52 protein-coding genes and 1 pseudogene (2 of these 53 only partly in view) are annotated in these 57,671 nt (G+C 53.0%); 20 read left to right on the plus strand and 33 right to left on the minus strand.

What is annotated here, in order from left to right; genetic code table 11:
• Window positions 1-894: the 5' portion of a hypothetical protein gene (locus D5085_16990; protein ID QEP44680.1), read on the minus strand. It extends 231 nt beyond the left edge of the window; only the first 894 of its 1,125 coding nucleotides appear in the window; its start codon is at window positions 892-894; the stop codon falls past the left edge of the window.
• A gap of 34 nt (window positions 895-928) precedes the next feature.
• Here D5085_16990 and D5085_16995 point away from each other — a divergent pair.
• Window positions 929-1,060 (plus strand): annotated as a pseudogene (locus D5085_16995) (relaxase).
• A 263-nt stretch (window positions 1,061-1,323) separates the two neighbouring features.
• Here the strand turns inward: D5085_16995 and D5085_17000 are convergent.
• Together D5085_17000 and D5085_17005 are read right to left on the minus strand one after the other, a co-directional pair.
• Window positions 1,324-3,111, minus strand: coding sequence for an ABC transporter ATP-binding protein/permease (locus D5085_17000; protein QEP44681.1), 1,788 nt, complete (start codon window positions 3,109-3,111; stop codon window positions 1,324-1,326).
• Window positions 3,112-3,136: 25 nt separating this feature from the next.
• Entirely contained in the window at window positions 3,137-4,651 is a 1,515-nt protein-coding gene (locus D5085_17005) for a PAS domain-containing sensor histidine kinase (protein ID QEP44682.1), read from the minus strand.
• 163 nt (window positions 4,652-4,814) lie between these two features.
• Here D5085_17005 and D5085_17010 point away from each other — a divergent pair, with 163 nt between their 5' ends.
• The 6 genes from D5085_17010 to D5085_17035 all read left to right on the plus strand — a co-directional run bounded on the left by D5085_17010 (window position 4,815) and on the right by D5085_17035 (window position 10,377).
• The gene (locus tag D5085_17010) at window positions 4,815-5,474 is read left to right on the plus strand and encodes an HAD family hydrolase (protein QEP44683.1); all 660 of its coding nucleotides are present in this window, start codon (window positions 4,815-4,817) and stop codon (window positions 5,472-5,474) included.
• 8 nt (window positions 5,475-5,482) lie between these two features.
• Entirely contained in the window at window positions 5,483-6,361 is an 879-nt protein-coding gene (hpnC, locus tag D5085_17015; GenBank protein ID QEP44684.1) for a squalene synthase HpnC, read from the plus strand.
• On the plus strand, window positions 6,306-7,256 hold the full coding sequence (hpnD, locus tag D5085_17020) for a squalene synthase HpnD (protein QEP44685.1): 951 nt from the start codon (window positions 6,306-6,308) through the stop codon (window positions 7,254-7,256). Before hpnC ends, hpnD begins: the two co-directional genes overlap by 56 nt.
• Window positions 7,223-8,545, plus strand: coding sequence for an FAD-dependent oxidoreductase (locus D5085_17025; protein ID QEP44686.1), 1,323 nt, complete (start codon window positions 7,223-7,225; stop codon window positions 8,543-8,545). Before hpnD ends, D5085_17025 begins: the two co-directional genes overlap by 34 nt.
• Window positions 8,546-8,605: 60 nt before the next feature.
• A complete protein-coding gene (locus D5085_17030; protein QEP44687.1) occupies window positions 8,606-9,346 on the plus strand; it encodes a YciK family oxidoreductase in 741 nt (246 codons plus the stop codon).
• A gap of 95 nt (window positions 9,347-9,441) precedes the next feature.
• Window positions 9,442-10,377 carry a GGDEF domain-containing protein gene (locus D5085_17035; protein QEP44688.1) on the plus strand — a complete coding sequence of 312 codons (936 nt, stop codon included), beginning with the start codon at window positions 9,442-9,444 and terminating at the stop codon, window positions 10,375-10,377.
• A gap of 85 nt (window positions 10,378-10,462) precedes the next feature.
• Here D5085_17035 and D5085_17040 read toward each other — a convergent pair whose 3' ends face one another.
• The 17 genes from D5085_17040 to D5085_17120 all read right to left on the minus strand — a co-directional run bounded on the left by D5085_17040 (window position 10,463) and on the right by D5085_17120 (window position 29,351).
• Window positions 10,463-11,617: a hypothetical protein gene (locus D5085_17040; protein QEP44689.1), complete on the minus strand. Its 1,155-nt coding sequence runs from the start codon at window positions 11,615-11,617 to the stop codon at window positions 10,463-10,465.
• An 82-nt stretch (window positions 11,618-11,699) separates the two neighbouring features.
• Entirely contained in the window at window positions 11,700-13,367 is a 1,668-nt protein-coding gene (locus D5085_17045) for a 30S ribosomal protein S1 (protein ID QEP44690.1), read from the minus strand.
• Between the two features lie 111 nt (window positions 13,368-13,478).
• On the minus strand, window positions 13,479-14,144 hold the full coding sequence (locus tag D5085_17050) for a (d)CMP kinase (protein ID QEP44691.1): 666 nt from the start codon (window positions 14,142-14,144) through the stop codon (window positions 13,479-13,481).
• On the minus strand, window positions 14,141-15,454 hold the full coding sequence (gene aroA, locus D5085_17055; GenBank protein QEP44692.1) for a 3-phosphoshikimate 1-carboxyvinyltransferase: 1,314 nt from the start codon (window positions 15,452-15,454) through the stop codon (window positions 14,141-14,143). The genes D5085_17050 and aroA overlap by 4 nt, the downstream gene beginning before the upstream one ends.
• 80 nt (window positions 15,455-15,534) lie before the next feature.
• The gene (locus D5085_17060) at window positions 15,535-16,410 is read right to left on the minus strand and encodes a prephenate dehydrogenase/arogenate dehydrogenase family protein (GenBank protein QEP44693.1); all 876 of its coding nucleotides are present in this window, start codon (window positions 16,408-16,410) and stop codon (window positions 15,535-15,537) included.
• A 17-nt stretch (window positions 16,411-16,427) separates the two neighbouring features.
• Entirely contained in the window at window positions 16,428-17,444 is a 1,017-nt protein-coding gene (gene aroF / locus D5085_17065; GenBank protein ID QEP44694.1) for a 3-deoxy-7-phosphoheptulonate synthase, read from the minus strand.
• Between the two features lie 37 nt (window positions 17,445-17,481).
• Entirely contained in the window at window positions 17,482-18,594 is a 1,113-nt protein-coding gene (locus tag D5085_17070) for a histidinol-phosphate transaminase (GenBank protein QEP44695.1), read from the minus strand.
• A gap of 8 nt (window positions 18,595-18,602) precedes the next feature.
• Complete coding sequence (gene pheA, locus D5085_17075; protein QEP44696.1) at window positions 18,603-19,706, minus strand: prephenate dehydratase; 1,104 nt, start codon at window positions 19,704-19,706, stop codon at window positions 18,603-18,605.
• Window positions 19,707-19,713: 7 nt separating this feature from the next.
• Complete coding sequence (locus D5085_17080; GenBank protein QEP44697.1) at window positions 19,714-20,883, minus strand: 3-phosphoglycerate dehydrogenase; 1,170 nt, start codon at window positions 20,881-20,883, stop codon at window positions 19,714-19,716.
• A gap of 13 nt (window positions 20,884-20,896) precedes the next feature.
• On the minus strand, window positions 20,897-21,940 hold the full coding sequence (gene serC, locus D5085_17085; GenBank protein ID QEP45209.1) for a 3-phosphoserine/phosphohydroxythreonine transaminase: 1,044 nt from the start codon (window positions 21,938-21,940) through the stop codon (window positions 20,897-20,899).
• 19 nt (window positions 21,941-21,959) lie between these two features.
• On the minus strand, window positions 21,960-24,590 hold the full coding sequence (gyrA, locus tag D5085_17090) for a DNA gyrase subunit A (GenBank protein ID QEP44698.1): 2,631 nt from the start codon (window positions 24,588-24,590) through the stop codon (window positions 21,960-21,962).
• A gap of 68 nt (window positions 24,591-24,658) precedes the next feature.
• Window positions 24,659-25,081 (minus strand): ClpXP protease specificity-enhancing factor, encoded by a 423-nt coding sequence (locus tag D5085_17095; protein ID QEP44699.1) that lies wholly within the window; start codon window positions 25,079-25,081, stop codon window positions 24,659-24,661.
• A gap of 12 nt (window positions 25,082-25,093) precedes the next feature.
• A complete protein-coding gene (gene sspA, locus D5085_17100; GenBank protein ID QEP44700.1) occupies window positions 25,094-25,723 on the minus strand; it encodes a stringent starvation protein A in 630 nt (209 codons plus the stop codon).
• A 111-nt stretch (window positions 25,724-25,834) separates the two neighbouring features.
• Window positions 25,835-26,560 carry a cytochrome c1 gene (locus D5085_17105; protein QEP44701.1) on the minus strand — a complete coding sequence of 242 codons (726 nt, stop codon included), beginning with the start codon at window positions 26,558-26,560 and terminating at the stop codon, window positions 25,835-25,837.
• Window positions 26,560-27,789: a cytochrome b gene (locus D5085_17110; GenBank protein QEP44702.1), complete on the minus strand. Its 1,230-nt coding sequence runs from the start codon at window positions 27,787-27,789 to the stop codon at window positions 26,560-26,562. The genes D5085_17105 and D5085_17110 overlap by 1 nt, the downstream gene beginning before the upstream one ends.
• A 2-nt stretch (window positions 27,790-27,791) precedes the next feature.
• Complete coding sequence (gene petA, locus D5085_17115; GenBank protein QEP44703.1) at window positions 27,792-28,385, minus strand: ubiquinol-cytochrome c reductase iron-sulfur subunit; 594 nt, start codon at window positions 28,383-28,385, stop codon at window positions 27,792-27,794.
• A 219-nt stretch (window positions 28,386-28,604) separates the two neighbouring features.
• Entirely contained in the window at window positions 28,605-29,351 is a 747-nt protein-coding gene (locus D5085_17120; protein QEP44704.1) for a Nif3-like dinuclear metal center hexameric protein, read from the minus strand.
• Window positions 29,352-29,439: 88 nt separating this feature from the next.
• On the opposite strand from D5085_17120, the gene D5085_17125 reads away from it, so the two are divergent.
• Genes D5085_17125 through D5085_17135 form a run of 3 tightly spaced genes read left to right on the plus strand, consistent with a single transcriptional unit; the run spans window position 29,440 to window position 31,844 of the window.
• Window positions 29,440-29,805 carry a response regulator gene (locus D5085_17125; GenBank protein ID QEP44705.1) on the plus strand — a complete coding sequence of 122 codons (366 nt, stop codon included), beginning with the start codon at window positions 29,440-29,442 and terminating at the stop codon, window positions 29,803-29,805.
• Window positions 29,798-30,409, plus strand: coding sequence for a chemotaxis protein CheC (locus D5085_17130; GenBank protein ID QEP44706.1), 612 nt, complete (start codon window positions 29,798-29,800; stop codon window positions 30,407-30,409). Before D5085_17125 ends, D5085_17130 begins: the two co-directional genes overlap by 8 nt.
• A 10-nt stretch (window positions 30,410-30,419) precedes the next feature.
• The gene (locus D5085_17135) at window positions 30,420-31,844 is read left to right on the plus strand and encodes a diguanylate cyclase (GenBank protein ID QEP44707.1); all 1,425 of its coding nucleotides are present in this window, start codon (window positions 30,420-30,422) and stop codon (window positions 31,842-31,844) included.
• Window positions 31,845-31,861: 17 nt separating this feature from the next.
• On the opposite strand, the gene D5085_17140 is transcribed toward D5085_17135, so the two are convergent.
• A complete protein-coding gene (locus tag D5085_17140) occupies window positions 31,862-34,621 on the minus strand; it encodes a pyruvate, phosphate dikinase (GenBank protein QEP44708.1) in 2,760 nt (919 codons plus the stop codon).
• Window positions 34,622-34,989: 368 nt separating this feature from the next.
• Here D5085_17140 and D5085_17145 point away from each other — a divergent pair, with 368 nt between their 5' ends.
• From D5085_17145 to D5085_17175, 7 genes are all read left to right on the plus strand, one after another.
• Complete coding sequence (locus D5085_17145) at window positions 34,990-35,370, plus strand: type II secretion system protein (protein ID QEP45210.1); 381 nt, start codon at window positions 34,990-34,992, stop codon at window positions 35,368-35,370.
• A 404-nt stretch (window positions 35,371-35,774) separates the two neighbouring features.
• On the plus strand, window positions 35,775-37,769 hold the full coding sequence (locus D5085_17150) for a hypothetical protein (protein ID QEP44709.1): 1,995 nt from the start codon (window positions 35,775-35,777) through the stop codon (window positions 37,767-37,769).
• The gene (locus tag D5085_17155; GenBank protein QEP44710.1) at window positions 37,756-38,361 is read left to right on the plus strand and encodes a hypothetical protein; all 606 of its coding nucleotides are present in this window, start codon (window positions 37,756-37,758) and stop codon (window positions 38,359-38,361) included. The genes D5085_17150 and D5085_17155 overlap by 14 nt, the downstream gene beginning before the upstream one ends.
• A gap of 596 nt (window positions 38,362-38,957) precedes the next feature.
• Window positions 38,958-39,638 carry a glycosyltransferase gene (locus tag D5085_17160; GenBank protein QEP44711.1) on the plus strand — a complete coding sequence of 227 codons (681 nt, stop codon included), beginning with the start codon at window positions 38,958-38,960 and terminating at the stop codon, window positions 39,636-39,638.
• Window positions 39,639-39,685: 47 nt separating this feature from the next.
• On the plus strand, window positions 39,686-40,168 hold the full coding sequence (locus D5085_17165; protein QEP44712.1) for a DUF2919 family protein: 483 nt from the start codon (window positions 39,686-39,688) through the stop codon (window positions 40,166-40,168).
• A gap of 154 nt (window positions 40,169-40,322) precedes the next feature.
• Window positions 40,323-41,093: an envelope biogenesis factor ElyC gene (locus D5085_17170; GenBank protein ID QEP44713.1), complete on the plus strand. Its 771-nt coding sequence runs from the start codon at window positions 40,323-40,325 to the stop codon at window positions 41,091-41,093.
• A 211-nt stretch (window positions 41,094-41,304) separates the two neighbouring features.
• Entirely contained in the window at window positions 41,305-42,264 is a 960-nt protein-coding gene (locus D5085_17175) for a hypothetical protein (GenBank protein QEP44714.1), read from the plus strand.
• Here the strand turns inward: D5085_17175 and D5085_17180 are convergent.
• The gene (locus tag D5085_17180) at window positions 42,253-42,486 is read right to left on the minus strand and encodes a hypothetical protein (protein ID QEP45211.1); all 234 of its coding nucleotides are present in this window, start codon (window positions 42,484-42,486) and stop codon (window positions 42,253-42,255) included. The two genes, D5085_17175 and D5085_17180, sit on opposite strands and share 12 nt — an antisense overlap.
• A 119-nt stretch (window positions 42,487-42,605) precedes the next feature.
• Here D5085_17180 and D5085_17185 point away from each other — a divergent pair, with 119 nt between their 5' ends.
• From D5085_17185 to D5085_17195, 3 genes are read left to right on the plus strand one after another with little or no spacing between them, the layout of a single operon-like run.
• A complete protein-coding gene (locus tag D5085_17185; GenBank protein ID QEP44715.1) occupies window positions 42,606-43,664 on the plus strand; it encodes an adenylate/guanylate cyclase domain-containing protein in 1,059 nt (352 codons plus the stop codon).
• A complete protein-coding gene (locus tag D5085_17190) occupies window positions 43,661-44,209 on the plus strand; it encodes a hypothetical protein (GenBank protein ID QEP44716.1) in 549 nt (182 codons plus the stop codon). The genes D5085_17185 and D5085_17190 overlap by 4 nt, the downstream gene beginning before the upstream one ends.
• A gap of 10 nt (window positions 44,210-44,219) precedes the next feature.
• Window positions 44,220-44,741 (plus strand): hypothetical protein, encoded by a 522-nt coding sequence (locus tag D5085_17195; GenBank protein ID QEP44717.1) that lies wholly within the window; start codon window positions 44,220-44,222, stop codon window positions 44,739-44,741.
• Between the two features lie 256 nt (window positions 44,742-44,997).
• Here D5085_17195 and D5085_17200 read toward each other — a convergent pair whose 3' ends face one another.
• The 11 genes from D5085_17200 to D5085_17250 form a co-directional block, all read right to left on the minus strand.
• Window positions 44,998-45,540, minus strand: coding sequence for a transposase (locus tag D5085_17200; GenBank protein ID QEP44718.1), 543 nt, complete (start codon window positions 45,538-45,540; stop codon window positions 44,998-45,000).
• A 2,351-nt stretch (window positions 45,541-47,891) separates the two neighbouring features.
• Window positions 47,892-48,788, minus strand: coding sequence for an acetylglutamate kinase (gene argB, locus D5085_17205; protein ID QEP44719.1), 897 nt, complete (start codon window positions 48,786-48,788; stop codon window positions 47,892-47,894).
• On the minus strand, window positions 48,785-49,888 hold the full coding sequence (locus D5085_17210; protein QEP44720.1) for a hypothetical protein: 1,104 nt from the start codon (window positions 49,886-49,888) through the stop codon (window positions 48,785-48,787). The genes argB and D5085_17210 overlap by 4 nt, the downstream gene beginning before the upstream one ends.
• 47 nt (window positions 49,889-49,935) lie before the next feature.
• Window positions 49,936-50,391, minus strand: a complete 456-nt coding sequence (locus D5085_17215; protein QEP44721.1) for a dUTP diphosphatase — start codon at window positions 50,389-50,391, stop codon at window positions 49,936-49,938.
• Entirely contained in the window at window positions 50,378-51,601 is a 1,224-nt protein-coding gene (gene coaBC / locus D5085_17220) for a bifunctional phosphopantothenoylcysteine decarboxylase/phosphopantothenate--cysteine ligase CoaBC (GenBank protein QEP44722.1), read from the minus strand. Before coaBC ends, D5085_17215 begins: the two co-directional genes overlap by 14 nt.
• A gap of 46 nt (window positions 51,602-51,647) precedes the next feature.
• Window positions 51,648-52,667 (minus strand): porin, encoded by a 1,020-nt coding sequence (locus D5085_17225; GenBank protein ID QEP44723.1) that lies wholly within the window; start codon window positions 52,665-52,667, stop codon window positions 51,648-51,650.
• A complete protein-coding gene (locus tag D5085_17230; protein QEP44724.1) occupies window positions 52,651-54,180 on the minus strand; it encodes a sensor histidine kinase in 1,530 nt (509 codons plus the stop codon). Before D5085_17230 ends, D5085_17225 begins: the two co-directional genes overlap by 17 nt.
• A 10-nt stretch (window positions 54,181-54,190) precedes the next feature.
• The gene (locus D5085_17235; protein ID QEP44725.1) at window positions 54,191-55,138 is read right to left on the minus strand and encodes a sensor domain-containing diguanylate cyclase; all 948 of its coding nucleotides are present in this window, start codon (window positions 55,136-55,138) and stop codon (window positions 54,191-54,193) included.
• A complete protein-coding gene (locus D5085_17240; GenBank protein QEP44726.1) occupies window positions 55,135-56,133 on the minus strand; it encodes a response regulator in 999 nt (332 codons plus the stop codon). Before D5085_17240 ends, D5085_17235 begins: the two co-directional genes overlap by 4 nt.
• 29 nt (window positions 56,134-56,162) lie before the next feature.
• Window positions 56,163-57,020, minus strand: coding sequence for a response regulator (locus D5085_17245; GenBank protein QEP44727.1), 858 nt, complete (start codon window positions 57,018-57,020; stop codon window positions 56,163-56,165).
• 18 nt (window positions 57,021-57,038) lie between these two features.
• Window positions 57,039-57,671 carry the final stretch of a GNAT family N-acetyltransferase gene (locus D5085_17250; GenBank protein ID QEP44728.1) on the minus strand. It continues 1,557 nt past the right edge of the window, so only the last 633 of its 2,190 coding nucleotides appear in the window; its start codon lies off the right edge, out of view — the gene reads right to left on this strand; it ends in the stop codon at window positions 57,039-57,041.

Genomic DNA, 57,671 nt, shown 5'->3' on the forward strand with positions numbered 1-57,671 from the left:
TGTCGTCCCTCCAGTTGTACCAGTATTAGTTGCTGTAGCTGTAGCTGTAGCTGTATCGGTAGTTGTGGCTGTATCGGTAGTTGTGGCTGTATCGGTAGTTGTGGCCGTACCCGTATCAGTAGCCGTTCCAGTATCTGTTGCCGGAGGCGCAACAACGACTACCTTCTCTTGAATCGCAGCCGCCTCATTCACTAAGTTATCCAACTCTGCTTTACCTGTAGTCTCAATGTTATCAGTGGTAATTTCGCCTGTTACAATCTTGGCCGAAACCTGCTCTTTAACAATTTTGGTAATAGCAACCGCTTGTGAAATCGCTGTAGCGTCATTGTCATCAAGCGCAACGATGGCAGCCACTGCCTGCTTGGTCGCAGCCTTAACTACCTCTCTTTTGTCCTCTGTTACGCCGGAAGATTCCATCACCTCGCTCAGCACAGTATCATCACTTAGCTGACTATCCAGTGTCACCGGTGCCTCAGCCGTTGAAGCGGCGAGCTTCTCGGCAACATTTGTCAACGCAGCAGCCGCATTACCACCGTTATCACCGACTAGCTGTACTAACGAGACAATTTTAGCCGCTGCCTTTTGAAGCTTAACATTTTCAACCGGCTGCTTATCAAGATCATCAACCCCAACCCCTAAAGCAGATGCGGCAATTGTTCTCGCCTCCTCTGGGGTTTTTCCGGTCGCAGTAATCATCTCGACCATCGAGGTAATAGGTGTGACAACTTCCGCCCCTTCGGAGTCATTAAAATCACCATCTGACATTAAGTCACCGACATCAGCGCCTGAGACGGTATCGACACAGGTGGTTGCTTTAAGCTGACCTGTAGCCGCAGCAATAACTCGGTACTGCCCATCAGCAACAAAAGTTGCCGTATCTGTCCCTACCACCACGGTGGCACAATTGACGGCCGGATCAGAGATGATAATCCCCTTTAAGCTGACACTAGTGCCTGTATCCGTAGCTGTCGAAGTACCTGTATCCGTAGCTGTCGAAGTACCCGTACCCGTAGCTGTCGAAGTACCCGTACCCGTAGCTGTCGAAGTACCTGTATCCGTTGGAGCGGGATCATCGTCACTACTACATCCTACCGCCATAGCGACCGCACCTGCAATCAGCGTCATTTTCGCTAGCTGCTTAAAACTCATCTTTTGCATCTATCTACCCTCATTTGGAAGTTCGGTTAAAGTTAATTTTCAAGAAAAAAAATCTAAATAAAGTTGTTCAAATCACGAACCAACCCACGATTTACGCGATTAGGACCGAATCCTACTGCAATCTCTCCGTTTAGTCTAGCCCTTTGTCGAATAAATGTGAGCCCGTTAACTCTTCTCCGCCTGCTGTCGCTGCAACTGCCACAACCCAGCGTAGTGGCCATGATACCCTAACAGCTCGGCATGGCTACCCCGCTCGATAATCTCCCCCTGAGACATCACCAAAATCTCATCGGCATCAACAATAGTGGAGAGGCGGTGGGCAATGACTAGAGTCGCATGGTGACTTGCAAGCTGGCGCAGTGAGTGGAGGATGCTCTGCTCGGAGCGGGAGTCGAGTGAGGAGGTCGCCTCGTCAAAAATCAGGATTTGTGGCCGCTTTAAGATGGCTCTGGCGATAGCGATGCGCTGCTTCTCGCCGCCAGAGAGCTTCAGCCCCCGCTCACCTACCATGGTCTCATAGCCATCGGGCAAGGAGGTGATAAAGTTATCGATATCGGCCGCTTTAGCCGCTGCGATAATCGCCTCCCTCTCGGCCTCGGGGTTAGCGTAGCCGATATTGTAGGCGATGGTGTCGTTAAACAGCACCGTATCTTGCGGGACGATGCCGATGACCCGCCGCAGACTCTCCTGAGTCACTCGACGGATATCGGTGCCATTGATAGTAATCTCCCCCTGCTGAATGTCGTAGAAGCGGTAGAGCAGCCGCGCTAAAGTCGATTTACCCGAACCACTATGACCAACGACTGCGACCTTTTTACCGGGCTCTACCCGCAGACTAATCTGCTTTAAAATCGGCCGCTCTGGCTGATAGTGAAAGGAGACACGATTGAAGATAATTTCACCTCTCCCCACCTCTAGCTCGGTCGCATCGGGCGCATCGACAATGTCTGGTATTTTTTGCATTAGCTCAAACATCTGCGCCATATCGGAGAGGGCGTGTTTTACCTGACTATAGACCACACCTAAGAAATTGAGCGGGATAAAGACCTGCAGCATTAGTGCGTTAACCAGCACCAGATCGCCCATACTCATGTCGCCGTTAATCACCCCCTCGGCAGCGAGCACCATAATCATGCTTACCCCGAGTGCGATGAGCGCTCCTTGGGCGATGTTGAGCCCCGACATTGTCGTTTGGCTCATCACCGCTGCATCTTCCCACTGCGTTAATGTCTGACGATAGCGCCGATTTTCGTAGATTTCATTATTAAAATATTTAACGGTCTCGTAGTTAATGAGGCTATCAATCGCAATTGAGTTTGCCTCTGAATCGAGCGCATTCATCTTATGACGAAACTGCATCCGCCATGCGGTGATTTTAAAGGTAGTCAAGATATAGACCACCACGATCGCTAAGGTAATGATCGCAAACCATGGGGTGTACTGCTGCAACATAATTAGCGCCACTAGCAGTAGCTCCACCAGCGTTGGAATAATGTTGAATAGCATAAAGTTGAGCAGAGAGGCGGCGCTGCGGGCACCTCGCTCCATATCCCGTGCCAAGGCTCCGGTTTTGCGCTCCAGATGGTAGCGCAGCGAGAGCCGGTGGAGCTGATCTAGCGCTCGCAGCGAGAGCTGTTTCATGGTGCCGTGCCGAACTCGGGCAAAGACGACATCTCGTAGCTCATTAAAGAGCGATCCGGCTAGCCGCAATACCCCATAGGCAACCAGTAGCGAGATCGGCAGTGCCAGCTCGGCCACTGTATCGCTATCGAGATAGTCAACGATCTCCTTCATCATTAACGGTACACCGACGATAGCCGTTTTCGAGAGCACCAAAAACAGTAGCGCCAGCCCAGCTCGGCCACGATAGTCCCACAGATAGGGTAGCAGCGATTTTAGGGTGTCGAGATCGCGGCAATCCTCACGCGGCGGTTCGGTATGAAAGGTACGCATAGAGTCCGATCTATATTTTAAGTCGCTACAGCGTCTGGTGGAAGGGTAACTGCACCCGCAGCACCACCTCACCCTCACGACAGTTTTCGGCCCATATTTTACCCCGATGGCGCTGCACAATGGCGCGACAGATCGGCAGATCCAGATCGATGTTGTCCGTTTGGGTGCCAAAACGGTTCAAGTCGAATAGATGGCTTAGCTGCTCATCGCTCAACGGTTCGGAAGGGTAGGCGAGGCTCATTAATAGCACTCCATCGCCCCGCTCAACAGTTAGCCTAACGGTAGCGAGGTGCTGTCGCACTACCCTCGTGAGCAACAACTGCAATAGCTGCTGTAACCGCCCCTCATCCCCCTGCATTAACGGTAAATTGTCGGCCATCACTAGCGAGACGCCCCCCCCCTGTTGTGCCATCTGCGGTAGCAACCGATTCCACTCCTGCTCTATTAATCTATCCACTTGAAGTGGCGTTAAATTAATCTGTGCTTGTGCCCCTTCCAGCTCAGCTAACTCATGGATATCGTTAATAAACTGCAATAGTCTAACGCTGCTTTGGTTAATATTGTCGAAGTAGCGGCGCAACTTCTGTGGCGGCGCACTCTCTGCCCGCCGCTGTCCAAGGCTGGAGAAGCTAATGATTGCATGCATGGTATTGCGCAGCTCGTGGGAGGTATTTAGCATAAAAAGCGCCTTAATTTCGCTGTTACCTAGGGCTAAATCTTTTTCGTACCGCATACGGTTAAGCTCTAAACGGTCGCTAATCTCGCGCGATACGCCATAAAAACCGCCAAAAGCGCCGTTACTATCGAAAATCGGTACGGCATTGGTCTGCACTACGACCAGATTGTCTCTTTTCGATTGCAGATGGTTAGTCAGTCCTGTGATAGTGGCCAACTCGGCGGAATATGTCTGCAACACAACCTTCAGTGCCTGCTGCTCAGCGACGGTCGCTAGCTCATAGAACGGCCGCCCCATCACCTCGTTAACACTGTAGCCGGTCAGGGAGTGAATACGGGGGGTGATATAGCTGATATGTAGCTGCTCATCGCACTCCCAGATAATATCGGGCGAGCTATCGACTAGAGTACGAAAGCGTTTTTGGTGCCGTTTTAGTGCCTCCTCTGCCATCCGCTGTGAGGTCACATCCTGCAACACTCCCTCGTAGCAGATCGCCTCCCCTATCGCATTACGGTAAAAAGTGCCAAACATTGATATCCAGCGCTCCCCTCGCGGGTGGTGAATGCGATACTGAAAATCGAACTGCTCCTCCTGTAGCTCAAGCTGGCGCTCGAAGGCGTGGATCACCTCCTCTCGGTCGAGCTCAACAATTAACTCTCGCCAAAGCGAATAGTTAAGCGACTGTTTAGCTTCGACGCCTAACAGGCGACGACAATTATCGTCACAGTGGTAGTCGCCAGAGACGATATCGAGCGAAAAGAGCCCGGCACCGGCCACACCTAGCGCCTGAAACAGCCGGTATGGTTCGGTTAACAGCCTCTCAATACGGTTTGTTGCCGTGGTGGTAATGGGGCTATCCTCCACTGAAAAAATCCTCTAAAAATACTCTAAAGCGGCGTTAGTGTAACACGACAGCCCTTCCCATAGGGGTAACCGTTGCCTGCTCTTACCGCTTTTAACAGTTGCCACCACCGCCACGCTTCACTACCATTAGCGCTGTTATCCCCTATAGCGATGGAGATCACCTTTGACTGAGAAGAGAATTACCACTGTGCTATTCGATCTTGACGGCACTGTTGTCGATACCGCGCCCGATCTGACCGCCGCACTGAATCGGGTGTTAGCACAGCACCAAAAGCCCCCTCTGCCACTAGAGGAGGTTCGTCCGCACGCCTCGGATGGCACGGTAGCCCTAGTTAAGCTCGGTTTTGGCTACCACCGCGACGATCCTCGCTTCGAACCACTTCGAGAGGAGATATTGGCCAGTTATCGCGACCATATCGCCGATCACTCCACCCTATTTCTCGGCATGGGCGAGCTGCTGCTGCAACTACAGCAACAGCAGCTTAGGCTCGGCATCGTTACCAATAAACCGACCGCACTCACCCTGCCACTACTACAGCAGCTACAACTAACCTCGCTATGGGGTACCATCGTCTGTGGTGATACTCTACCACAGAGCAAACCCGATCCGGCCCCCCTGCTCTACGCCTGCCACCAACTTCGGACCGAAGCTGAGGCCACCCTCTATGTAGGCGATGCCCCTCGCGATATCGACGCTGGCAACCGCGCCGGCATGACGACCATCGCCGCAGCGTGGGGCTATCTCACCTCGCCGGAGCAGTGCCGCCACTGGGGGGCCTCTGCCACGATTCACCACCCGGGAGAGTTATTGGCGCTTATTTAACTCCCACTATGCCCTCTAACTCGCCACAACTACAACAGAGCCGCCGCCAAGCGCTGCGCTGCGCTCAAAACCACTACGAAAACTTTCCAGTCGCCCCGCGACTACTCTTCGACTCTAACCGCCGCTACGCGGTAGCCGCCATCTACCGCTTCGCCCGTGAGGCGGACGATATTGCCGACGAGCTCACTCTACCCGCCGCCCAACGCCTGCAACAGCTAACGCTGTTCGAACAGCAATTTTTAGCACAACTACAACAAAACACCCCCCCTACTCCGCGCTTTGCGGCCCTCATTGCCGCCATTGAGGCGTTTAACCTCAATCCACAGTGGCTGCTCGATCTACTGCACGCCTTTAAGCAGGACTGCACCCAGCAGCGTTATGCCGATATGGCCGCCGTGATGGCCTATTGTCGCTACTCGGCCAACCCTGTCGGCCGACTGCTGCTAGAGCTACACCAGATCACCCATCCGGCTGCCATCACTGCCTCCGATAGCCTCTGTAGTGCGCTACAGCTACTCAACTTTTTACAGGATTTAGCCCAAGATTGGCACGAAAACCGACGGCTCTATCTCCCCCTGCAACAGCTACAGCAGTTTGGGGTAACCGATACCCACTTCGAACAGCAGCTCAATGATCCCCCCATGCGCCAACTACTCCAGTGGCAACTAGCCCAAATCGCCCCCCTCCTAGCGCAAGGAGAGCAGCTACCGAACTATCTTCAGGGCCGTTTTCGGTGGCTAATACGACTGATTCTGGCCACGGCGACGACGCTCTACCACAAGCTCCACCACCAACCCCACCCCTTTAGCCGCCCGCGACTCTCGTTTGGCGATGCCCCCCGTATCGGCTACTATCTACTCCTCGGTTCCCCCTTTTCAACCCCCTAGGTATGCCCGTTTCACCATGACTCCCCCTCCTACTCAAAGAGCGGTATCGCTATCGCAGGCTGATCGCTACTGCTGGCAGCTTTTAGCACAGAGCGGCAGCACCTTTCGTATCAGCTTCTACTGGCTCAAACGAGAGAAGCGGCGCGGTATGAGCGCCCTCTACGCCTTCTGTCGCCTCATCGACGACTGCGTCGATAGTCACCTCCCCCCCGCTGACGCGGCAGCCGAACTAGCGAGATGGCGCGAGGAGCTACAGCATCTCTACCACGGCTCGCCACGACATCCGGTCATGGTAGCGCTCGCGCCCCATGTGGCGAGGTTACAGCTCCCCCAAAGCCATTTTGAGGCGCTGATTGAGGGGATGGAGATGGATCTTATACCGCAAAACTATGCCACCTTCGATGAGCTCTACCGCTACTGCTACCGCGTTGCCGGTGTAGTCGGCCGGCTCAGCGCCACCCTCCTCTCCCCCCAGCGGCACGACTTAGGCGAGTATGCCGAAGCGCTCGGTATCGCGCTGCAGTTGACCAACATACTGCGTGATTTAGAAGAGGATCGGCAGCGACAGCGACTCTATCTACCGCAACAGGAGCTACAGCACTATCGACTCACTCCCGCCGATTTGAGGCTGCGCCACCACCCTAGCGTCATCGAACTGCTACAATGTCAGGCCGAACGGGCTCAATCGTACTACCGCAAGGCGATTAGCGCTCTCCCCCTTGAGTGCCGTCATGAGCAGCTAAGCGCCCTAATGATGGCCGCCCTCTACCACCGCCTCCTACAGAAGATGGTGCGACAGCGCTTTGCCCACCCCGCCCCCTCGTTGAACAAAAGGGAGAGGCTCGCCGCTATTATTAGCGTGTGGCGTCAACAAAAGTCACAGAGTCTGTTTTGATCTACGATACTGCCATCATTGGTGCCGGCTGGGCCGGCCTTGCCGCTGCGCTCATATTGGCCCCCGAACAGAAGATTGTCCTCATTGAGGCCGGCAGAGATGCCGGTGGCCGAGCCAAGAGCGCCCAGCTACTCGACGACCACCTCGATGCCGGCCAACATCTGCTCATCGGTGCCTACCAACAGACACTACAACTGTTACAGAGCCTCGGCTCACACTCAGACTACCAGCGCCTGCCGCTCCAGCTCCACCTTGAATCGACTACCGCCCCCCCGCTACGACTTACCCCCCCCAAAATCGCCGCACCACTCCACCTACTGCTAGCGATCATGAACGCTCAAGGGGTGAGCCGTCGGGAGCGCTGGCGTTTAATTCAGGGAAGCCTGCATCTAGTCAACCATCGCCATAGCGCCAAGCTAACCGTCGCTGAGCTATTAGAGTCACTCAACCAACCACAGTCGCTGCGCCAACGCTTCTGGTCGCCGCTCTGCCTTGCCACTCTAAACACCCCCATTGAGTCGGCCTCCGCCACCCTGTTTAGCACTGTCTTAAAGCAGAGTTTCAGCCACAGCCATCGCCACAGCGATCTTATTCTCCCGCAGCAAAATTTGACCCAGCTCTTTGTCACCCCCGCCCTCTATCGTCTGCGGCAGTTACGACAGCACATTATGCTCTCGCAGCGAATCGAGTCGATTCAACCGCACCACGGCACCTTTCTACTACAGAGCCACCACCGCACGATTCATGCCCGCGAACTCATTATCGCCACCGCCCCCTGGCACCTGCCGCCACTACTTCGATACCTCCCCCCGCTACAGCCACTCGGCCAGCAGCTAGCCAAGTGGCCGGTACACGCCATTGCGACCCTCTATCTGCGCTACCCTCCCCAAATCGAACTGAGCTACCCGTTTATCGGCCTGCTAGAGGGGCCGGCAGAGTGGCTGTTTGATCGCCGTTTCAATGGCCAACGAGGCGTCATGGCGGCGGTAATCAGCCACCCCACAGCCACTACCGAGCGGCAACGCCTACTACAGCAGACGCTACAGCAGTTACAACACCACTTCCCCCACTGGCCGACACCACTAAAAACAACTCTAGTGGTAGAGAAACGGGCCACATGGGCCGCCACCCCCGAGGTGGAAGCAGAACGCCCGAACAATCGCAGCGCCGTAGAGCGACTCTGGCTCGCAGGCGACTACACCCAAGGCCCCTACCCCGCCACGCTGGAGGGCGCGGTGCGCAGCGGAGTGGAAACCGCACAGCAGATCCTCCACAATAGCGGCCACTAACCCCCCATACGCTTAACCTAACCCGATGGAAACTATACGATGTCTATACCACACCCCCTCATGAGCTACCAGCCACCACCACAGCTACTTGAGCAAAAGGTGATCCTAATTACCGGTGCCGGAGAGGGTATCGGTGCCGCCACCGCTCGGGCTACAGCTCGCCATGGCGCGACCACCATCCTGCTTGGCCGCACCATCGCCAAACTGGAAGCGGTCTATGATCAGATCGTTGAGAGCGGTGCCCCACAACCGGCCATCTACCCGCTCGATCTCGAAGGAGCGACAGTTAAAGATTATCACGACCTTGCCGCTACCCTGAGCAAGGAGTTTGGTCGTTTAGATGGCTTGGTACATAACGCTGCTCAACTCGGAGCGCTCTCCCCCATTGAACACGCCAACCCCGAACGCTGGTTAAAGGTAATGCAGGTCAATTTAAATGCCCCGTTTTTGCTAACTCAAGCGGTGCTAGGCCTGCTAAAGGCAGCTGAGGAGGCCTCTATTATCTTCACCGCCTCTAGTGTGGGACGCCAAGGTCGCGCCTATTGGGCCGGCTACGGGGTCTCGAAGGGGGGAGTTGAGATCTTGATGCAGACCTTAGCCGCAGAGCTAGAGAGTCATACCCGCATTCGGGTCAATTCACTCGATCCCGGTGCGGTGCGTACCAGTATGAGGGCTCGCGCCTACCCTGGCGAGGATCCCCAGCAGCTACCCGCTCCCGACGCCCTCAGCGGTAGCTATCTCTATCTGCTCGGCAGCGATAGCCGCCACCTAACTGGACAGCAGCTAACCGCCCAGTCATAGCCTCGACCGGTGCGTCAAATTGTTGACGACACCGGCGTTCCCCCTCGAAAAAACTTAATAAAAACATTTATAATTAATTACTTAAAGTAATTGGCATGCTCTTCGCTAATTCGAGTACAGGCAACGAAGAGGATGGAATAATGGCTTTACAACTAGCAACCCTAAATGAAGGACTCCCCCTAACCGCTCCTAAGCGGCATTCGCGTCTGCGCGAGGATAGCCTCGCAATCACACTCGCGTTACAGACCACACTAGAGTTAGAATCGATGCTCAAAATTCTGTTAAATGAGCTGCGACACGCGGTGCCGATCGACGGCATGGGGTACCGTCACAACGACTACGGCCTCGCCTATCAGCTCGATGGCGTAGGGCGCCATAGCTGTAGCTATCGACTAGAGCTGCTAAAGCAGCCTTTAGGCGAAATTACCTTCAGCCGCAAGCGTCGTTTTAACCGCGAAGATATGGCTCGGCTAGAGAGGCTGCTAGTAGCCGCTCTCTACCCGCTCAATAACGCCCTACATTACCGTGAAGCGCTCCAGCAGGCGCAGTGCGACGCCCTAACCGGCGTCGCCAACCGTCACGCCTTTAACGATACCCTATTACGAGAGCTCAACCGCAGCCAGCGCACTCAGGAGCCACTGTCGCTTATGGTGCTCGATATCGACCACTTCAAACGAGTTAACGACACCTTTGGCCACCAAGTCGGTGATGAGGTGCTGTGTCGAGTTGCATCGGTTATCGAACAGACCATTCGGGTTACCGATCGCCTGTTTCGCTACGGCGGAGAGGAGTTTGTGGCCATTTTGCCCAACACTAGCCGCGAAGGGGCGGTGGTCATTGCTGAGCGAATCAGACAAGCGGTAGCCGAGCTAACACTCACACAGCAACAAAAACCACTACCGGTCACGATTAGTATCGGCGTTAGCCACTATCGTATCGGGGAGGCGTCTGCTGCGATCTTTGAACGAGCCGATCAAGCACTCTATCGCGCTAAAAATGGGGGAAGAGATCGGGTGGAGAGCGAGAATTGAATCGAGTTGCAAATAGAGTGAGGTGCTCACGGCTAGTCGATGCTAGGGTGCCCTGAACTTAGCGTAACTGTCAACCTCAATGGGATCACGCGGGTTTAATCGACCCCCACTGATGGCAGCCAGGACAGTGCCAGTGGAGCTGTTGCAGTGTCAGACCACACTGCTCACAGCGGTAGAGTAGCTCTCGGCGACAGAGCTGTTCAATGAGCTGCCGCAGTGAGTGGTAGAGCGGGCTCTGCGGTGCTAGCGGCGAGGTAGCCCCCTCCTCACTCTCATAAGATAGCAGGCACTTTAGCGCCCACAGTGAGGGGTGATGACGAATAAGCTCCCGTAGTAGCGCCGGGATCTCGCTGGCTATCGGCTCTGGAAATCGGATCGCGTCCATCGCCGCCACGACCGAAGAGTGGCGGTGACAGAGCAGTTGCCGCAGCAGCGGAATCACCTGCTCCGGCTGCTGTAGCGCCAAATAGCAGCGGGTTAGCGGTGCCACTATTTCAGCGACAAAGAGGCTATCTTGCTGCACCACCCGTCGATAGGCCGCTATCGCCGTCAAAAACTCCGCCGCCTCCTCGGCCAACGCCCCTTGCAACAGACTCGCCCGTACCGAACCGCTATCCCACTCCAGTGCCAGTGCGATATAGCGCCGCCGCTCAGCTACCGAGCCACTCTCCTCCGCCAGTTGGCAGTAGTAGTGGGCCAAAATTCTGCCATAGTGGGACTGATGCTGACATAGCCGCTCGCAGATGGTTGCCGCTCGTGGCCAGTCGCGCTCCTGATCATAAAGCCGCAGTAACTGTTGCAGCGCAACCCAGCGATAGGGAGTCGTACTCAGCTGGTAATAAAGCTTTTCGGCCCGATCAAATAGCCCCGCCTGCCTATAGCCATTTGCTAACTCCATACGCGCCTTATCTCGAACGGCGCTCTCTAGGGTGTAGTCGTTTAGTAACGACTCATAGAGCATAATCGCTTGACTGATCTCTCCTCGGCGAAGATGGAGAGCCGCCAGAACAAAACGCAGCGCCACCGATGGGCTAGTCCCCTCCCCTAGATGGTGCAGCAGTGATAGCGTCTTCTCCTCGTCATGCTCTAACAGATGGTTTAGCCCCTGCAGATAGCTATCAGAGAGTCGATCTTGTTCGGTCAGACTGCGCTTTCGTGCCACCCGCATCCCCAGATACCACCCTGAGAATGCAGCGACTGGCAGAAGTGCGGTAACTAGATGGAACAGTAACTCACTCATAACACTCCCTGCCATAAACGGCAAAGCCGCCTCCCTAGGCTGGGGAAACGGCTTACCGAATCGACAATCTTGCTAGCGCAGCTTACTGGTTATTCATCTGCTCTTTAATGAGATCGCCTAAGGTCGGAGTTACCGGAGCGGAGCGGTTGTAATCGTTAACCGCAGCCTGCTCTTCGGCCACATCCTTCGCTTTAATGGAGAGGTTAATGATGCGATTTTTACGATCAACGCCGATAAATTTCGCCTCGACCGCATCGCCCGGATTGAGCAGATTACGCGCATCATCGACTCTTTCACGCGAGAGCTCAGAGGCGCGAACATACCCCTCCACCATATCGGCCAGATCGATAACCGCCCCACGACCATCGACTTCGCGCACGGTACCGGTAACGACACTCCCCTTCTCATGCTCGGCAACATAGTTGGAGAAGGGATCGATATCGAGCTGCTTGATTCCCAACGAAATCCGCTCCCGCTCAGCGTCGATAGCCAGAATAACCGCCTCGACCTCTTCACCCTTTTTAAAGTTACGCACCGCATCATCACCGGTATCGTTCCAAGAGATATCGGAGAGGTGTACCAGACCATCGATCCCCCCGTTAAGACCGATAAAGATACCAAAATCGGTAATCGATTTAATATTACCGGAGATTTTATCCCCCTTGTTATGTGAGGTAGCAAACTCCTCCCAAGGGTTAGGCACACACTGCTTCATGCCGAGTGAGATACGGCGTCTGTCGGGGTCGATATCGAGTACCATCACCTCGACCTCAAGACCCGCAGAGACCACTTTAGAGGGGTGGATATTTTTGTTAGTCCAATCCATCTCAGAGACATGAACTAGCCCCTCAACTCCCTCCTCAATCTCGACAAAGCAGCCATAATCGGTCAAGTTAGTGACTTTGCCAAAGATGCGAGTCCCTTCAGGGTAGCGTCGCGCGATATCGGCCCACGGATCTTCGCCTAACTGCTTCAGGCCGAGAGAGACACGGTTGCGCTCGCGATCAAACTTAAGCACTTTAACCTCAATCTCATCACCGACCGCGACCACTTCACTCGGATGTTTAACCCGTTTCCAAGCCATATCGGTAATGTGTAACAGACCATCAATCCCACCGAGATCGACAAAGGCACCGTAGTCGGTCAAATTCTTAACCACGCCGATGACCACCTTGCCATCTTCGAGACTCTCAAGCAGCGCTTCACGCTCTTCACTATTCTCGCTCTCCACCACGGCTCGGCGGGAGACCACCACATTATTGCGCTTGCGATCGAGCTTAATCACTTTAAACTCAAGCTCTTTATTCTCCAGATAGGCGGTATCGCGCACCGGACGAACATCGACTAAAGAGCCGGGTAAGAAGGCGCGAATATCTCTAAGCTCAACCGTAAAGCCACCTTTGACCTTATCGATAATTCGACCAGAGACAATCTCATCCTCTTCATGAGCCCGCTCCAGACGGCCCCACATTTCAGCCCGTTTCGCCTTCTCTCGTGAGAGGCGGGTCGCTCCAAAACCGTCTTCGACTGCTTCCAGAGCCACATCGACCTCATCACCGACAGCAATCTCCAGTTCGCCGTTCTCATTTATAAATTGCTCTACGGGGATCACCCCCTCCGACTTCAGGCCAGCATTGACCATAATCACATCGGGGCCTATAGAGACAACGGTACCTGTGACAATAGTACCGGGACGCATTTGGGTATCTTTTATGCTCTCTTCGAACAGTTCAGCAAAGCTTTCGCTCATGATCGTCTATTAACCAATTAAATATTCAGCTTCAGACCGAGTCAGACTCGCATCAGAGTTTGACCGGGTGAAAGTTACAAATAAAAATACAGGCTAACGCCTGTACACCTGTTAAGTCATGCACTCAACCACACGACTCACCACCTCATTCAGTGTCAGCTGCGAAGTATCTATCACCAAGGCATCCTCCGCCGGCCGCACTGGCGAGACACTACGCTGGCTATCGCGCCTGTCACGCTCTTCAATATCACGCACAAGGCCGGATAGGGTAACATTGAGCCCTTTGTCGTTCAACTGTTTATAGCGCCGTTTGGCACGAACTTCACTCGATGCGGTTAAAAAGAACTTATAATCGGCCTTAGGAAAGATGGTTGTGCCCATATCTCGACCATCGGCAACCAGCCCAGGTGGGCTAGCAAAGTCGCGCTGTCGCTGCAATAACGCCTCTCGTACGGCCGGTAAGGCGGCTACCATAGAGGCCTGTTTGCCTACCGTTTCGCTCCGAATGTGTGCCGAGACATCAACGCCTGCTAACCACGCGGTCACCAGCTCCTCTGCCGGATTGAGACGAAACTCGATATCGAGCTCTCGTGCTAGCGCCGCCACCGCCCCCTCATCCTCTAAGGCCAGTGCGTTATCTACCGCAGCTAGGGCTGTCAGACGATAGAGCGCTCCGCTATCGAGCAGATGCCAGCCAAAGCGGGCGGCTAGTTGCCGTGCAACCGAGCCCTTACCAACACCACTGAGGCCATCAAGCGTCACAATGGTCACGCTCATGCGAAAAGCTCCTGTAACGGCAACCCACACTCGGTCGCTAAGTTGACAAAACCGGGAAATGAGGTCGCCACATTAGCACAATCGGTAATCGTTATCGCCGCTTTCGCTCTGAGGCTAGCCATCGCAAAAGCCATCGCAATACGGTGATCCCCCTGGGAGTGAATCGTCCCCCCACCCCAAGCGCTCTGCCCCTGAATCACGATCCCATCCTCGGTTACCCGATGGGTAACGCCCAGCGTCGTTAAGCCAGCGGCCATCACCGCAATACGATCACTCTCTTTAACCCGCAGCTCTGCCGCACCGGTTAATACCGTCTCCCCCTCCGCTGCCGCCGCCGCGATAAAGAGCGCCGGAAACTCATCGATAGCAAGCGGTACCTGATCCTCAGGAATAGCGATGCCGTGGAGCCGACTCTGTGTCAGACGCAGATCGGCTACCGGCTCCCCCCCTACCTCTCGTTGATTAAAGAGCTCGATAGTCGCCCCCATCTGCCGCAGGATGTTAATCACCCCAATACGGGTCGGATTGATGCCGACATGGCGCAGGGTCACCTCCCCCTCTGCTGCAATGAGCGCACCGACCATAAAGAAGGTCGCCGAGGAGATATCGGCCGGCACATCGATATCGCAGCCGCTTAACTCTCCACCCCCTTTCAGGCTCATCGACGCCCCTTCAGTCAGCACCTCATACCCAAAACCGCGCAACATCCTCTCGGTATGATCGCGAGTCGGTGCCGGCTCACTCACCCGCGTCGTCCCCTCAGCATAGAGTCCTGCTAGTAGCAGCGCCGATTTAACCTGCGCTGAGGCGACCGGCAGCCGATAGTCGATCCCCCGTAGCGCCACCCCCCCACGAATCTGCAGCGGCGGGGTTCCACTACAGCTACTATCGATAACCGCCCCCATGTGAGTGAGAGGCTCGGTCACCCGTCGCATCGGCCGCTTGGTTAACGAGGCATCGCCAATTAAGGTCGAATCGAACGACTGCCCCGCTAACAGCCCCGCCATGAGCCGCATTGAGGTGCCGGAGTTCCCCAAATTGAGCTCGCCTTGAGCGCCCCTTAACCCCTCCCGACCAACGCCGTGAATGATCACCTCCCCCGCGCCAGCGAGCTCAATCGTCACCCCCAGACGCCGAAACGCATTGAGCGTAGCCAGACTATCCTCCCCCTGTAGAAAACCGCGCACGCAGGTCACACCGTTAGCAATCGATCCGAGCATAATCGAGCGGTGCGACATCGATTTATCCCCAGGTACCCGAATATCGCCTAGTAGCGCGGTGGCCGGTTGTAGTTGATAGTTCAGTGACATGGTAAAAAGACTCCGTAGGGTAGGATTAAGAGGGGGAGATACATACGGTCAAGTCCATTGCTGTTAATTGCTCTGCGTGCCTATATCTGTCCGTGACGGTCGATATAGCTGTCGCGCTCCGCTTTAGCGTGCCGATAGAGTGTTAATACCGCCTCACTATCACCACGCTCAATCGCTAATGAGAGCTCTGTTAACTGCTGCTGAAACTGTGCGACCACCTGCAACAGCGCAGCGCGGTTACTGAGGGTAATATCGTGCCACATCTGCGGATCACTCGATGCAATACGGGTAAAGTCCCGAAAGCCGCCGGCGGCAAAGCGAAAAATATCGTCGTGATCATCCAGCTTAGCCAAGGTATCGACTAGCGTAAAGGCGAGTAGGTGGGGCAGATGGCTCGTCGCCGCGAGCACCTCATCATGCTTAGCCGCAGCCATCTTGACCACCTCAGCTCCAGCCATCTGCCACAGGCGGCTCACCTGTTGCAGCGCCTTTGGCTCGGTCTTCTCTAACGGGGTTAAAATCGTTTTTCGTTGATAGAACAGCGTCGCCTCTGCCGCCTCCACCCCGCTCTGCTCCTTGCCGGCAATCGGATGCCCCGGTACAAATCGAGCCGGGATCTCCCCCCACGCCGCTCTAGCCGCTGCGATCACCGACAGTTTAGTGCTGCCCATATCGGTAATAAGCAGATCAGGCCGCAAAAATGGCTGTAAGTCGGCAAAGATTGCCGCCATCGTCCCGACCGGTGTCGCTACCACTATGAGATCACTAGCGGGTACTAAGTCGGCTAGATCGGTACTGTAGTGATCGATGACCCCAAGCTCTACGGCTCGGCGCAGCGCTGTTTCAGAGCGGCCATAGCCATAGATCGTGCCCTCATAACCGCCTCGGCGCAGTGCTAGCGCAAAGGAGCCGCCGATCAGGCCGACACCGATAAGGGTGATGCAGGTCACAGCCACACGCTAACAGCCATTCTCTATAAAATACGATCTATCGCAGTGGCAATCTGTCGCAAACAGCCCATTAATTGATTAATCTCTGACGGAGAGATGGCTTGATCGGCATCACACCAAGCATCACACGGTGTGGGATGCACCTCAATTAACAGCCCATCGGCACCGGCGGCGACCGCTGCGCGGGAGAGCTCCGGCACCATCCACGCTTTGCCACCTGCGTGGCTCGGATCGACAATCACCGGCAGGTGGGTCTCTCGCTTTAACACCGGTATCGCGGTTACATCGAGCATATTGCGATAGTAGGTCTCAAAGCTGCGCACCCCGCGCTCGCAGAAGATAATATTGTGGTTGCCGCCGGCAGCGATATACTCGGCCGCCATCAGCCACTCGTTAATAGTCGCCGCCATACCGCGTTTTAAGATCACCGGTTTATGCACCCGCCCCACCTCTTTGAGCAGATCAAAATTCTGCATATTACGGGTACCAATTTGAATCACATCGACATCGTGCTCCATAAAGGTATCGAGCATCCGAATATCCATCAGCTCGGTCACAATCGGCAAGTTGTGGCGTTTGGCGGCGTTGCGAAATATCTCTAACCCCTCAACCCCCTTCCCCTGAAAGCTATAGGGGCTAGTACGCGGTTTAAAGGCACCGCCTCGCATTAGCCGACAGCCGGCAGCGGCTACCGCATCGGCAGCGGCATCCATCTGCGCTTGGGTCTCGACCGAACAGGGACCTGCAATGACCTGAATCTCTCTCCCCCCTAAGGGCACCCCGTTAATATCGATAAGGGTGTCCTGCTCGTGGTAGGAGCGGGCGACAATTTTATACGGCTTCATGACCCGAATCACCTGTTCGACTCCCGGCAGCGCCTGCAGCAGCTCCTTATCGGCCAGATTCTCATCCCCAAGCGCCCCGATCACGGTGCGCTCAACGCCCCGAGAGACATTGCTCTCTAGGCCAAACTGTTGCAGTTTGTTAACCACGCCTTCGACATCGGCATCGCTAACTTTTGAGTCCATAATAATAATCATCAGGGCTTCAGTCCTTCACTATAGTCACATAAAAATGTTAGGCAGAGAGACTCTGCCGCAAGGCCTCGATAAAGAGCTGGTTCTCCTCCTCCAGACCGACACTCACCCGCAGAGAGTCGGGCAGCTCGTAGTTGGCCACCGGACGCACAATCACCCCCTGCTGTAACAGTTTTTGATAGAGTTTGGCGGCATCTATCGGCGCCCGAAAGGTGATAAAGTTGCCGATAGAGTCGATAAAATCGATCCCCATGGCGTTAAAGCTCTCACTCAAATAGTCCAGGCCCTGCTGATTGAGTCGAACCGCCCGCTCAATATGGCTTACATTCTCTATCGACGCGGCAGCGGCTGCCAAGGCCAAACTATTGACATTAAAGGGGGGGCGCAGCCGGTTCATGAGATCAGCTAGCTCCGGTGAGCTAAGGCTATAACCGCAGCGCAGCCCAGCTAGGCCGTGCGCTTTAGAGAAGGTGCGCGTGACCATCAGATTGGGAAACTCCCCTAGCCATTGGGAGCTATCGGCTATCTCCTGCGGCCTCAGAGAGTGGGCATACTCAAAGTAGGCCTCATCGATAACCACCACCACCTCTTCAGGTAGCTGTTTCATAAAGGCGTAGATAGTGCGGCTTGGCAGCCAGGTTCCAGTCGGATTATTGGGGTTAGCGATAAAGATAAGCCGCGTTTTAGGGCCAACGCTATCGGCCATCGCCGCTAGATCGTGGCCATACTCCCGTGCCGGCACCGCGATGCCGCGACCACCGACAGCGAGGGTCAAGAGCGGGTAGAGGGCAAAGGCGTGTTGAGAGTAGATCACCTCATCCCCCTGATTCACTAGGGCGCGAAGAATAAACTCCAGTGGCTCGCTAGAGCCATTTCCCAAGGTAATCTGCGCTAACTGAACACCGTGGTGGGCCGCCAGACGCTGCTTTAAGCGATAGCCGCTGCCATCGGGATAGAGCCAGCACTCCTCTAGCTGCGCTGCCATCGCTGTTTTAGCGCTTGGCGATGGGCCGAGGGGATTTTCGTTAGAGGCGAGTTTAACCACCCGTTCCAGCCCTAACTCGCGCTGTAGCTCCTCAATCGGCTTTCCCGGCAAGTAGGGGGTGAGCCGCTGAACCGCCGCCACCGCTTTCGCTCTAAAATCGAGAGCCATAGTGCCTCCTACATGACCGCCCGCGGAAAAGAGCCCAAAATCTTAAACAGCGTCGCCTCCCGCTCCAAAATTTGCAGCGTTTTGGCAATCGGCGGATCTTGTGAGTGGCCATCGATATCGACAAAAAAGAGGTACTCCCACAGCCCGTTACGGGAGGGGCGCGACTCGATACGGGTCATTGAGATACCATGATCGGCCAAAGGTTGCAGTAGCTGAAACAGCGCTCCGGGACGGTTTCGGGTCGAGAGCAGCAGCACAGTCTTATCATCCCCACTCGGGGGAACATCGCTCCGACCTAAAATAAGAAAACGGGTGGTATTGTCGGGATTATCTTCGATATTGCGATCGGTAATCGCTAACCCATAGATATCGGCTGCCGTCTCGCCGGCAATCGCAGCGGTATCGGGCTGCTCGCTCGCCCGTCGCGCCGCCTCGGCATTACTGCTCACCTCAATTAGCTCGACCTCACTGAAGTGGTGGTTCAGCCAGCGCCGACACTGTGCTAGCGATTGGGCATGGGAGTAGATACAGCGCGGATCGCCGCGCGACTCGCTACGACGCATCAGGTGCTGATGGATACGAATCGTCACCTCACCCGAGATTTTAAGTGAGGAGTCGATAAGCAGATCGAGTGTATGGTTCACCACCCCCTCGGTCGAGTTCTCTACCGGAACGACCCCGTAGTCCACACTACCGGAGCTGACTTCACGAAAAATATCATCAATCGTCCGCTGTGGCACCGTCACCACCGAGTGGCCAAACTGTTTTAGCGCCGCCGACTGAGTAAAAGTCCCCTCCGGCCCTAAAAAGGCGACCACCATCGGCTGCTCTAGCGCCAGACAGGCCGACATCACCTCTCGAAACAGCCGCGCCATCTCTTCAGCAGAGAGTGGCCCCTGCTGGCGCTGCTTAACGGTACGCAGCACCTCAGCCTCCCTCTCAGGTCGATAGAACTGCACCTCCTGCTCACCGTCTAGCTGCTTGATAGAGGCGACCTCCTGCGCTAGGGTGGCTCGCTCATTTAATAGCTGCTGCAACCGCTCATCTAGCACATCTATCCGCTGACGAATCTCGTTTAACCGTCCCACTGCTGCCACACTCAACTCCTGCACATGGCGGTTAGGCCAGATAACGGAGGGCTAACACCCCCTCAATCGACTGTAACTGCTGCACGATCTCAGGCGGGATCGGCTGCTCCACATCGACCAAAGTATAGGCAAGATCGCCCCGTGAACGGTTGACCATATCGATAATGTTCAGCGATGCAGCCGCTAAGGCGGAGGATATCTGCCCTAGCATATTAGGCACATTACTATTCACAATGGCAATGCGATACCCCCCATCAACTCGCGGCATCTGTACCTCAGGGAAGTTAACCGAGTAGGTCACATTGCCATTTTCGAGATAGTCACGCACCTGCTCGGCTACCATAATAGCGCAGTTCTCCTCCGCCTCACGGGTCGAGGCACCTAGATGGGGTAGCGTGATGACTCGCTCATGCCGCTTTAGGAGATTACTAGGAAAGTCACAGACATAGCCATAGACTTTACCGCTCTTAATCGCTGCGGCAACCGCCACATCATCCACAATGCCGTTACGAGCAAAGTTGAGAATAATGACATTATCGCGCATTCGCGCCAGCCGTTCAGCGTTAATCAGATGTTGAGTCGCCTCAACTAGCGGCACATGAAAGGTGACAAAATCGACTCGGCTCAGCAGATCATCGACACTACCGGCCTGCTCAACGGTCGAGTCGAGCTTTAACGCCCCCTTAACGGTCAGACCGGGATCGTAGCCGATAACCCTCATCCCAAGAGCGATCGCGGCATTAGCTACCCGCACCCCAATCGCCCCTAAACCGACCACCCCTAATGTGCGTCCGGGGAGCTCGAAGCCGGCGAAACGCCTCTTACCCGCTTCGGTCTGCTTGTTAATGTCGCTATCCTCGCCCTCAAGTCCTCGGGCAAACTCCCACGCCGGCCCCAAGTTGCGACAGGCCATTAACATACCGGCTAACACCAGCTCTTTAACCGCATTGGCATTAGCACCCGGGGCGTTAAAGACGCAGATACCGCGTGCGCTCATCTTATCGAGCGGAATATTATTCACCCCAGCACCGGCCCGTCCGACCGCTTTAAGCGAGGCGGGAAGCGCCATATCGTGCATCTTAAAAGAGCGCAATAGGATCGCGTCGGGCTCATCGTGCTGATCGTCAATCAAATAGTTTCCAGCAGGAAAGCGCTCTAGGCCGACCGAAGAGATATTGTTCAGAGTCTGAATTTTAAACATCAGCACCGCTCTCCTAGCCGTGACGCTTTTCAAAATCGGCCATAAAATCGACCAGCGTCGCCACCCCTTCAAGCGGCATGGCATTGTAGATACTCGCCCGCATACCGCCTACCGAACGGTGCCCTTTAAGGGTTACCAAACCGGCGGCAGCGGCCTCGGAGAGAAAGCTTTTATCGAGCGCTGCATCGGCGAGCGTAAAGGGCACATTCATCCAAGAGCGGCTCTCTTTGGCCACCGGATTGGCATAAAAACCGGAGTTATCGATAGCGCCATAGAGCAGCTCAGCCTTACGCCGGTTCACTTCGGCCATCTTCTCCAACCCGCCGAGCTCTTTTAGCCACTCAAAGACCAGACCGGCTAGATACCAGCTATAGGTCGGCGGCGTGTTATACATCGATTCGTTATCGGCATGGGTCTGATAGTTCAACATCGCCGGCACTGCGGCATCTGCCTGACCTATCAGATCGTCGCGAATAATCACCAAGGTTAACCCCGCCGGGCCGATATTCTTCTGTGCACCGGCGTAGATAATGCCGTAGCGGCTCACATCGATAGGCCGCGAGAGGATAGTCGATGACATATCGGCCACTAGCGGTGCACTACTCTCGGGCAGGTAGGGGAACTCTACCCCACCAATGGTCTCATTCGGGGTGTAGTGGAGATAGGCGGCCCCCTCGGTCAACTCTAGCTCTGCCTGTGTCGGGGTGGTGCTAAAGTGGGTCGCCTCAGTGGTGGCGGCGATATTGACCGACCCTAAACGCTTCCCTTCGCCAATCGCCTTTTTTGACCAAGCACCGGTATGGATATAGTCGGCCGTCGCCCCCCCGCCCAACAGATTGAGCGGCACCATCGCAAACTGAGTCGAGGCCCCCCCCTGTAGAAAAAGGACTTTATAGTTAGTCGGAATCGCCATTAACTCGCGAATATCGGCCTCGGCTTTGGCCGCAATAGCCATAAACTCTTTACCACGATGGCTCATCTCCATGACCGACATGCCACTCCCCCCCCAATCGATTAGCTCCTGCTGCGCCCGTACCATGACGGCCTGGGGCAGCATCGCCGGCCCTGCACTAAAGTTATAGATCGTCACTGTTTTCTATCCCCTCACTTGTGGTTATCTCAGTCGCGGTGGCTGACTCTGGCAGCTCACCCTCCTCTTCATCCTCATCCCCGTTAGCGGCATCACTCTCGGCGATCCGCTCTAGGGCAATCAACTTTTCGCTATTGCCCAAATTGATCAGTTTAACCCCTTGGGTATTGCGTCCGACCACCGAAATCTCATCGACTCGAATACGGACTAAAGTACCACCGTTGGTAATAAACATCACCTCATCGCTGCTATCGACCAGCGTCGTGGCAATCACACGGCCATTGCGTTCTGAAGTCTGAATCGCAATCACCCCCTTAGTTGCCCGCCCCTTGGTCGGAAACTCCTCCAACACCGTACACTTACCGTAGCCATTTTCGGTCGCACTCAACACTAACAGACCTGGCTGAACGATAATCAGACCAACCACCTGCACCGCTTCAGGCAGCGCAATCCCCCTCACACCCCGACTGACCCGCCCCATGGAGCGAACATCGCCCTCTCTAAATCGTACCGCCTTACCTTCAGAGGAGAAGAGCATCACCTCCTGCTCACCATCGGTAATCGCCACGCCGACTAGCTGATCCCCCTCGACCAGTTCGATAGCAATAATACCGATAGAGCGCGGATTGGCAAAGGCCGACAGCGGGGTCTTTTTGACCGTACCATGTGCCGTTGCCATAAAGACGAACCGCTCCCCCTCATAGCCATCAATCGGCAAGAAAGCGGTAATGCGCTCCCCCTCCTGTAGGGAGAGCAGGTTGACGATCGGTCGTCCGCGAGAGTTGTGCCCCCCTTGTGGGATCTCATAGACTTTAAGCCAGTAGAGTCGGCCTAAAGAGGAGAAACAGAGGATGGTGTCATGGCTGTGGGCGACAAACATCTTATCGATAAAGTCATCATCTTTCGTCGCGGCGGCGCTGCGGCCGCGCCCCCCCCGTTTTTGAGCCCGATAGTCGGTGAGTGGCTGGGTTTTAGCGTACCCCTCATGCGACAGCGTCACCACTAAATCTTCGCGATTAATCAGATCTTCAATATTGACATCAAGCTGACTCGCCTGAATCTCAGTCCGGCGCTCATCGCCAAACTGCTCCCGAATCGCAATTAACTCCTCCCGAATCACCTCCATCAGACGCGATTCACTGCCGAGAATCTCTAACAGCTCCGCAATTCGCTCCAAAATCTGCCGATACTCGGCGACGATTCTATCCTGCTCCAGCCCAGTCAATCGGTGCAGTCTCAGATCGAGAATCGCCTGCGCCTGTACCGGAGAGAGGCGATAGCGCCCAGCCACCAGACCATAACTCTGATCCATCTCTTCCGGACGCGAGGCGGCAGCCCCTGCTCGTTCGAGCATATCGAGCACAACACCCGCCTCCCACAGCTGCGCTAATAGCTGCTCTTTCGCCTCCGAGGGGGTCGGAGCGGCCTTAATGAGCGCGATAATCGGGTCGATATTGGCCAGTGCGACCGCCAGCCCCTCCAGTATATGCGCCCGCTCTCGCGCCTTGCGTAGCTCATAGAGGGTTCGTCGGGTCACCACCTCCCGCCGATGGCTGATAAAGGCCTGTAGAATCTCTTTTAGCGTCAACAGTCGCGGCTGGCCATTATGGAGCGCTACCATGTTGATGCCAAACACACTCTGTAGCTGGGTATGCTTATAGAGGTGGTTGAGCACCACTTCGCTCATTTCACCCCGTTTGAGCTCAATGACCATCCGCATCCCCTCTTTATCCGACTCATCGCGCAGTTCGGATATCCCCTCTAACCGCTTCTCTTTCACCAGTTCGGCGATCTTCTCTAGCAGCTTCGCTTTATTGACCTGATAGGGGAGCTCAGTGACCACAATGCGCTCCCGACCACTCTCCATCGACTCAGTATGGTGACGGGCACGCACATAGATTCGGCCACGACCGGTGGTATAGGCCTCTTGAATCCCCTGTTTGCCATTAATAATCGCCGCCGTAGGGAAGTCTGGCCCGGGGATATGGCTCAGCAGCGTATTGATATCGATATCGGGAGTATCGATTAACGCTAACGCGCCATTAATCACCTCAGTCAGGTTGTGGGGCGGAATATTGGTCGCCATACCGACAGCGATACCGGCGGATCCATTCACAAGCAGATTAGGCAGCCGAGTCGGCAACACCTCCGGCTCCTGCTCCGACTCATCGTAGTTAGGGACAAAGTCAACCGTCTCTTTATCGATATCGGTCAGCAGCTCGTGGGCGATTTTGGCCATCCGCACTTCGGTATAACGCATCGCCGCAGCGTTATCGCCATCAATAGAGCCGAAGTTTCCCTGCCCATCGACCAGCATGTAGCGCAACGAAAACGGCTGCGCCATACGCACGATAGTGTCATAGACCGCCGTATCGCCGTGGGGGTGATACTTACCGATAACATCCCCCACCACCCGTGCCGACTTTTTGTAGGGCTTGTTCCAGTCGTTGCCTAGCTCCCGCATCGCAAACAGGACTCGCCGGTGAACCGGTTTCAGACCGTCACGAACATCGGGCAGCGCCCGACCGACGATAACACTCATGGCGTAATCGAGATACGATTGGCGCATCTCCTCTTCAATATTAATTGGCAGCGTTTCGGCAGCAGTATCGATCATCGGCTATCTCTAAAGACCATGTTGTTGTTATGTAGTCGGGCGACTAAAGCGGGCAGTGCAGTTAGAAGCTATTTGACTACCCGCAGATTGGCGCGTTTCGGTCTATCGCCCCCTTTATCTCCCCCCCCTTTCAGTAGCTGAGGGCGTGAATCCTCACTCTTTGGCGGGGGTTCATCATCACGACTATCTTCCCCAAACACCATGCCCTTGCCATTTTCGCGGGCGTAGATCGCCATCACCGATTCAACAGGGACATAGATGTGCATCGGCTTGCCACTGAAACGGGCATTTAGTTCAACTGCCTCATCGCCTAAATTGAGCTGATGCACCGCTTCTAGGCTGATATTGAGCACAATACGCCCCTGTTCGACAAATTTTCTCGGCACAACCACCCCATCACCATCCGCATCGATCAGGAGATAGGGGGTGAGGTTGTTATCGATAATCCAGTCGTAGAGGGCTCGCAACAGATAGGGGCGGCTGGATGTCATTAAATACTCCAATTACTCAGGTTGCATCTCTTTTTCGGCAGTGGTTAGGCTGGCGATAAAAGAGTCTCGTTCAAACATCCGTCTAGCATAACTTTGCAGCGCTGTGGTCTGTTTGGGCAGATTGACGCCCAACACCGGCAAGCGCCATAACAGCGGTACCAGACTACAATCGACCAGACTAAACTCCTCACTCATAAAGAAGGGCATCTGATCAAAAATGGGACTAACGGCAGTCAAGTTGTCTCGAATCTCCCGCCGAGCAACCGTTGCTTGGCGCTCACTGCCGGTAGTAATCGTCTGGTAGTGGCGATAGAGATCCTGCTCCACTCGATAGAACATCAATCGATTGGAGGCACGAGAGACCGGATCGACCGGCATTAACGGAGGGTGAGGATAGCGCTCCTCCAGATACTCCATAATCACTTGAGAACCATAGAGCACCAACTCGCGATCTACCAGAGTCGGGGTGTTGTTATAGGGGTTGAGTTGAATAAGATCTTCATTCTCCTCATCAGCAGCCACCGAGATATACTCGGCAGTCACTACCTTTTCAGCCATCACTAAACGAACACGATGGCTATAAATATCACTATCATCAGAAAAAAGAGTAATCATGGAATGGCGGTTGGCTATGACACCCATCAGTAGTAGAGCCCTGTTAACAGTCAACGGTAGCGATACCCGCTGGTATCGCTACCCCCATCGATAGCTGCGGCTAAAACCGCGCTATGGTATCACAAAAGAGAGTTAGCCTTAGTGAATATCGCGCCAGTACTCTTTTTTCAGCAGATAGCTGAGCACAAACAGTACCGCAAGAAAGAGCAGTACCCAGACCCCGATGCGTTGGCGCTCTAGCTGAATCGGCTCACCCATATAGACGAGGAAGTTAGTCAGATCACGGGCTGCCTGATCGTACTCTCCCGCAGTCATGGAGCCTTCACGCACCTGCTCAAAGCCCTTAAAGACCCGATGTCCATTCTCCATCTCAAAATTGGCCTTTTTAAACCCCTCTAGCTCCCATAACACATGCGGCATACCGACATCGGGGAAGACTAGATTGTTAACCCCAAAGGGGCGCTTTTCGTCGATATAGAAGGTGACAAAGTAGTTATAGAGCCAATCGGCACCACGAGAGCGAGCAATCACCGATAGATCGGGCGGCGGATTGCCGAACCAAGCCTTGGCATCATTGGGTGCCATGGCGATGCTCATCGTCTCGCCGATTTTATCACTCGCCAGCATCAGGTTACCTTCAACCTCTTTATCGGTCAGCCCCAGATCACGCCCCATACGGTTATAGCGCATATAGTTAGCCGAGTGGCAGCTCAAACAGTAGTTGATAAAGAGCTGCGCACCGCGCTGTAGTGAGGCGTTGTCACCGACATCGACATTCGCCGGCAGCAAAGGAATCGTGCTGCCAGCAGCGTGTAGCGCCAGCGGCATCCACGCTGCGACTAATAGTGTTATGACTCGGTTCATTATTCTGTCACCCTCTCCGGTACCGGTTTGGTTTTGTCTATTTTGCTATACCACGGCATAAGTATAAAAAACGCAAAATAGAGTGCGGTAAAGATTTGTGCTAACAAAGTTTTAAGGGGGGTCGATGACTGCATACCCAGCCACCCTAAGACCACGAATGAGATCACAAAGATCACCAGCCAAATTTTGAAAATCGGCCCTTTATAGCGCACCGATTTAACCGGACTTCTGTCGAGCCAAGGCAGCACAAACAGAATCGCAATCGCCCCAAACATCACCACCACCCCCGGAAACTGGGAGTCAAACATCGGCGGCACCGCCCGCAACATGGCGTAGAAGGGGGTAAAGTACCATACCGGTGCGATATGTTCTGGGGTTTTAAGCGGATTAGCCGGCTCAAAATTTGGATGTTCGATAAAGAGCCCACCCATCTCCGGCGCAAAGAAGACGATAGCGCAGAAGATAAACAGAAAGCCGACCACACCCATAATATCTTTCACCGTGTAGTAGGGGTGAAAGGGAATACCATCTTTGGGAATACCGTTCTCATCTTTGTTCTTCTTAATCTCGATACCATCGGGATTATTCGAACCGACCTTATGCAGCGCCACAATGTGAATAAAGACCAGCGCAGCGAGTACAAACGGCAACAGGAAGTGGAGCGCAAAGAAGCGGTTTAGGGTCGCATCGGAGATAACATAGTCGCCCCGCACCCAAATCGACAGCTCTTCACCGACCACCGGCACCGCAGCAAAGAGGTTGACAATCACCTGTGCACCCCAGTAAGACATCTGCCCCCAAGGCAGCAGATACCCCATAAAGGCGGTAGCCATCATCACCAGATAGATAACGACCCCGATAATCCACAACAGCTCGCGCGGATTGCGGTAGGAGCCATACATCAGGCCGCGGAACATATGCAGATAGATCACCGCAAAGAAGGCCGAAGCACCGGTAGAGTGCAGATAGCGCAGCAGCCAACCCCACTCGACATCACGCATGATATATTCGACCGAACCGAAAGCGAGCGTCGCATCGGGCTTATAGCTCATCGCCAGCCAGACGCCAGTGACGATCTGATTGACCAGCACCAACAGTGCTAACGATCCGAAAAAGTACCAAAAGTTGAAGTTCTTCGGGGCGTAGTATTTGGCTAGATGCTCCTCCCAGACCTGAGTCATGGGGTAGCGATCATCTATCCAATTGACCAGTTTTTTTGTCATGCTCATCGTTACGCTGCTCCTTGATCGATACCAATCATAATACGGCTATCACTCATGAAGTAGTGCGGCGGAATCACCAAATTGGTAGGCGCCGGCACACCGGAATAGACGCGACCGGCTAGATCGAACAGTGAGCCGTGACAGGGGCAGAAGAAGCCGCCGCGCCAATTCTCACCTAAATCGGTCGGCGCGATCTCGGGACGGTAGGTCGGTGAGCAACCGAGATGGGTACAGATACCGATGAGCACCACATACTCAGGCTTAATCGAGCGGATCGCATTTTGAGTATAGACAGGCTGTTGATTGACCTCAGAATCGGGATCGACCAGACGGTCATTGAGCGTCGGCAGATCCTTGAGGTTCTGCTCGGTTCGACGAACAATCCAGACCGGTTTACCCCGCCACTCTACCGTTACCATTTGACCCTGTTCCATTTTGCTCACATCCACCTCAACCGGTGCACCAGCAGCCTCTGCCCGCGCACTCGGCTGCATAGATAGGATGAAGGGAGCAGCAGCATAACCGGCTCCGACCGCACCGACCACAGTCGTAGCAGCGGTCAGAAAGCGGCGGCGGCCTCTATCAACGCCATCTGTACTCATTATACAGCCTCTTACATTAACACTCGTTACTAAACACAATAACAGCAAATACAAAATGTTGTGCTGTTCCAAACTACAACGCACCGGTCACGAATCGAGCTCTTTAGCAAATAAGGAGATTCTAAACCGGAAAAATACGGCGCATATTCTCGACCAATACCCCCTGATAAGTCAAGGTAAAATAGGAGAAATCATCACCGTTCAATAAGTTATGCAACCCTAGACCGGATTATCGCTATCGACAAATTGCACTGTTAAATCAAACTGCTGCGATAGACGCTCCCCCACCGCCTGCACGCCGTAGCGCTCAGTCGCGTGGTGACCGGCGGCTAGATAGGCGACCCCACTCTCCTGCGCCAGATAGAAACAGGGCTCCGAAACCTCGCCACTAATGAAACAATCAGCGCCCGCCTCAATCGCCGCCTGAAAGTAGCTCTGTGCCCCGCCACTGCACCAAGCGACCCGCTGCACCCCTCGCCCATCTCCTAGCAACACCTGCACTGCACGCCCTAAATCGTGGCCGATGCGGCTCGCCAGCGACGACAACGACACCGGCTCTGGTAGCTGTGCGACTGCCACCAGATCACCCTCGCCACAGTAGCTCACCGGCTCTAGCTGCCAGCGTCGCCCTAACTGAGCATTATTACCCAGCTCAGGATGGGCATCTAACGGCAGATGGTAGGCTAAAAGCGACATATCGTGCCGCAGTAACTGCTGTAGCCGCCGCTTTTTTACTCCCGTGATCACCGCCGCCTCGCCGCGCCAAAAGTAGCCGTGGTGGACTAAAATGGCATCGGCTCCCCTTGCAACAGCCGCCTCAATGAGGCTCAATGAGGCGCTCACGCCGGTCACCAAGCGCAACACCTCACCTCGCCCCTCGACCTGGAGGCCATTCGGGGCATAATCCTTAAACTGCGCCACACACAATAGCTGATCCAGATAACGACAGAGCTCACTCAAAAGCATTCGTCAACCTCCATTAGATATTGCAACCCTTGGCTAAACTTCGTACCATGGCGGCCAAGTTACCATGAAGCCTCAGGAATACCAAACTATGTCCAAAACCATCATGATTGTCGATGATAGTCGCGTCTCTCGTATGATGATTAAAGCCATTGTACAGCAGCGACACCCCGATTGGGCAATTCAGGAGGCAGATAACGGTGCCTCGGCCCTTGAGTGCGCTCAGGAGGCCAGCATCGATTTCTTTTCGGTTGATTATAACATGCCCGGCGATGATGGCCTGACGGTGATCGAAAAGCTTCGCGCACAGCACGCCGATAGCCGCTTTGCCCTGCTGACAGCCAATATCCAAGAGGCAGTCCGCTCCCGAGCCTACGAGCTGCAAGTGCTATGCGTCAATAAGCCGATTACCGAGACGAGTGTCGGCGAGATATTGGAGTATTTCGCTGATGAGTAAGGCGCTAGACTTTACCGAACTAGAACAGGATCTACTCGCCGAGATGTTTAACTTAGGCGTCGGTAGTGCCGCCGCCTCACTCAGTAAGATGGTGCATCAGGAGGTACTGCTCTCAGTCCCCCGAGTGGGGTTTATCCCCGAAGGGGAGGTTAACCTGCTTCTGCACACCTCGGGTCGCATCTGCGGTGTCTCACAGCAGCTCGATGGCCCTTTTCACGCTAACTCGATGCTCATCTTTCCCGAAGAGCATAGCCTGGAGGTAGTCGCACTCATGCTCGGTGATAGCTACTCCCGCGAGATGCTAATCGAACTACAACCGGAGGCGTTTGCCGAAATCGGCAATATTGTCCTCAATGCCTGTATCGGCTCCATTGCTAAAATGCTCAACACCCACTTCGATGTCAAACTGCCACAATTCAAACTCGGCAATGTCGATGAGCTGTTAGCGCATAGGCCCCACCAAAGCTCAGGCTATATCCTGCTAGTGACTATCGACATGCGGCTCAAGTCGAACGATGTGACCGGCTATCTAGCCTTTATTCTCGGCACCGATTCAATGGAGCTGTTACAGCAGCAACTCAAAAAGATATTGACCCACCTGTAGCCTCCTTGTCATGAGCTCTCGTTCGCTGCTGCCGCCCCATCAGCTCTGGTCGATTATTAATGCCATTCCTAGCGGGATTGTGATCGTTAACCAAGATTTGACCATCCTCTACTGGAACGAGTGGATCGAAAACTATAGCCAGCTCCCCCACAAACTGGTCCTCAACCAGTCGCTAGAGGCGGTCTTTCCGATGTTAGACGATAGCCACCTGCTACAGCGCATCGAAAGTGCGATTGAGTTTCAGCTACCGGTCTATGTCTCCCACATCTTCAGCCACTCACCGTTACCACTATTTAACGCTAACGGGGAGCCGATTGAGCAAGATTTTCTAATCCACCCGTTTCGGATCCACCACAAAGTCTATGCCCTAATTCAGATTAACGATGTCACCCCCTCGGCTCGGCGTGAGCAGCGGCTCGAAGAGGAGATTCGCCAAAAACGGGAGGCCGAGAGGCAGCTACTCGCCGAACGCAAGCTATTTATGTCCGGCCCGAGTGTGATGTTTAAATGGTCTAATGAGCCGCTATCGCCGGTACTCTATGTCTCCTCCAATGTTGAAACCCTATTCGGCCACTCACCACAGCAGCTCACCTCACGCCAACTTCTGTTTGAGCAGCTCATCCACCCCGACGATCTGCACCAAGTACAGAACAATACGACCGCACAGCTACTACTAGGCGCCAACAGCTTTGAGAAGGAGTATCGTCTGCTCTGCGCCGATGGCAGCTACCGCTGGGTGTTTGATCGCACCATTGTGGTACCGGAAGAGGAGAGCACCGATGTGGACTACTATCTCGGTTATCTCATCGATATTACCGCCCGCAAAGAGATTGAGCACCAAATTAGCCACATGGCGTTTCACGACGCCCTGACCAACCTGCCCAACCGCCGAATGCTACTCGAACAGCTACAGCACGAGTGCGCCCGTGCCCAGCGCAATCGCTACTACGGTGCCCTGCTCTATCTCGATCTCGATCGCTTTAAACTCATTAACGATACCCTCGGCCACGATGTCGGCGATGAGCTGCTAAAGGGTGTCGCCTCACGCTTAACTCAAACCATTCGCGGCGAGGATAGCGCCGCTAGAATGGGAGGCGATGAGTTTGTCGTCCTGCTCTCCAGACTCGATGTCAACCCGATCAGAGCGAGTGCCGATGCCAAAATTGTCGCGGCCAAACTGGTTACCGCGCTATCGCGCCCCTATCAGCTCTTAGGGCATCAAGTCGAGACCACCCCTAGTATTGGCATCACCCTCTATCCGGGTATTAACCAGCCATTGAGTGATGAGGAGCTACTGAAACAGGCCGATGATGCCATGTACCGCATCAAACACGGTGGCCGCTGCGGCTACGCCCTCTATGGCGAGGATCGGCTCTATCAGTGCGATGAATCGCTCATAGATGAGAGAGCCCCGCCCGCTAGGAGACTCTCCTAGCGGGCTCAGGGGGTGGGCTATTCGGCCAGCAGTTTAGCGTGTGCTGCCGCTAACCGCGCCACCGGGATCCGTGGCGCTGAACAGGAGACATAGTTCAACCCGGCACGATGGCAAAAGGCGATCGACTGCGGATGGCCGCCATGTTCGCCACAGATACTGACCGTCAGCTCCGGTTTAGTCTTACGACCCCACTCTACCGCTAACTGCATCAGCTTACCGACACCGTTCTCATCTAACACCTCAAACGGGTTGTCGTGCAGAATCTCGTTATCGTTATACATCGGTAAGAACTTATTCTCAGCATCCTCGCGTGAGAAGGAGAAGGTTGCCTGGGTCAGATCGTTAGTGCCGAAAGAGAAGAACTCCGCCTCCTCGGCCAGTTTATCGGCTCGCATACAGGCACGAACCACCTCAATCATGGTGCCGAAGCGGAACTTCAGTTTCAGCCCATATTTGGCCTCGACCTCAGTGCGAATCCGCTCGACATACAGCTTCACCCGCAGCAGCTCCTGCACGGTACAGACCTGCGGCACCATCATCTGTGGGCTCACCTCGATCCCCTTTTTGGCGCACTCCGCCTCGGCCTCCAGAATCGCCCGAATCTGCATTTGATAGATTTCAGGGAAGGTGATCCCAAGCCGCACCCCGCGATGGCCAAGCATCGGGTTGGTCTCAGAGAGCTGGCGCACTTTTCGTAGCATCTGCTCTTTGCGGGTAATCGTCTCCTCCACTAACTGGGTGCTAATCTGCTGTCGCATCTGCTGTACGCCGCCGGTCTCCATCGAACCGCCGAGCAGGTTGACGCTATTGGCTAGCACCTCGACACCATAGACCGAGCTTCTCAGATGGTAGAGCTTCTCTAAATCGTCTAGTAGCTGCCGTTCGGTCGGCAAGAACTCATGAATCGGTGGATCGAGCAGTCGAATCGTCACCGGCTTAGGTGCCATCGTCTCGAACAGCGCCTGAAAGTCGCTGCGCTGCATCGGCAGCAGCTTATCGAGCGCAGCCTGGCGCTGCTCCGGCGTCTCGGCCATAATCATCTCGACCACCACCGGCAGCCTATCCACGGCATTAAACATCCGCTCGGTACGGCAAAGGCCGATCCCCTGAGCGCCATAACGCAGCGCACGGCTCGCATCCTCTTCCGTATCGGCGTTGGCCATCACCTTGAGCGTTGCCGTCTCATCGGCCCACGCGAGCAGGATGCTTAGCTCATGGGTAAAGTCCGGCTCTACGGTCGGGATTTCGCCCAAATAGACATTGCCGCTAGTACCATCAATGGTAATCATATCCCCCTCTTTAATGACCCTCTCACCCACCGTCGCTTCACGGCGGGCGACATCGACGCTAATCCCCTCAGCCCCAGCCACACACGGCTTGCCCATTCCACGCGCCACTACTGCCGCATGAGAGGTCTTACCGCCACGGCTAGTTAAAATCCCCTCAGAGGCGAAAAAGCCGTGAATATCCTCCGGCTTCGTCTCTTCGCGCAGCAAAATCACCTTACGCCCCCCCTCCTTACCGATCAGTTCGGCGCGATCGGCGTCAAATACGGCAATACCGGCAGCCGCTCCGGGGGAGGCGGGTAGGCCATGCGCTAACGCCTCAGCCTTGTAGCGAGAATCGAGCCGTGGATAGAGCATCTGCTCTAAGTGTTGCGGATTAATGCGCAACAGCGCCTGTTCACGGCTAATAATCCCCTCCCGCTCCATCTCCACCGAGGTTCGCACCATCGCAGTCGCATTCATCTTACCGTTACGGGTCTGCAGGCAGTAGAGGGTGCCTCGTTCAATAGTAAACTCAAAATCCTGCACCTCTTTATAGTGCGATTCGAGCCGCTGCCGCAGTTCGGCTAACTGCCTAGCCATCTCCGGCATCTCATCGGTAAGCCTATCGATCGACTTAGGGGTACGAATACCGGCCACCACATCCTCCCCTTGGGCGTTGATTAGGTACTCGCCATAGAGCTTATTTTCGCCGGTGCCGGGGTTACGGGTAAAGGCGACCCCAGTGGCCGAGTCGTTACCACGGTTACCGAACACCATCGTACAGACATTGACCGCCGTACCATTGGCCATCTCGGGGGTGATATGAAACTGCTTGCGATAGTCAACCGCTCGCCGCCCCATCCAAGAGTTAAAGACCGCTTTAATGGCAATTTCGAGCTGCTCATAAGGGTCTGAAGGGAAGGGGCGACCGGTCTGCTCCAGCACCACCTGCAAAAAGGCCTCGGCAATCTCTTTGAGATCATCCGCCGAGAGGCCGACATCTTCAGTCACATGGGCGCGTTGCTTCACCTCCTCAAATTTAGTATCGAAGTGCTCATCGTCGATACCGAGCGCCACCTTACCAAAGAGCTGAATAAAGCGGCGATAGGCGTCATAACCGAAGCGGGGATCGCCGGTCTGGGCAATCTCTCCGGCGAGCGTCTCGCTATTTAACCCAAGGTTAAGAATCGTATCCATCATCCCCGGCATCGACATCGCCGAACCGGAGCGCACCGAGACAAGCAGTGGGTTATCGGGGTTCCCGAAGCCCTTGCCGGTCGCCTCTTCAACGGCGGCCATTTGCGCTCGCACCTCGTCCATTATCCCTGCGGGTAGCTGACGGCTCTCGCTAGCTAAATACTCTAGGCAGCTTTCGGTGGTAATCACAAACCCCGGCGGCACATTGAGTCCGATTTGGGTCATCTCACACAGATTAGCCCCTTTGCCCCCTAGTAACTTTTTGTTCTGCCCATCGCCTTCAGAGAAGGCATATACCCGTTTAGTTGTCATAAATCCCTCATTTGTTTAGGTTGGTTAGTCATTAATTCATCGCGTTGCGTTGCGTTGACAGTGACACTGCGGTAGATGAAGATACCACAGAGAGCTTGCCACGCACAGCTCGTATGCGTTGGTCGATAGGATTAGTGGCGGCAGCGATGTTTATCGGCGATTACCCCACCGCCTGAGAAGAGTGGGCGCTTCACTAAGCTATTGATCTGCCTTGCTGTGGCCTTTTTTCTTGTGACAGGCGTCACAAAATGGCACGAATTAATTGATTTCACGCAATTTTTGCTGTAGTGTCGCCCGACTACTTGTAGTTAATTAACCACCGAGCTGCGGCTCAACCAACTCAATTTTGTTAGGAGACGGCGATGCAAATGCAACAGATTCAAACCAGACAGGGCGGTTTCACCCTCATCGAACTGGTTATGGTAATCGTGATTTTGGGGATTTTGGCGGCTACGGCGCTGCCGAAGTTTGTGAATTTGAAGGGGGATGCGAGCCAAGCTGCCGTGGAGGGCGTAGCTGGAGCTCTTAGTTCAGCTTCGGCAACAAACTATGCATCCAGAACAATCACGACGAGCAATGGGGTCGCTATAGTTTCTTGTAGTGATGTTGCGGATGCATTACAGGGCGGTACTTTGCCATCGGGCTATAGCATTACCGACGCTGCGGTTACTGCAGGTGAGGTTGTTAATTGCACTGTTAACGGCCCCCAAAGCACCTCGGCCGCATTTACCGCTTACGGTATCAGCTAATATTGCTGAATACGGTCAGATTTACCATGTAACCCCGCCCGCTAAGGCGGGGTTCGTTTTTTATATTTTTGTATAGCGCTGAACTATGTCTGCAATTCACTCCATTTGTGACACCATTCTCAAGCGATTAACCAGCTTCTGCCCTCCTCCATCACAACGCCAGCACAAAAAAATTCGTTACCAAATAATCCAAACTCAATTAGAGGGGTTAGCTCAAGAACTTAATACCCAAATCTATGCAAGGCGCATAGGCTGGATAGGTCGCATAAAATTAATCTACCGCCTGCAAAAACAGCTTCATCAAAATCAATATGAGCCGGAACTTGTGCGCCGTTTAACGACTCTCTTTATCTTTGCTGCAGTTCAGCGACCCAACTCCTAACAGTAAATAATATGTAACCACTATGGGATGGTTATACTATTTGCTTGCTCAACTCCTACTGCGATATGACCAAAAAGCAGCAGCCCTAAGGGTATTGCGGGAGGCCGCTAATAAGCATCTTTGGCCACAATCGCTTACACTCTCTCTTCTCGGAAAACAACTTCTGCAACAAGGAGAGAGTCGTGAGGCTGCGTTGTGGCTACGGCAGGCCGTTCTTCACAAACCAAGTTTTGCTAACCGGCTCGCTCTAAGCTCGGCTCTGTTACTTGAAGGCGCACTCCATGAAGCCCAGCCGTTAATAATGCAATTGTGCGAACAGCAACCGAATAACCCCCGTCCACAACGCAATGCTGGCCTCTATTATGAATTACAGGGCGATATAGATACTGCTCGTCGCTACTACGAACAGATTATAATCCACCACCCTACCTACCTACCTGCTCAATTATCGCTAGGTATTGTAAAAAGAGATGAAGGTGACTTTAGTGGTGCCATATCTATTTTCCTTCAAATTATTAATCATGAGCCCAACAATATTCATTGTTTAATTAATTTAGCGGAAACCTACAAGTCAAATCACGACTATAATCAAGCAATCTACTTCTATAAAAAAGCTTTATTAATTCAACCAACTCAATATAACGCAAGAGTTGGTGTAATTCGCGCATTACTAGAAGTAAAGCATCCTGATGAGGCTATTAATTACGCCTATGATGCCAAAACTCTATTTCCAAATGATCCATTGATAGGATGCTTAGTCGGTGATACGCTACGAATGCGACATTTTTTTGATTTGGCTCAACAACAGTATCAAATTATTATTGAACAACACAGTTCTTTCACAAGAGCCTATGTGGCATTAGCACAGCTCTTACGAGATAGGCGTCAGTTCACAGTAGCTCTTAAAGTATTAGATGATGCTTTACAGCGAAGGCTTACCGATGACACATCTATACATGATTCTCGAGGACAAATCTTAACCGATATGGGCGAATTCGATGCAGCCCGCCAAGCATATCATGCCGCATTTGCTATTGCTCCGACAAATCCAACCATTGCATTCAATAAAGGCCTATGCGATCTATTGACAGGCCACTATCAAGAGGGTTGGCTAGGTTATCAACACCGTTTTGCTTCACATGCGGCAAGAGAGCGCAAAGCACCCGAATATTCCCTCTGGCAAGGTGAACCACTGGGCGGTCGCTATCTACTTATTTTGGCTGAACAGGGCATTGGTGATGAGATGATGTTTGCCTCCTGTTTTAACGATATTGCTCGAATCAGTGGCGCACGGCTGATTATCGAATGTGCGAAAAAATTAGCACCGATATTTGAACACTCGTTTCCCCAATATGCTATCTATGCTGCCAATCAGAAAGATGAGTATGGTTGGACAGAACAGTACGATATTGCTGCATGGATCATGCTCGGTGATCTACCTAGATTTTGCCGCAATCACCGTGAGTCTTTTCCTAACCATCAAGGCTATCTCTCCGTTGATGCTGAACGAGTATATTATTGGCAAGAGCGGCTTAATCAATTAGGACATGGTTTGAAAGTTGGTCTCTCTTGGGTCGGCGGAACCAAAGATACGCGGCGTAAATGGCGCTCCATTGCGCTCCATCGCTTAAAGACTCTGTTTAAAATCGATCATGTTCATTTTATCAGTCTGCAATATACCAATTGCCAGCCCGAAATTAATGCACTGAAGAGACGCTACGGTTATACTGTTCACCACTGGCAGGAGGCAATTGATGACTATAACGAAACTGCAGCCCTAGTCTCTGCACTCGATGTAGTGATTAGTGTACAGACCGCTGTTGTCCATTTGGCTGGCGCACTTGGCAAAGAAGCGTGGGTCATGGTTCGGGCTAACCCTGAGTGGCGGTACGGCCTAGAACCAGAGACAATTGCTTGGTATCCTTCAGTACGCCTATTTCGACAGAGCGATAAGGAGAATTGGGACAGCGTGATTCATTGTATAGCAGATGAATTGGTGAAAAATGGCTTACGGTAACTTCGCTACTTATGAAGAGGTGGCACTTAAATTTAAGATAAAATTTAGAGAGGAGTCGTTTATTAAACAAAAACCGCTTGTGGTTGACTCTGCGCTCTACCAATTTATTCATGATAATTTAACTACAAAGCGAAGTTACATTAGTGAAAATGCGATCTGTGAAGCGATTATCTATCCAATCTTAAGTATTGTTGCGAAGCATCACCAACTGCCACTCTGGTCGCATATCCGCTTAGATATCTCTGAAGAGGAGGGCTTGATGGGTGTGCCCGATTTTATTATTGCTCCGGCCTCTGATATTGGCACTACATTCCGCAATCCCATAGTCTGCATTGCAGAGGCAAAACGAGACAACTTTAATGAGGGTTGGGCTCAGGTATTAGCTGAGATGATTGCGGCACAGAAAATGAATCAAGACCCTTCATTGGGGATATTTGGTATCGTTACTACAGGCAATTTTTGGCAATTTGCTAAATTAGAAGAGAACATATTTACCATGGAAATCATCTCTTACTCAGCCTCTGAAGATCTACAGCAGCTATTTGATCTGCTGAATTGGCTGATTATGGTTGCCAAAAAAATTATTTTATAAATAGTAGATTAATGTTAATCAGTGAATCATATAAAGAAGAACAGAGAAAGCTGCACCAACAGCGAGAAGATTATGGTGTGGCATCTCTCTCGTATGCGCCATTAGTATCTCAAATTATAGACACTTATAAAGTGTCAGAACTTTTGGATTATGGTTGTGGTAAAGCTCGATTAAAAGATGCACTCATAACGGAAAGAAATATCTCATATATTGGTTATGATCCAGCTATTTCAACCATCGATAGCTTACCAAGTCCAGCAGAAATGGTCACTTGTATTGATGTATTAGAACATATTGAACCGTCATTGTTAAATGCAGTACTAGACGATTTGAAACGAGTTACACTTAAAGTTGCATTTATTACAATTCACACAGGTGCTGCAGTAAAAACACTATCAGATGGCAGAAATGCTCATTTAATTCAGCAGAACTATCAGTGGTGGCTACCTAAAATATGGAAAAGATTTCACATGATTAAATACGAAAAAACCAAAGGGGGATTTTATCTTATTCTACAACCAAAACCGGAACAAAATAGAAAAAATTTACTAGAGCGATTATACTATAAATTAGTTAACTAAAACGGCGCAAAAATCATGCTAAAAATAAATATTTTCATCGGCTTCGACCCCCGCGAAACGGTCGCCTACCATGTGCTCTGTCATAGTATTTTAGCCAGAAGTTCACAGCCGGTCTCGATAACACCGATCAGTTTGCGCCATGTTGGAGCGATATTTAGCCGAGAACGCAACCCACTGCAATCGACCGACTTCTCATTTACACGCTTTTTAACACCTTACCTCTCTGACTACCAAGGCTGGTCGATTTTTATCGATTGCGATATGTTGGTACTCGATGATATTGCTAAATTGTTGGCGTTGCGTGATCAGCGTTATGCAGTTCAAGTAGTTAAACATCAGCATATACCTAAAGAGGAGAGCAAATTTTTAGGCGCGGTTCAGACTAAATATGAGAAGAAAAACTGGTCGAGTGTGATATTGTTTAATAATGCAAAGTGTCACGCTTTAACCCCTGAATATGTGAATAGCGCTACAGGTTTAGAACTACATCAATTTAAGTGGCTTGAATCAGACGACTTAATTGGCGAAATTCCATATCAATGGAACCACCTTGTCGGTTATGATGCACCTAATCCCGATGCTTCACTAGTTCATTACACATTGGGTGGGCCTTATTTTGATGAATACCGTAACTGTGAATACAGTCAAGAGTGGTTCGCAGAACGAGAGCAGATGCTCTTTGCTGAACAACGTTAACTGATTATCTCTTTACAATATCACTATTGCATAGAGTACTCGTTAATATGAATCCCAAAAAACTATACGGCTTCAATGCCTATGATGAACACTTTAATCTTAAGGTACCAATCGCAATCCGCTTTGCAATTTTGTTCGGAATTAAAAATCTATTTCTTATCTTCCTCGCATTTAATCCTTCACAGCGGCTATCAGGTTCAGGGATAGGGCTATTTAAAGATATCGTTAACCCATGGATATTATTTTCGGATCTATTTGCGGCTATCGTCCTATTAAGCTGGATAAAACGCGATATCAAGGCAGGAGAATTGTGGCGTAAATTATGGCTCCACGGTCGAGAATTACTTTTAATTTCATATTTTTATCATATATTATATGTCTCATTTTTTTTGATAACCTCAACTCGGATTGATGAATCATTAGGCTGGTTTAGCTTGCTAATGGTATTAATTGATATTTTAGTAATACGCTATCTAATTATAAGCCCAATTGCCACAGATTTATTCCGAGATTTTCCAGCCAAAAATTAAAATAAAATAACCGGCCAATAGAAAATGACCCAATACCTAACTGCCGCCTATCACAGCAACAGAAAAGAGCAGTTTGAACAGCTACGCCAGCGCTGGGGAACTGAGTTTAATGAGGTGACCGGAGAGGTCACACTCCCCTAGTCACCCACCCAGCATGGATCTACTCTTTATTCTCAAAAAAATCATCGGCCACCTACTCATGCCGCTGCCACTACTATTGCTACTATTTGGTGCCGCACTGCTACTACTCTATAGCCGCTACTATCGATGGGGACGGCGCTTGACACTACTAGCAGTTTTAGTGCTACTACTGCTCTCCATTCCACCACTCACCCAGCCACTCATTAGCGCTTATGAACAGCGCTACCCGCCACTCAATCTCAATAAAGAGACAACCGCAGCCCAAGCGATTGTGATACTCGGCGGTGGCACAATTAGCACACCGGCAGGTGCCTCAGCACTAGCACAACTTAGCTCCGCCGCAAGCGCCCGATTAAGCGAAGGAGTACGACTCGCCCACCGCTACCCGACTCTCCCTCTTATTGTTACCGGCAGTGGCGTTTTTCATAATCTTAGCAATGCCGAACTCTACGCCTTAGCAGCACAAGAGTTGGGGCTTACAGCTAATCGCCTCATCCCCCTAACCAAACCCAACGATACCGAGGAGGAGGGGGAAGCGATTGCGGCACAAATAGGCCGAACAACCCCCTTCTATCTAGTCACTTCAGCCAGCCACATGCCACGAGCGATGCGCATTATGCAGCAGTTAGGACTGCAACCGATAGCCGCCCCTACCGACTATCTTCGTAGCCAAAAGCAGCTCTGGATAGACTATCTACCGACCGAAACAGCATGGGATGACATGCGCCGCTACTGGCACGAGCAGATCGGTATGCTCTGGTTAACCCTGCGAGGCGTAGATTAAATTCGCTGGTGGAGAAAAATAGCAACGATCCATCGCCGACGGCACGATCTGCTGCAATCCTTCGGGAAGGTTTTGAAACAAACACCCGCACGCAAATCCGCGTTCTTGTCATACGATCCTGACATATATGGGTAGCAACCATCCTGCCTTACGGTATATCATTCTCCGATTATCAACAACGACTCAACTTATAAAAATCGGGAACTAAGGGATGAAACTAGGTTTTCGTAATGCCATCGCGCTGCTATTTACCCTGCTTCTGGTCGCGACTGTGACCATTGTCACCCTAAATGGCTATCTTCAGGCCCGCAGCGGGGTACTCGATTTAAGCACTCGAGTCATTGACGGCGCCGTTAGCCGCATGGCGCTACGCACCAATGATATTATTCAGCAGGCGAATAACAGCCTTGAACTGCTAGCATTGGCACTACAACAGCACGATTTAGTGTCACAGCAGCAGACGATTCTACCGCTACTATGGCGAATTAATAACCAATCCCCCCTCTACCAATCAGTCTATCTATCTGATAATCAAGGTAATTTCCTACAGGCGCGAAAACACCCCAAACCTGCCACTCGCTTTAACCCCTTTAGCCAAGGGGGGGATGAGCTGTGGATCTATCGTGACGAACACTATCAACCCCTAGCCCATATCACTAAACCACGCGGCTACAATCCGCTTGAACGGCCGTGGTACCAAAACACCGGCAACGAAGTACGCCCCTACTGGAGCGATATCTATCTCTACTCTTCAACTAAAGAGCCGGGGATTACCGTCTCCTGGCCAGTGCTGAACTCACAAGGTGAGCGACACGCCGTCGTCGCTATCGATATCAGTCTGACTAGTCTGAATCGTTTTGTCGGCGAAGTCTCCTTTGGTGAAGATGCGATACTGCTTATTGTCAACACCAACGATGAGGTGATCGCCCACCCAGAACAGCTCCCGCTCGCGGCTAATCGAGAGACGAGTCGTCTGCTACAGATAGACGATCTGACGCAGCCGTGGCTACAGGCCGCTTGGCAGAAGATGAAACAGCAGCTAATTATTGACGATGGCTATAGTCAGCAACCCGACGACTTCTTACAAACCGAGGCGGGGCGCTTCTTTATTCATGCCAAACAGATCACCTACGGCTTTGATAACGAGTGGTATCTGTTCCTAAAAACCTAAGCAAAGTTGCTCATGGCGGTTTTTGGTAATTCGCTCTCCGTTGATAACACCCTTGCGGGCGAGCAACTGGAGTCCTGGTTGAGCAGTCCCAACCGGATGGCCGGTCAACACCGGCAACATGGGCAGTTTCAGCCATCGAAACCCAGCTTGCGCCATAAAAATTGCCTCGACATTCATCCTGAACAGAGAACAACCTTGCGATTCGACTTCGACTCTAACCATGGCACGCAAAACTTTCGCGCTTGTAGATAACCTATCTACGGTGGAAAATTCTAATGACAAATAAATAAAAAATCAAGAACTGTTTTTTGCTCCTCTTTGTCGTCCCCGATTATGAGGTGATGAATAGCGTCAATCGCGGCCTCTACACCTCAATGATGCTCTCGCTGATTATGCTGATTATCGCTCTCATTTCGATTCAGCTCATCGCCCGCCGCCTCACCAAACCGCTAGGGCAGCTAGTCACTAACGCCCGCCTCCTCTCCCGATTTCGCTTTCATGAGCTACAACCGATCTCCAGCCCCTTCACCGAATTTCAGCGACTCGATGAGAGTATGCAGCAGATGAAATGGGGTCTTGATAGCTTTCAGCGCTATGTTCCGACCCAGCTAGTACGCCAGCTACTAGATCAACAGCAGCCGATAAGCCCCGGCGGTGAACTGACACCGGTGGTGCTGTTTAGCTCTGATATTAACGGCTTTCGCCAACTCACAGAACAGATGACACCACAGCAGAAGGTACTCTATCTCTCCCACTATCAGAGCGAGCTAATTCAAACACTGCGCCATAACGGTGCCACCATCGATAAGTTTATCGGTGATCGCCTACTCGCCTTCTGGGGGGCGCCGGAGCGAAGTGATAACGATATCTACCTCGCTTGTCAGGGGGCGCTCGACTCACTCCAGGCGATAACGCTGCTTAACCGCGATCTACGCCGCAATCATCTACCGACGATGCAGATCCGTATCGCCCTCCACTTTGATCACTGTATCGCCGGCAACTTTGGCTCTGAGGAGCGCCTCTTCTACTCCATCTTAGGTGACGGCGTCGAGCTGTGCCACTGGCTAGAAAAACTCAACAAACGCTACCAGAGTAAGATTATTGTGAGTGAGTCGGTCTATCAACGGATCGCAACCGACTTCAGCTTCCGCTGGCTTGATCGGTTAACGGGGCCAGATGGCCAGAACTATACCCTCTATGAGTTGATGGCACGGGTCGATGAGGGGGATACTAGTCAGCGGCAGGAGTTTATCAGCCGCTTTGAACGGGCGCTGCGTACCGATTTAGAGGATAACGATCCAGAGGCAGCACGACAGCAGTTTAAGGAGCTGGCACAACACTACCCCCACGATGGGGCAACAGCGTGGCACCTACAGCGATTGGAGCAACACCACTCATGAGCTATATCGACAATGATAGATTGATAGACGAGGCGCTACAGCGCTTTGACACCATTCAGCGCCTACAGAACGATGGCGCTACTGAACTATCGGGACGGGTCACCTTTATCTATCGCGCCACCTTTATCGGTTTCGGCTTGGTGGTCGCAGCCCTCTTCTTTATGGTGCTGGTGATGACGACCCAAATGAGCCACATGACCAAAGTGATTACCATTATGAACACCCACTTTACCCAAATGAACCGCGATATGAACCAAATGCTCACCGCCATGGAGCAGATGGATAACCATGTTGAGAGCATGGCGGCGATTGTCCGCCGCATCGACACCATGAACAGCAGCGTCGGCCAGATGAGTGGCGATATGACGACAATGAACCACACCATGCAGCGACTCGATAGCGATATTGGCCAGCTTAGCAGCGCCGTTACCGATATGCGCTACTCATTTCAGCTAATGGATAACAGCATGGGAGTCATGACTCATGATGTGAACAGAATGTCGCAACCGATGCGGCTATTTAACCAGTTCAGCCCATTTCAGTAGGAGAGTTGTTGTGGCAAACCGAGATAATCTGGAGACGATCGTCAACCACCTACGCCAGACTGAAGAGGATATCCGCCAAGATCAGGCTCAGCAGCAGCGGCGGGTTCAGCGCACCAACCGCATGATACAGCTACTGTTTGGCCTTATCGGCTCAATTGCACTGGTTAATCTCTACTTTGTCGGCGATCTCGCGCAGGAGGTTCAGATCATTATTCGCAGCATGACCAAAATGTACACCCAGTTTGGTGAGATGAGCGAACGGATGAGCGGTATGCGCCACCATGTTGACAGCATGAGTGACAATATCGCCTTCATGCCGATCATGGTAGAGCAGATGGAGATGATGAGTCATAAAATGGGATCGATGGAGCACGATGTCAGCGCAATGCGGCAGAGCGTCACCGAGATGGGGGGCAATGTTGCAACGATGCGGGGGGATATCGGCACCATGAACGCTCTATTTCGCAGTGTTAACAGCAAAATGGACCTAATGCGCCATCGCGTAGGTGAAATGTCACGGGTAGTGCCGTAGCCACGCTATCCTGCTCGTTTGTAAAAGATATCTTAATGAAAATGATCCACACCTCAGATTGGCATTTAGGCCGCTCCCTACCACCCCACTCTCAGCTAGCCGTAGCTCACTCTCTGGGCCGGGTGTACAAAGAAGATAAAAACATAGGCATGATCCATTCCGGATGAAAATGTTTTCAATGCCCGAACGGCTTTCGGTCATCCCCGGCATATAGAGGCGAGGGCGTCGGAGGGGGCGTCGGGGCGGGTTTCTACAGTCAACACCAGATGCTCGGATGTAATTTATCCAATTCCCATTGGGCAGGATTGTTTTGGATATATTCCCTGAGATGATTCAATTCCATTTCGTTGCGGATGATATGTTCCCAATAATTGCGTTGCCATAATTTTGTACCCGGGGTTTGGCGCGATTCGTTAATGCGTCGGGATGAAAATGTTTTTAACGCCCGAATGATTTCCGGTAATCCATGGCGTGTAGGGGCGAGGGGCAGCAGGACAGAGGGGGCAAGTTTGAAACCCGCCTCCACAGAACCCGTCAATAGAATAATGCAGTGAAAATGATTGGGCATCACCACCCATTCATCCAATTCAATATGCGGATAGTGGCTGGGCAATGCATCCCATGTCATCTGCAATATTTTTCCTGCATCATTCAATTGCATTTCACCATTTGAAATTTCCCCAAATAGACACTCCCGATTTTGGGTGCAGATAGTTACGAAATAGGCTCCGGCCTGAGAATAATCATACCACTTCAACCTAATAGAGCGACGATGATGAATCTCTGGATTATATTTCATTATCCCACCTCCCCGCTAACCCGACGAAACCACCCGAAACCCGCCGATCCAACAAAACCCGAACCCTACAAAACCCAACCGCATCAAACCCATTATCGATGACATATTCCTCGGCGTGTAGGGGCGGGTTTCAAACCCGCCCCTACGAAACCCGAAACCCACCTAACCCGACGAAACCACCCGAAACCCGCCGATCCAACAAAACCCGAACCCTACAAAACCCAACCGCATCAAACCCATTATCAATGACATGTTCCCCGGCGTATAGGGGCGGGTTTCAAACCCGCCCCTACGAAACCCGAAACCCACCTAACCCGACGAAACCACCCGAAACCCGCCGATCCAACAAAACCCAAATCCTACAAAACCCAACCGCATCAAACCCATTATCAATGAGATGTTCCTCGGCGTGTAGGGGCGGGTTTCAAACCCGCCCCTACGAAACCCGACACCCACCTAACCCGACGAAACCACCCGAAACCCGCCGATCCAACAAAACCCGAACCCTACAAAACCCAACCGCATCAAACCCATTATCGATGAGATGTTCCCCGGCGTGTAGGGGCGGGTTTCAAACCCGCCCCTACGAAACCCGAAACCCACCTAACCCGACGAAACCACCCGAAACCCACCTAACCCGACGAAACCACCCGAAACCCACCTAATCCAACGAAACCACACGAAACCCGCCGATCCAACAAAACCCAAATCCTACAAAACCCAACCGCATCAAACCCATTATCGATGAGATGTTCCCCGGCGTGTAGGGGCGGGTTTCAAACCCGCCCCTACGAAACCCGAAACCCACCTAACCCGACGAAACCACCCGAAACCCGCCGATCCAACAAAACCCGAACCCTACAAAACCCAACCGCATCAAACCCATTATCAATGACATGTTCCCCGGCGTGTAGGGGCGGGTTTCAAACCCGCCCCTACGAAACCCGAAACCCACCTAACCCGACGAAACCACCCGAAACCCACCTAACCCGACGAAACCACCCGAAACCCACCTAATCCAACGAAACCACACGAAACCCGCCGATCCAACAAAACCCAAATCCTACAAAACCCAACCGCATCAAACCCATTATCGATGAGATGTTCCCCGGCGTGTAGGGGCGGGTTTCAAACCCGCCCCTACGAAACCCGAAACCCACCTAACCCGACGAAACCACCCGAAACCCGCCGATCCAACAAAACCCGAACCCTACAAAACCCAACCGCATCAAACCCATTATCAATGACATGTTCCCCGGCGTGTAGGGGCGGGTTTCAAACCCGCCCCTACGAAACCCGAAACCCACCTAACCCGACGAAACCACCCGAAACCCGCCGATCCAACAAAACCCGAACCCTACAAAACCCAACCGCATCAAACCCATTATCAATGACATGTTCCCCGGCGTGTAGGGGCGGGTTTCAAACCCGCCCCTACGAAACCCGAAACCCACCTAACCCGACGAAACCACCCGAAACCCGCCGATCCAACAAAACCCGAACCCTACAAAACCCAACCGCATCAAACCCATTATCAATGACATGTTCCCCGGCGTGTAGGGGCGGGTTTCAAACCCGCCCCTACGAAACCCGAAACCCACCTAACCCGACGAAACCACCCGAAACCCACCTAACCCGACGAAACCACCCGAAACCCACCTAATCCAACGAAACCACCCGAAACCCGCCGATCCAACAAAACCCGAACCCTACAAAACCCAACCGCATCAAACCCATTATCAATGACATGTTCCTCGGCGTGTAGGGGCGGGTTTCAAACCCGCCCCTACGAAACCCGACACCCACCTAACCCGACGAAACCACCCGAAACCCGCCGATCCAACAAAACCCGAACCCTACAAAACCCAACCGCATCAAACCCATTATCAATGACATGTTCCCCGGCGTGTAGGGGCGGGTTTCAAACCCGCCCCTACGAAACCCGAAACCCACCTAACCCGACGAAACCACCCGAAACCCACCTAACCCGACGAAACCACCCGAAACCCACCTAATCCAACGAAACCACCCGAAACCCGCCGATCCAACAAAACCCGAACCCTACAAAACCCAACCGCATCAAACCCATTATCAATGAGATGTTCCCCGGCGTGTAGGGGCGGGTTTCAAACCCGCCCCTACGAAACCCGAAACCCACCTAACCCGACGAAACCACCCGAAACCCGCCTAACCCGACGAAACCACCCGAAACCCACCTAACCCGACGAAACCACCCGAAACCCGCCGATCCAACAAAACCCAAATCCTACAAAACCCAACCGCATCAAACCCATTATCGATGAGATGTTCCCCGGCGTGTAGGGGCGGGTTTCAAACCCGCCCCTACTCAATTAACGGCTCTGAATTAGCGTCCCCACCCCCGAATCGGTAAATATCTCCAACAGCAACGCATGTTCTACCCGACCATCAATAATATGCGCCGACTGCACCCCATTTTGTACCGCCGAGAGGGCACAACCTATTTTAGGCAGCATCCCGCCATAAATCGTACCATCGGCTATTAGCTCATCGACACGGGAAGCTGAGAGGCCGGTTAATACCTGCCCCGTTTTATCGAGTAATCCGGCGGTATTGGTGAGCAAAATCAGCTTCTCTGCCGTTAAGCACTCCGCTAATTTACCGGCCACCACATCGGCATTAATGTTATACGACTCTCCATCGTCTCCTACCCCAATCGGGGCGATAACGGGAATGAAGTTCCCGTGCAGTAACATATCGACCACACCGGCCTGAATGCGTGCCACCTCGCCGACATGGCCGATATCGATAATCTCCGGTTCGTGCATCTCCGGCCGCTGCCGTTCAAAGGTTAACTTTCGTGCGCGAATAAAGTTTGCATCCTTGCCGGTCAATCCGACAGCATTACCGCCTTGCTGATTGATTAGCGAGACAATCTCCTTATTGACTAGTCCACCGAGCACCATCTGTACAATATCCATCGTTTCGCGATCAGTGACCCGCATACCGTCGATAAATTCGGAGGTTTTACCCACCCGCTTTAAGAGATCGCTAATTTGTGGCCCACCGCCATGCACCAATACCGGATTGATGCCAACTAGCTTCATTAACACGACATCGCGGGCAAAACCTATCTTTAGCTGCTTATCAATCATGGCATTACCGCCATATTTGATCACAATGGTCTTACCAGCAAAACGACGAATGTAGGGGAGCGCCTCCCCCAAAATACGGGCGTTATATTGCGCCTGTTCGATATCGATACTCACGGCATCTCTCCTTTTGACTCTCTCTCCAGATCGAGATCACTCGCTCGTTCAGTGGTCACTTTCTGGCCCTTCTCATCCCCTTCACTGCGATAGATATCACCCATCGCCACTTTAATAGCGTTGGAGAAGCGGCGTAGTTCTAACAAAGTAATCGGGAACTCTTGATGCTGCATCGCCGCCCCACGGCTCGATACCTGCTGCTGTAATACTTGCAAGTCCTGCCGCATCAGCCGAATAACCACTTGCCCTAACGCAACGGCAACGATCCATAGCAGCACAATAATGACCGCAAATGTGGCCAAAAAGAGCTGTCGTTCGGTCGATTCGGTTATCGACTCAAGCGGTTGGTAGAGCCGCAACAGAAACCGGCTCGCACCAATCGGCTGTTCGGCCATTAGGCCGTGGCTAGCGAGTGCGCCACTGCCTAATTGGTGAATGACCACCTGCTGCCCCCCCACCTGTTGCAGTAACTGCACCAGCACTCCCGCTTGGGGTTGTACGCTCTCAATCAACCACGATTTAGGCAGTGTCACCACGAGACGACGCTCACTCTCAGCCAGCGGCAGTGCGATGTCGAGATGCTCATCGACACTATTTTGGCTATGTAGCTCCAGTGGCGAGGCGCTAGTCTTGGCCGAGGCGGCCAGATCGATGCAGGCAAATCCTAGCGGTGGCGTTAAGGTATCGCTCTCCTGCTGCGTGTTCGGATCAAACAGCGCTAACCGCTGTAGCTTTGGGAGTACCGCCCGTAACTGCTGCTCTAGCTCACCGCTAACCGCGAGATTGCCGCTCTCCATCCGCTGTAGCTCTGTTGCTACCTCAGGGTAGGCAATCCAGTCGGTTAACATCTGCTTAAGCTGCGCTATCCGCCCCTGTAGCTGAAACGCGCTCTGATTTATCGCCGCCTCTAACTCCGCTTGCTGCCGCTTCTCCGCCTGAGAGGCGTACTGCAAAAAGGAGAGATAGGCCGCAAACAGCACCAGTAGTGTCAGCAGCAGAAGCTGAATTAGATTGATTTTCCCTAAAGTTAAACCGCTTTCATGCGGCTCCTGCTCTGTCGTATCTGACGACTCCGCTTTCGCTCGGTTAAATAGTCCCATTAGTCTATCCTATCTATTTTATTGACAATATGAGTATCACGGTCATTTTAGTCTCGGCCAGTGTGGCCAAATCCACCCTCAGCTCGATCCGTGGGCGTAAAGTGTGCTACTTGCTGCCAGTGCGGTCTAACCACCGGCACAACGATGAGCTGCGCAATACGGTCGCCAATATTGATCGTAAACGGTGTCTCACCCCGATTCCAACAGGAGATCATCAACTCACCCTGATAATCTGAATCGATTAAGCCAACCAAATTGCCCAATACAATGCCGTGTTTATGCCCTAATCCAGAGCGGGGTAGAATCATCGCTGCCAGATGATCATCCCCAAGATGGATCGCTATGCCGGTCGAAATGAGTCGTGTCTCCCCCGATCTGACACACAGCGGCTGCTGCAGACAAGCACGCAGATCAATGCCGGCCGATCCGGTAGTTGCATAGTCGGGTAGAGGAATAGAGTCCCCTAGACGCGGATCCAGAATCTGATACTCAACTCGATGCACGACTGCTCTCCAATACCATTTTGCGCACCACCTCGGCGAGTAACCGCTGCGCTAGTTGCGATTTAGCCATTAACGGCAGTTCGATCACCTCGCCGCTGCTATCTATTAAAAATAGTTGATTCATCTCACGATGAAACCCCCCCTCCTCACGACCCACCCAATTAGCCGCCACCATATCGAGCCGTTTGCGCTCAAGTTTCTGTTGCGCATAGTGGAGCAGGTTATCGGTTTCGGCCGCAAACCCGACACAAAACGGTCGTTGCGGCGGCGGCAGGGCGGCGACTTTAGCCAAAATATCGACCGTTGGCACCAACTCAAGCGACCAAGTTAAAGCTCCTTTTTTCATTTTTGTCGTTGAGCTCTCTTTAACTCGATAGTCGGCCACTGCGGCGGCGGCAATAAAGATATCCCCCGGCTGCGCCATTACCGCCCGATACATCTGTTCGGCACAGGTGACAGCCACCCTTTCAACTCTAGGGGGTGGCGTGAGTGCGACCGGCCCACTCACTAGCCGCACGGTTGCCCCTAGCTTTTGAGCCGCCGCCGCGATGGCATAGCCCATCTTACCGGAGCTGTGGTTACTGATAAATCTAACCGCATCGATAGCCTCCTGTGTCGGTCCTGCGGTCACCGTCACAGTGTAGTTAGATAGCGGCCGTTCTTGGGCATTAGCCTCTAAAAGGGAGAGTAACTCATCGACCAGTCGCTCCGGAGCCACCATGCGTCCGGCCCCCGTTTCACCACAGGCTAGCACACCGCTCTCGGGGCCGATAAAGCGGACACCGCGCTGTTTCAGTGTCGCCACATGGAGCTGGGTCGTCTCCGCCTGCCACATCTGCAGGTTCATCGCTGGCGCAATCAGCAGCGGCGTGGTGGGCAGAGAGGCGAGCAGCGTGGTGGTCAGGTAGTCATCGGCTAACCCTAGGGCGAGTCGTGCCAATAGATGCGCTGTGGTCGGGGCAAGTACAATGGCATCCACCCGCCGACTCTGATCGATATGAGACATCGGGGAGTGGCTCTCCCACTCAGGGCCACTGACCGACACCGCTCCCATCGACCGCAGCGATAGAGGGGTCACAAACTGCAGTGCACTGTGGGTAAGGATAGCCTCTACCCCAATCCCCTCCTCCACCAGTAGGCGAATGAGTGCCGGTATTTTAACCGCTGCCACTCCGCCGCTTACGCCTAGCAAAATAGTGCGTTGCGCCATCGGGCCACTCTCTCTCTTTCAGCTTCGGCTAACGTTCATGCTCGCACTAAAATAGAATGCGTAACCCTAGACCATAGGCCGACTCATCCAAATCGGTCTGACTATTCGATGAGCGGGTCACTCGATAACCACTGTGGACAATAAAGTTTTTCGATAGTGGAAATTTAATGCCTAAATGATAGTAGTCGAGATCATCACCAAGCTTTGATAGCTGCCGCCCTAGCGCTAGCGACAATTGAATCGCCTCAGCGCTATAGCTGTAGCTCAAATAGCCGTTCCACAGCTCATCGTTGCCAGCGGCCAACGCCTGATCCATCACCTCATACTGCAAGGTTAGCGTCGATTTTTGGTAGTGCCAGCGCAGCGCCAATTTAGTCGCTTGGCTCTGGAGTCGTAGCTGATCATCGGTATAGGCTAAGACCAGATCCCACCGTTTGAGCGGGTAGCGCAGCGAGAGGCTGAAACTGTCGTTGCCATCGACCTCGCCATTACGGTTAAGATCGCTGCGATCAATCGCCACCATCGCCCCTAAATCGATCCCCCACCAGTTAGAGTCGTAGCGAATCGCGCCATCAAAGTATCCTAAATGGTGGGCCGAAAAGCCGCCGTTACCTCGTGCCTGCATAAAGGTTGCGGTAAAGGGATCCCAGCTTAAGGTGACATCTTTGTAGCTGCTACTAAGCCGCCCGATGCGCCATAGGCTCTGTTCACTCCGTAGCCCTAGATAGAGCTCGCGCCGCTGCCAAAGCTCCTCCCCCTGCCAGTTAAGCCCTAGCGAAGCGTAGCCGATACCGTTATAGCGGTTAGTTAGATGCTGGCTATGGGCCACCATTAGCTCAGAGGCACCCGCATCGGTATGGGAGAGCGAACTCTCCTCCGCACCATCGTGGTGGGTACCGCCATCACTTAACTGCCACCCCGATAGCCCCGCCTCACCACTGCTCCAGTCGAGCCACTCCTGCTGTAGTTGACCGGAGAGCGTTGTCTCAGCCTGTACCAAAAGGGTGGGTAAGAGCAGCACTGCAGCGCCCCAATAGCAGCGAGCACGCTTAAGAGAGATTGTCATCACTATCCTCAGTTATCTGTGGCGCCATGGGGAGGCAGAACTGAAATTTCGCCCCACCACAGCTGCGGTTTTCTGCCCAAATTCGACCTTGATGGGCTCCAATAATTTCACGACAAATCGCCAGTCCCAGCCCCGTCCCCGCAATATTGGAGTAACGGCTCCTCTGAGCCTGTTCAAATTTGTCAAAAATAGCCTCCAGGGCCTGCTCCTCGACCCCCTCGCCTTGATCCTCAATCGAGACACAGGCGCTATCTAGCCCCACGCTCTCGCTCTGGCGCCAGAGGGTAATGAGAATCTCCCCCTCTTGCGGTGAGAACTTAATCGCATTAAACAGCAGGTTGGTGACCACTTGAGAGAGGCGCATTCTATCAAAACAGAAGCGTAAATTCGCCTCTTTTATCTCCAGCACCGGGCGGATATGTCGCTCCTGCAGCAGCGGTTCTAGCTCCTGCACTACACGACGCACCACCTCCTCTAGTGTTGCCGGTTGTAGCGCAAGGCAAAATTTGCCCGACTCCATTTTGGAGATATCGAGTAGATCCTCAATTAGCCGCATCAGCCTCTGCCCGCTGCTGTGGATATTGCCAAAATATTTTTGCAGTTTCGCTAGCTCGATGGCGTTAGCACGACGCTCGCCTAGCGCCGAGAAGCTTAAAATGGAGTGCATCGGCGTGCGTAGTTCATGCGAGACTTTGGCCAAAAACTGCCCCTTAGCGTGGTTCGCCGCCTCGGCAGCCTGTTTCGCCGCTAACAGAGCATCCCGTTCGGCAATGAGCTCTCGGGTATAGAGTCGAACTCGCTGCTCTAGCGTCTGATTGGCGGAGTTAAGCGCACTATTTTGGCGCAAAATGAGCCGCCGTTCATGCCAAAATAGCCATAAACCACTCACAATAGAGGACAAAATAATCGCTACCGATAGCAGTAACTGTCTGGTCACCCACTTCATGTGCTGCTGCTGTTGCCGCTCATAGTGGAGACTCTTTTGCTCCATTTTACCCTTCACATACTGCAGCAGCTCATCCATTAACTGCTGGTTACTCTGCTGCCCATGGAGCAGATGCTCAACCACAAACTCGACCCGTTGTACTACCGTTTCCTCAGCTATCAGTCGCTGGTGGTAGTTAAACATCTGCTCTCTGACGGCAACGCTGTTGGTAGTTATCCTCTCTATCTGCTGCTGTTCAAAGCGATCCAGTGGCAGGCTATGTAGGCGGTTATTGAGCACAATATACTCTGAACGCAGTGCCGAAGTTCGCTGTAACAGCTCATCGAGCTCAAACGGATCGACTATCCTCACCGAGGAGAGGTAGCCCCGCGCCGAGGCCTGCATATTGGCGAGCATCTGGTTCACCAACGACAGTTTATCAAAGTTAAGTTGATACTCCCGCCACGCCTCATCTGCCTGCTGATCAACCATCCATGCCAGACGCAATATATTTCCCAGCAGCAGCAGAATAACCAGCGCTAGTAGCAGCAGCAGCCCGCGAATTTTACCCGAGTACTGCGCTAGCATCCACTAGCACTCAGATCAGAAACATCTGCTTATAGCTCATCACGCTCCCCCTACCCTGTTCAAGTGCCTCATTGAGGGCAATATCGACCCGCTCTAACCAGAGCTCTCTCTCGCTACCGAGTGTCGGCCTCTCGGCGACACCGGCAGAGAGTGTTAGGGTAATCGCGTGGTGGCTATAGGTGATCTGCTCTTCACTCGCCGCCTGTTGTAATCTATGTAGAAATATCACTCCCCCCTCCTCATCAGTATCGGTCAAAATGACCCCGAAACGGCGCTCGCCATAGCGACCCGCCACATCACTGCCGCGCATGCAGGTGGTGATGAGTTGAGCCACAATTTTAAGCACTTCATCGCCGGCTTGATAGCCATATTGTTGATTTATTTTGTCAAAATCATCTACGGTTACCAGCGCCAGCGTCGAGGTGGTGCCGGTGCGTAGCGTCCTTCCTAACTCAGCGCCTACCTGCTGCTCCCAAGCGTGAATCGACAGTAGGCGAGTTAGGTGATCGGTACGGCTCTGCTGCTGTAGCTGCATGGTGTTCATCGCCATATCGGTCACATCGTAGATGATAAGGCAGATCTGTTCGATATCGCTACTCATTCCCGATAGCGGTAAAAAGGTGACATTTTGATACATCCACTCCGAGGCCCCCGTTAGCGGCCGATAGCTGCGTAGCTGCACAATGTAGGGTCGCTGCTGCCAAGTGGAGAAGGAGCTGTTTTTGAGAATAAACACCGAATCGAGCTTATTTTTCAGCCACTCACGCGGCGTCTCCGGAATCAGCTCAAATAGCTCGCGGCCATTGACCTCATTCGGACTCTTACCGCTGTGGTTCTCCATAAAAGCGTTCCAGAGCTTGACCCGATAGTGGCGATCGAGCACGATCAGCCCAACATCGACATGCTGAATAACCCCCAATAACCAGTGGAGATCGACAATCGAGTCGTCGCTGCTCATAGCTCCTCCCCTACAATAAATCGTGCATGCTGCTGCAACTGGGTAATTGAGGCCTCTGGGAAGAGGAGCAGTTGATCACACTTCACCCGCTTTTGACCGATGGTATAGCTCAACTTTATCGTCAGCACCCGCTCGGTGGGAGATAGATTACGAATAATATCCTCATCGCCCTGCATGTGGAGCGATAGGTGGGGGTGGCTACGACTAAAGGTCACATGGAGTAGATCGGAGACCCCTTTTAAAAACGAACCGACTAGCACATTGGCTAACTCCATGAGCAGCTCAACCTCGTTATCCCGACTCGCCTGCTCGCCGTAACGCATCGCCTGAGCCAGATTATCAAAGTCGATATCGTGAAATACCACCACAGTTTCACCAAACAGCCCCGAACCGGTAAAGCCCTGTACGACATGGGAGATGCCGCGACTATTGGAGGAGAGCAGCGCTCGATTAAGCTCCCGCTCCCCCAACATCGAGACTTCGGGAATCGAGAGCTCCACCGTATCATCAATGAGCTGCGCTAGTAGATCAGCCGCCCGCCCCATAGAGACATTGGCGATCTCCTGACACCAGTCGTGAAACTCAAGCGACTCTTCACGCTGCGGCGGCGGCTGTTCGTGATTGAGTAGCTCTAATACCCCATAGGATTCCAGAATTTGGGCGATCTCTTCGCGATTGACCGGCTTTTTAATGAAAGCGATAGCACCGAGCTGTTTAACCCGCCGTTGACTCTCGGGCTGAATATCGCCTGAAATGACAATCGGTAGCGTCGGTAGATCTCTATCGCGAATTCGCTCTAGCACTCCAAAGCCATCGAGTATCGGCATGGTTAGATCGAGAAACAGAATATCCCCCTTACCCGCCTGCAAGGCGGCAACCGCCTCCTCACCATTGGTTGCAAACGAGATATCGACATCCCACCCCTCAGGTAGCGATCGGGCGACCTGTTTGCGTGCAAAGCTAGAGTCATCACAAATGACTATCGGCATTGCCATAGATTCTCTACTCCCTCTTTGACCCTAACTTAGCCATTCTCTTTGATGTAGGCCTCTAGCTGTTTGCGTTTACTCTCATCGTTTTGATCGACATTCACAATGGTAATATTGAGAAAGTCGGCCGCCGCCCCCCCCTCTCGACACTCTAGCAGATGAATGTAACCGTTAATTCGAGCTACCGCACCGGCCGCCTGCACATCGATCACGACCTGCTCCTGAATATGGGGCACCATCTCACCCGCTTTAATCACCCCTAATAGCTGGGTGCAGGAGAGCTCCCGTACCAAAATATGGGTCTGAGACCCTTTGCCGGTACGAATCGGGATTAATAGCTTCCCCTTCGGGCGCAACACCAGTTCGTGAGCGCCTCGCTCCTCCTTGGGTTTGCCGATATCACTCGATATCTGTAGTGCTTCGGAGAAGCCCCCCCGTGCGCCGCCGGTTAATCGTGCCCCCTGAGTCGAACCGCTTAAGCGAACCAGCTCATCTTGGGTGAGTGAGTAAGCCTTCATAATGACGCCGCTCACCACCTTACCAAATTTATCGTTACTAAACGGCTTAACCAGATAGTTACTCACCTTTAGCTTCAGCGCCTCTACGACATGATCTTTATCTCCTCGGCTCGTCACCATCACAAAGGGGATATTGGCCGTCTTCTCCTGCTCTCGCACCCAGACTAACAGCTCGGAGCCTGTCATCTTCGGCATCTCCCAGTCACTGAGAATCAGATCGTATTCGTTTTTCAGCAGCAATTTTTGTGCCGCTTCACCATCGTGCGCCTCATCGCAAGGAAAGGAGGGGAAGAAGTGACGCACCGATTTGCGAATCAGATCGCGGGTAAAAGAGGCATCATCAACAATTAATATTCGCAGCGGTTTCACATTAATTCTTCAAATTGTGTGTAGTTAGTCAAACAAATCACTCTGCAGCCACTGTCGGCAGTAGGCACGCAATCGCTCTACCCACTGCCGACGCCCACCGCTCAACCGACCTATCTCCTCTGGCGCCGCCCGCTGAAACAGCAGAGCGACCAGCCAAGCACGATCTGACCATGGCGGTAACGAAGATGCAGCATACCAAAGTTTCGATTGTAGCATAACCTTTAGTGGCAACAGCACGGTTTCCGGCTCGCGTCTGCCGTAGGCAAACGCCTCTAAATCGTCATAATCTTCGCGCTCAAGCCGCTGTGGTAGCGGCAGATCGGCACCTATCCGCCACACCAGCTCACTCTCTAGGCGCTGTAAAGCACCTAGCAGTAGCTGCCACCACTGCGGGGCGTAACGGGATAAAAAGTGGTGCTCGGCCGCTCGGCCCGCCTCAGAGAGGCCATGCAGCATCACTAACGAGCGTCGGCCACTGCTGCGATTTATTTTAAGGGCACAATAGCCGCAACGCCATGAGAGGCTGTGCCAAAAATCGATTAACGCACTATCCGCGGCAAACAGCGCCCCGATCATATCGATCCCCTGTCGCTGTAGCTGCTGCTGTAGTGTCGTGATTAACTTTCGCCCCAATCCACGCCGTTGTAGTGATGGCTC

The sequence above is a fragment of the Ectothiorhodospiraceae bacterium BW-2 genome, from assembly GCA_008375315.1.
Classification (GTDB): domain Bacteria; phylum Pseudomonadota; class Gammaproteobacteria; order Thiohalomonadales; family Thiohalomonadaceae; genus BW-2.

Excerpts from the sequence above, each read along its gene's own strand:
- D5085_17135 (QEP44707.1), top strand. The coding sequence starts at position 30,420 with ATGAGCTCTCGTTCGCTGCTGCCGCCCCATCAGCTCTGGTCGATTATT.
- D5085_17225 (QEP44723.1), bottom strand. The coding sequence starts at position 52,667 with ATGACAATCTCTCTTAAGCGTGCTCGCTGCTATTGGGGCGCTGCAGTG.
- gyrA (QEP44698.1), bottom strand. The coding sequence starts at position 24,590 with ATGATCGATACTGCTGCCGAAACGCTGCCAATTAATATTGAAGAGGAG.
- D5085_17170 (QEP44713.1), top strand. The coding sequence starts at position 40,323 with ATGGATCTACTCTTTATTCTCAAAAAAATCATCGGCCACCTACTCATG.
- D5085_17095 (QEP44699.1), bottom strand. The coding sequence starts at position 25,081 with ATGACATCCAGCCGCCCCTATCTGTTGCGAGCCCTCTACGACTGGATT.
- D5085_17040 (QEP44689.1), bottom strand. The coding sequence starts at position 11,617 with ATGAGTGAGTTACTGTTCCATCTAGTTACCGCACTTCTGCCAGTCGCT.
- D5085_17045 (QEP44690.1), bottom strand. The coding sequence starts at position 13,367 with ATGAGCGAAAGCTTTGCTGAACTGTTCGAAGAGAGCATAAAAGATACC.
- hpnC (QEP44684.1), top strand. The coding sequence starts at position 5,483 with ATGCCCTCTAACTCGCCACAACTACAACAGAGCCGCCGCCAAGCGCTG.
- D5085_17175 (QEP44714.1), top strand. The coding sequence starts at position 41,305 with ATGAAACTAGGTTTTCGTAATGCCATCGCGCTGCTATTTACCCTGCTT.
- D5085_17155 (QEP44710.1), top strand. The coding sequence starts at position 37,756 with ATGGCTTACGGTAACTTCGCTACTTATGAAGAGGTGGCACTTAAATTT.
- D5085_17190 (QEP44716.1), top strand. The coding sequence starts at position 43,661 with ATGAGCTATATCGACAATGATAGATTGATAGACGAGGCGCTACAGCGC.
- D5085_17160 (QEP44711.1), top strand. The coding sequence starts at position 38,958 with ATGCTAAAAATAAATATTTTCATCGGCTTCGACCCCCGCGAAACGGTC.
- serC (QEP45209.1), bottom strand. The coding sequence starts at position 21,940 with ATGCTGCCCCAGGCCGTCATGGTACGGGCGCAGCAGGAGCTAATCGAT.
- D5085_17185 (QEP44715.1), top strand. The coding sequence starts at position 42,606 with ATGAATAGCGTCAATCGCGGCCTCTACACCTCAATGATGCTCTCGCTG.
- D5085_17150 (QEP44709.1), top strand. The coding sequence starts at position 35,775 with ATGGGATGGTTATACTATTTGCTTGCTCAACTCCTACTGCGATATGAC.
- hpnD (QEP44685.1), top strand. The coding sequence starts at position 6,306 with ATGCCCCCCGTATCGGCTACTATCTACTCCTCGGTTCCCCCTTTTCAA.
- D5085_17120 (QEP44704.1), bottom strand. The coding sequence starts at position 29,351 with ATGCTTTTGAGTGAGCTCTGTCGTTATCTGGATCAGCTATTGTGTGTG.
- D5085_17200 (QEP44718.1), bottom strand. The coding sequence starts at position 45,540 with ATGAAATATAATCCAGAGATTCATCATCGTCGCTCTATTAGGTTGAAG.
- D5085_17240 (QEP44726.1), bottom strand. The coding sequence starts at position 56,133 with ATGGCAATGCCGATAGTCATTTGTGATGACTCTAGCTTTGCACGCAAA.
- petA (QEP44703.1), bottom strand. The coding sequence starts at position 28,385 with ATGAGTACAGATGGCGTTGATAGAGGCCGCCGCCGCTTTCTGACCGCT.
- D5085_17180 (QEP45211.1), bottom strand. The coding sequence starts at position 42,486 with ATGGTTAGAGTCGAAGTCGAATCGCAAGGTTGTTCTCTGTTCAGGATG.
- D5085_17035 (QEP44688.1), top strand. The coding sequence starts at position 9,442 with ATGCTCTTCGCTAATTCGAGTACAGGCAACGAAGAGGATGGAATAATG.
- D5085_17145 (QEP45210.1), top strand. The coding sequence starts at position 34,990 with ATGCAACAGATTCAAACCAGACAGGGCGGTTTCACCCTCATCGAACTG.
- D5085_17070 (QEP44695.1), bottom strand. The coding sequence starts at position 18,594 with ATGGCTCTCGATTTTAGAGCGAAAGCGGTGGCGGCGGTTCAGCGGCTC.
- D5085_17165 (QEP44712.1), top strand. The coding sequence starts at position 39,686 with ATGAATCCCAAAAAACTATACGGCTTCAATGCCTATGATGAACACTTT.
- aroA (QEP44692.1), bottom strand. The coding sequence starts at position 15,454 with ATGTCACTGAACTATCAACTACAACCGGCCACCGCGCTACTAGGCGAT.
- D5085_17125 (QEP44705.1), top strand. The coding sequence starts at position 29,440 with ATGTCCAAAACCATCATGATTGTCGATGATAGTCGCGTCTCTCGTATG.
- D5085_17130 (QEP44706.1), top strand. The coding sequence starts at position 29,798 with ATGAGTAAGGCGCTAGACTTTACCGAACTAGAACAGGATCTACTCGCC.
- D5085_17210 (QEP44720.1), bottom strand. The coding sequence starts at position 49,888 with ATGGGACTATTTAACCGAGCGAAAGCGGAGTCGTCAGATACGACAGAG.
- sspA (QEP44700.1), bottom strand. The coding sequence starts at position 25,723 with ATGGGTGTCATAGCCAACCGCCATTCCATGATTACTCTTTTTTCTGAT.
- D5085_17230 (QEP44724.1), bottom strand. The coding sequence starts at position 54,180 with ATGCTAGCGCAGTACTCGGGTAAAATTCGCGGGCTGCTGCTGCTACTA.
- D5085_17000 (QEP44681.1), bottom strand. The coding sequence starts at position 3,111 with ATGCGTACCTTTCATACCGAACCGCCGCGTGAGGATTGCCGCGATCTC.
- D5085_17105 (QEP44701.1), bottom strand. The coding sequence starts at position 26,560 with ATGAACCGAGTCATAACACTATTAGTCGCAGCGTGGATGCCGCTGGCG.
- D5085_17050 (QEP44691.1), bottom strand. The coding sequence starts at position 14,144 with ATGAGCGTGACCATTGTGACGCTTGATGGCCTCAGTGGTGTTGGTAAG.
- D5085_17080 (QEP44697.1), bottom strand. The coding sequence starts at position 20,883 with ATGTTTAAAATTCAGACTCTGAACAATATCTCTTCGGTCGGCCTAGAG.
- coaBC (QEP44722.1), bottom strand. The coding sequence starts at position 51,601 with ATGGCGCAACGCACTATTTTGCTAGGCGTAAGCGGCGGAGTGGCAGCG.
- D5085_17140 (QEP44708.1), bottom strand. The coding sequence starts at position 34,621 with ATGACAACTAAACGGGTATATGCCTTCTCTGAAGGCGATGGGCAGAAC.
- aroF (QEP44694.1), bottom strand. The coding sequence starts at position 17,444 with ATGATTATTATTATGGACTCAAAAGTTAGCGATGCCGATGTCGAAGGC.
- D5085_17110 (QEP44702.1), bottom strand. The coding sequence starts at position 27,789 with ATGAGCATGACAAAAAAACTGGTCAATTGGATAGATGATCGCTACCCC.
- D5085_17030 (QEP44687.1), top strand. The coding sequence starts at position 8,606 with ATGAGCTACCAGCCACCACCACAGCTACTTGAGCAAAAGGTGATCCTA.
- D5085_17235 (QEP44725.1), bottom strand. The coding sequence starts at position 55,138 with ATGAGCAGCGACGACTCGATTGTCGATCTCCACTGGTTATTGGGGGTT.